48 protein-coding genes (1 of these 48 running past the window's edge) are annotated in these 57,671 nt (G+C 56.7%); 27 read left to right on the top strand and 21 right to left on the bottom strand.

Annotated features, from left to right (window positions below):
• Positions 1-94 precede the first annotated feature (94 nt).
• Positions 95-622: a peptidylprolyl isomerase gene (locus VFU50_19110; GenBank protein HEU5234974.1), complete on the top strand. Its 528-nt coding sequence runs from the start codon at positions 95-97 to the stop codon at positions 620-622.
• A gap of 112 nt (positions 623-734) precedes the next feature.
• Here VFU50_19110 and mdh read toward each other — a convergent pair whose 3' ends face one another.
• From mdh to tnpA, 4 genes are all read right to left on the bottom strand, one after another.
• A complete protein-coding gene (gene mdh, locus VFU50_19115) occupies positions 735-1,661 on the bottom strand; it encodes a malate dehydrogenase (protein ID HEU5234975.1) in 927 nt (308 codons plus the stop codon).
• Between the two features lie 235 nt (positions 1,662-1,896).
• Positions 1,897-3,336, bottom strand: coding sequence for an NADP-dependent isocitrate dehydrogenase (locus VFU50_19120; protein HEU5234976.1), 1,440 nt, complete (start codon positions 3,334-3,336; stop codon positions 1,897-1,899).
• A 217-nt stretch (positions 3,337-3,553) separates the two neighbouring features.
• Positions 3,554-3,787, bottom strand: a complete 234-nt coding sequence (locus tag VFU50_19125; GenBank protein ID HEU5234977.1) for a DUF6364 family protein — start codon at positions 3,785-3,787, stop codon at positions 3,554-3,556.
• 194 nt (positions 3,788-3,981) lie between these two features.
• Positions 3,982-4,425 (bottom strand): IS200/IS605 family transposase, encoded by a 444-nt coding sequence (tnpA, locus tag VFU50_19130; GenBank protein ID HEU5234978.1) that lies wholly within the window; start codon positions 4,423-4,425, stop codon positions 3,982-3,984.
• Between the two features lie 242 nt (positions 4,426-4,667).
• On the opposite strand from tnpA, the gene VFU50_19135 reads away from it, so the two are divergent.
• Both VFU50_19135 and VFU50_19140 read left to right on the top strand, forming a co-directional pair.
• Positions 4,668-5,138: a (2Fe-2S)-binding protein gene (locus tag VFU50_19135; protein ID HEU5234979.1), complete on the top strand. Its 471-nt coding sequence runs from the start codon at positions 4,668-4,670 to the stop codon at positions 5,136-5,138.
• Positions 5,135-7,303, top strand: a complete 2,169-nt coding sequence (locus VFU50_19140) for a molybdopterin cofactor-binding domain-containing protein (protein ID HEU5234980.1) — start codon at positions 5,135-5,137, stop codon at positions 7,301-7,303. The genes VFU50_19135 and VFU50_19140 overlap by 4 nt, the downstream gene beginning before the upstream one ends.
• A gap of 326 nt (positions 7,304-7,629) precedes the next feature.
• Here the strand turns inward: VFU50_19140 and VFU50_19145 are convergent, their stop codons facing one another.
• Positions 7,630-8,694, bottom strand: coding sequence for a DUF2911 domain-containing protein (locus VFU50_19145; protein HEU5234981.1), 1,065 nt, complete (start codon positions 8,692-8,694; stop codon positions 7,630-7,632).
• Positions 8,695-9,000: 306 nt separating this feature from the next.
• On the opposite strand from VFU50_19145, the gene lpxB reads away from it, so the two are divergent.
• The 8 genes from lpxB to VFU50_19185 all read left to right on the top strand — a co-directional run bounded on the left by lpxB (position 9,001) and on the right by VFU50_19185 (position 19,489).
• Positions 9,001-10,158, top strand: a complete 1,158-nt coding sequence (gene lpxB, locus VFU50_19150) for a lipid-A-disaccharide synthase (GenBank protein HEU5234982.1) — start codon at positions 9,001-9,003, stop codon at positions 10,156-10,158.
• Positions 10,159-10,792: 634 nt separating this feature from the next.
• Positions 10,793-12,790: a M1 family aminopeptidase gene (locus tag VFU50_19155; protein ID HEU5234983.1), complete on the top strand. Its 1,998-nt coding sequence runs from the start codon at positions 10,793-10,795 to the stop codon at positions 12,788-12,790.
• Between the two features lie 169 nt (positions 12,791-12,959).
• Entirely contained in the window at positions 12,960-13,307 is a 348-nt protein-coding gene (locus VFU50_19160; protein ID HEU5234984.1) for a hypothetical protein, read from the top strand.
• A 138-nt stretch (positions 13,308-13,445) separates the two neighbouring features.
• The gene (gene glgC, locus VFU50_19165; GenBank protein ID HEU5234985.1) at positions 13,446-14,699 is read left to right on the top strand and encodes a glucose-1-phosphate adenylyltransferase; all 1,254 of its coding nucleotides are present in this window, start codon (positions 13,446-13,448) and stop codon (positions 14,697-14,699) included.
• Positions 14,696-14,965 (top strand): hypothetical protein, encoded by a 270-nt coding sequence (locus VFU50_19170; protein ID HEU5234986.1) that lies wholly within the window; start codon positions 14,696-14,698, stop codon positions 14,963-14,965. The genes glgC and VFU50_19170 overlap by 4 nt, the downstream gene beginning before the upstream one ends.
• A 110-nt stretch (positions 14,966-15,075) precedes the next feature.
• Positions 15,076-15,435: a YciI family protein gene (locus VFU50_19175; protein HEU5234987.1), complete on the top strand. Its 360-nt coding sequence runs from the start codon at positions 15,076-15,078 to the stop codon at positions 15,433-15,435.
• Positions 15,436-16,722, top strand: a complete 1,287-nt coding sequence (locus VFU50_19180) for an RNA polymerase sigma factor (GenBank protein HEU5234988.1) — start codon at positions 15,436-15,438, stop codon at positions 16,720-16,722. It abuts the gene before it with no gap.
• A 160-nt stretch (positions 16,723-16,882) separates the two neighbouring features.
• On the top strand, positions 16,883-19,489 hold the full coding sequence (locus tag VFU50_19185; protein HEU5234989.1) for a glycoside hydrolase family 2 protein: 2,607 nt from the start codon (positions 16,883-16,885) through the stop codon (positions 19,487-19,489).
• A gap of 105 nt (positions 19,490-19,594) precedes the next feature.
• On the opposite strand, the gene VFU50_19190 is transcribed toward VFU50_19185, so the two are convergent.
• Both VFU50_19190 and VFU50_19195 read right to left on the bottom strand, forming a co-directional pair.
• Entirely contained in the window at positions 19,595-20,539 is a 945-nt protein-coding gene (locus VFU50_19190; protein HEU5234990.1) for a tetratricopeptide repeat protein, read from the bottom strand.
• 70 nt (positions 20,540-20,609) lie between these two features.
• Positions 20,610-21,854 (bottom strand): efflux RND transporter periplasmic adaptor subunit, encoded by a 1,245-nt coding sequence (locus tag VFU50_19195; GenBank protein HEU5234991.1) that lies wholly within the window; start codon positions 21,852-21,854, stop codon positions 20,610-20,612.
• Between the two features lie 198 nt (positions 21,855-22,052).
• Between VFU50_19195 and VFU50_19200 the strand changes: the two genes are divergently transcribed.
• From VFU50_19200 to VFU50_19215, 4 genes are all read left to right on the top strand, one after another.
• The gene (locus VFU50_19200) at positions 22,053-22,949 is read left to right on the top strand and encodes a YihY/virulence factor BrkB family protein (protein HEU5234992.1); all 897 of its coding nucleotides are present in this window, start codon (positions 22,053-22,055) and stop codon (positions 22,947-22,949) included.
• 224 nt (positions 22,950-23,173) lie between these two features.
• A complete protein-coding gene (gene queF / locus VFU50_19205; protein ID HEU5234993.1) occupies positions 23,174-23,602 on the top strand; it encodes a preQ(1) synthase in 429 nt (142 codons plus the stop codon).
• Entirely contained in the window at positions 23,599-24,840 is a 1,242-nt protein-coding gene (locus tag VFU50_19210; protein HEU5234994.1) for an MFS transporter, read from the top strand. The genes queF and VFU50_19210 overlap by 4 nt, the downstream gene beginning before the upstream one ends.
• Positions 24,837-26,045 (top strand): glycosyltransferase, encoded by a 1,209-nt coding sequence (locus tag VFU50_19215; protein HEU5234995.1) that lies wholly within the window; start codon positions 24,837-24,839, stop codon positions 26,043-26,045. Before VFU50_19210 ends, VFU50_19215 begins: the two co-directional genes overlap by 4 nt.
• Positions 26,046-26,234: 189 nt before the next feature.
• Here VFU50_19215 and VFU50_19220 read toward each other — a convergent pair whose 3' ends face one another.
• The 8 genes from VFU50_19220 to ilvD form a co-directional block, all read right to left on the bottom strand.
• On the bottom strand, positions 26,235-27,071 hold the full coding sequence (locus VFU50_19220; protein ID HEU5234996.1) for a uroporphyrinogen-III synthase: 837 nt from the start codon (positions 27,069-27,071) through the stop codon (positions 26,235-26,237).
• A 15-nt stretch (positions 27,072-27,086) separates the two neighbouring features.
• On the bottom strand, positions 27,087-28,022 hold the full coding sequence (hemC, locus tag VFU50_19225) for a hydroxymethylbilane synthase (GenBank protein HEU5234997.1): 936 nt from the start codon (positions 28,020-28,022) through the stop codon (positions 27,087-27,089).
• Positions 28,023-29,408, bottom strand: coding sequence for a glutamyl-tRNA reductase (gene hemA, locus VFU50_19230; GenBank protein ID HEU5234998.1), 1,386 nt, complete (start codon positions 29,406-29,408; stop codon positions 28,023-28,025).
• Positions 29,405-30,217, bottom strand: coding sequence for a cytochrome c biogenesis protein CcsA (gene ccsA, locus VFU50_19235; GenBank protein ID HEU5234999.1), 813 nt, complete (start codon positions 30,215-30,217; stop codon positions 29,405-29,407). The genes hemA and ccsA overlap by 4 nt, the downstream gene beginning before the upstream one ends.
• A 196-nt stretch (positions 30,218-30,413) precedes the next feature.
• Complete coding sequence (gene ilvC / locus VFU50_19240; protein HEU5235000.1) at positions 30,414-31,487, bottom strand: ketol-acid reductoisomerase; 1,074 nt, start codon at positions 31,485-31,487, stop codon at positions 30,414-30,416.
• Between the two features lie 12 nt (positions 31,488-31,499).
• Positions 31,500-32,069, bottom strand: coding sequence for an acetolactate synthase small subunit (gene ilvN, locus VFU50_19245; protein HEU5235001.1), 570 nt, complete (start codon positions 32,067-32,069; stop codon positions 31,500-31,502).
• 2 nt (positions 32,070-32,071) lie between these two features.
• On the bottom strand, positions 32,072-33,781 hold the full coding sequence (gene ilvB, locus VFU50_19250; GenBank protein ID HEU5235002.1) for a biosynthetic-type acetolactate synthase large subunit: 1,710 nt from the start codon (positions 33,779-33,781) through the stop codon (positions 32,072-32,074).
• A gap of 17 nt (positions 33,782-33,798) precedes the next feature.
• Entirely contained in the window at positions 33,799-35,469 is a 1,671-nt protein-coding gene (gene ilvD / locus VFU50_19255) for a dihydroxy-acid dehydratase (protein ID HEU5235003.1), read from the bottom strand.
• A gap of 415 nt (positions 35,470-35,884) precedes the next feature.
• On the opposite strand from ilvD, the gene gltB reads away from it, so the two are divergent.
• Complete coding sequence (gltB, locus tag VFU50_19260) at positions 35,885-40,264, top strand: glutamate synthase large subunit (GenBank protein ID HEU5235004.1); 4,380 nt, start codon at positions 35,885-35,887, stop codon at positions 40,262-40,264.
• Between the two features lie 147 nt (positions 40,265-40,411).
• On the opposite strand, the gene VFU50_19265 is transcribed toward gltB, so the two are convergent.
• The 3 genes from VFU50_19265 to VFU50_19275 form a co-directional block, all read right to left on the bottom strand.
• Positions 40,412-41,713, bottom strand: a complete 1,302-nt coding sequence (locus VFU50_19265) for a sugar MFS transporter (GenBank protein HEU5235005.1) — start codon at positions 41,711-41,713, stop codon at positions 40,412-40,414.
• Between the two features lie 83 nt (positions 41,714-41,796).
• The gene (locus tag VFU50_19270) at positions 41,797-42,066 is read right to left on the bottom strand and encodes a hypothetical protein (GenBank protein ID HEU5235006.1); all 270 of its coding nucleotides are present in this window, start codon (positions 42,064-42,066) and stop codon (positions 41,797-41,799) included.
• Between the two features lie 294 nt (positions 42,067-42,360).
• Positions 42,361-42,897: a helix-turn-helix transcriptional regulator gene (locus tag VFU50_19275; GenBank protein HEU5235007.1), complete on the bottom strand. Its 537-nt coding sequence runs from the start codon at positions 42,895-42,897 to the stop codon at positions 42,361-42,363.
• 273 nt (positions 42,898-43,170) lie between these two features.
• On the opposite strand from VFU50_19275, the gene VFU50_19280 reads away from it, so the two are divergent.
• The 3 genes from VFU50_19280 (at position 43,171) to VFU50_19290 (ending at position 46,709) form a co-directional block, all read left to right on the top strand.
• Positions 43,171-43,671 (top strand): HAD family hydrolase, encoded by a 501-nt coding sequence (locus VFU50_19280; protein ID HEU5235008.1) that lies wholly within the window; start codon positions 43,171-43,173, stop codon positions 43,669-43,671.
• A 203-nt stretch (positions 43,672-43,874) separates the two neighbouring features.
• Entirely contained in the window at positions 43,875-44,363 is a 489-nt protein-coding gene (locus VFU50_19285; protein ID HEU5235009.1) for a DUF2846 domain-containing protein, read from the top strand.
• A 321-nt stretch (positions 44,364-44,684) separates the two neighbouring features.
• Positions 44,685-46,709 carry a PQQ-binding-like beta-propeller repeat protein gene (locus tag VFU50_19290; protein HEU5235010.1) on the top strand — a complete coding sequence of 675 codons (2,025 nt, stop codon included), beginning with the start codon at positions 44,685-44,687 and terminating at the stop codon, positions 46,707-46,709.
• Positions 46,710-46,837: 128 nt separating this feature from the next.
• Here VFU50_19290 and VFU50_19295 read toward each other — a convergent pair whose 3' ends face one another.
• Positions 46,838-48,184 carry an amino acid permease gene (locus VFU50_19295; protein HEU5235011.1) on the bottom strand — a complete coding sequence of 449 codons (1,347 nt, stop codon included), beginning with the start codon at positions 48,182-48,184 and terminating at the stop codon, positions 46,838-46,840.
• A 105-nt stretch (positions 48,185-48,289) separates the two neighbouring features.
• Between VFU50_19295 and VFU50_19300 the strand changes: the two genes are divergently transcribed.
• Complete coding sequence (locus VFU50_19300) at positions 48,290-49,252, top strand: carbohydrate kinase family protein (protein HEU5235012.1); 963 nt, start codon at positions 48,290-48,292, stop codon at positions 49,250-49,252.
• A gap of 189 nt (positions 49,253-49,441) precedes the next feature.
• On the opposite strand, the gene VFU50_19305 is transcribed toward VFU50_19300, so the two are convergent.
• Positions 49,442-51,418 (bottom strand): enterotoxin, encoded by a 1,977-nt coding sequence (locus VFU50_19305; protein ID HEU5235013.1) that lies wholly within the window; start codon positions 51,416-51,418, stop codon positions 49,442-49,444.
• Between the two features lie 141 nt (positions 51,419-51,559).
• On the opposite strand from VFU50_19305, the gene VFU50_19310 reads away from it, so the two are divergent.
• From VFU50_19310 to VFU50_19325, 4 genes are read left to right on the top strand one after another with little or no spacing between them, the layout of a single operon-like run.
• Positions 51,560-53,077 carry a sodium:solute symporter family protein gene (locus tag VFU50_19310; protein HEU5235014.1) on the top strand — a complete coding sequence of 506 codons (1,518 nt, stop codon included), beginning with the start codon at positions 51,560-51,562 and terminating at the stop codon, positions 53,075-53,077.
• On the top strand, positions 53,074-53,220 hold the full coding sequence (locus tag VFU50_19315) for a hypothetical protein (protein ID HEU5235015.1): 147 nt from the start codon (positions 53,074-53,076) through the stop codon (positions 53,218-53,220). The genes VFU50_19310 and VFU50_19315 overlap by 4 nt, the downstream gene beginning before the upstream one ends.
• Position 53,221: 1 nt before the next feature.
• Entirely contained in the window at positions 53,222-54,034 is an 813-nt protein-coding gene (locus VFU50_19320; protein HEU5235016.1) for a nucleotidyltransferase family protein, read from the top strand.
• Positions 54,031-55,362, top strand: coding sequence for a galactokinase family protein (locus VFU50_19325; protein ID HEU5235017.1), 1,332 nt, complete (start codon positions 54,031-54,033; stop codon positions 55,360-55,362). The genes VFU50_19320 and VFU50_19325 overlap by 4 nt, the downstream gene beginning before the upstream one ends.
• A 96-nt stretch (positions 55,363-55,458) precedes the next feature.
• Here VFU50_19325 and VFU50_19330 read toward each other — a convergent pair whose 3' ends face one another.
• Positions 55,459-56,667 carry a DUF763 domain-containing protein gene (locus VFU50_19330; GenBank protein HEU5235018.1) on the bottom strand — a complete coding sequence of 403 codons (1,209 nt, stop codon included), beginning with the start codon at positions 56,665-56,667 and terminating at the stop codon, positions 55,459-55,461.
• A gap of 119 nt (positions 56,668-56,786) precedes the next feature.
• Between VFU50_19330 and VFU50_19335 the strand changes: the two genes are divergently transcribed.
• The 3 genes from VFU50_19335 to VFU50_19345 form a co-directional block, all read left to right on the top strand.
• The gene (locus tag VFU50_19335; protein ID HEU5235019.1) at positions 56,787-57,041 is read left to right on the top strand and encodes a type II toxin-antitoxin system VapB family antitoxin; all 255 of its coding nucleotides are present in this window, start codon (positions 56,787-56,789) and stop codon (positions 57,039-57,041) included.
• Entirely contained in the window at positions 57,038-57,433 is a 396-nt protein-coding gene (locus tag VFU50_19340; GenBank protein ID HEU5235020.1) for a type II toxin-antitoxin system VapC family toxin, read from the top strand. Before VFU50_19335 ends, VFU50_19340 begins: the two co-directional genes overlap by 4 nt.
• Before the next feature lie 120 nt (positions 57,434-57,553).
• On the top strand, positions 57,554-57,671 hold the start of the coding sequence (locus VFU50_19345) for a beta-galactosidase (protein HEU5235021.1). Its footprint extends 1,955 nt past the window's final position; 118 of the gene's 2,073 nt are visible here — the first part of the coding sequence; its start codon is at positions 57,554-57,556; its stop codon lies beyond the right edge, outside the window.

The following is a 57,671-nucleotide window of genomic DNA, read 5'->3' on the forward strand; positions in this document are numbered from 1 at the left end:
CGCATCCGGAGCCCACGAAATCGCTGCCCCGCACGCGCAGCTCGCAAATGCTTTACATTAGTCGTTTGCCATTTTCACAACGGAGAGAAACTGCATGGCTCGTCAGCCCGGGACTTACGCCACCTTCGACACCAGCATGGGAAAGATCGTCTGCCGCCTGTTTGAAAAAGAAGCGCCGAATACGGTGAAGAACTTCATCGATCTAGCCGAAGGCAAGCGCGACTGGCGCGACAACGTGAGCGGAAAGAAAGGCCCCGGGCCTCTCTACAACGGGACTGTTTTCCATCGCGTGATCCCAAATTTCATGATCCAGGGGGGCGATCCCAGCGGTACTGGCATGGGTGGTCCGGGATACAAGTTTGCAGATGAAACCAAAGGCTCGCCGTATAAATTCGACAAACCAGGAAAGCTGGCGATGGCCAATGCCGGTCCCAACACAAACGGCAGCCAATTTTTCATCACCGTCGCAGCAACCGACTGGCTTACGGGAAACCACACCATCTTTGGAGAAGTCGTTGAAGGGCAGGACGTCGCAGACGCGATCACCAAAGTAAAGCGCAACGCGCAGGATCGACCGGCTCAGGATGTGAAGCTAAATTCAGTGTCGATCGAGAAGAGCTAACCGCAGGAGCGAACACGAAGGTCACGATGGTTCAAAACAAAAGGTCACGAAGAGGATTCTCCGTGACCTTTCTTTTTGAACCCTAGTGACCTTCGTGTTCGCTCTTCCCCGGTCAAACTCCAATTACCTTCACCAACTCCTGCACAGCATCAGCGCTCTTCTTCAGCGCCGCCTGTTCTTCGCTCGTCAGCTTAATCTGAATGATCTGTTCCAATCCGCGTGTGCCGAGTTTGCAAGGAACGCCCACGAAGAGCCCGTTGATGCCGTACTCGCCTTGGAGGTACGCGGCGCACGGCAGAATCTTCTTTTTGTCTTTGAGGATCGTCTCAACCATTTCCGTCGCAGCGGCTGATGGAGCGTAATAGGCGCTGCCGGTCTTGAGATACTTCACGATCTCAGCCCCGCCGTCGCGCGTGCGTTGCACCAGGCGATCGAGCGTAGCTTTGTCCATGAGTTCCGTAATGGGAATTCCGGCGACTGTCGAGTAGCGGGCCAGTGGAACCATCGTATCGCCGTGTCCGCCGAGTACGAAGGCTGTCACGTTCTCCACGCTGACTTTTAGCTCTTCCGCAATAAAGGTTCGGAATCGCGCGGAATCGAGTACGCCGGCCATGCCGATCACGCGCTCGCGGTTGAACTTGCTGATCTTGAAGGCCGCCTGCGCCATCGCGTCCAGAGGATTGGAGACGACGATCAGAATCGCGTTCGGCGAGTTGGCAACGACTTTGCCGACCACGTCCTGCATGATCTTGTAATTTGTATTCAGCAGATCGTCGCGGCTCATGCCTGGCTTGCGCGGAATGCCGGCTGTGATCACGACAATGTCGGAATTGGCCGTGTCAGCGTAGTCGTTCGTGCCGCGCACGTGCGAATCACGCTTCTCGATCGGCATCGCTTCGAGCAAATCGAGGCCTTTGCCTTGGGGAATGCCTTCGACAATATCGATGAGAACAACATCGGCGAGTTCTTTGGACGCAATCCAGTGCGCAGCCGTAGCTCCGACGTTTCCTGCGCCGACGATGGAGACTTTCTTTCGCATTCTTGCTAGCTCCTGTGCATTCGGAAATCGAAAATTAAAGATGAACACGGAGGACACGGAGGTCTTCCTCTGTCATTCCGAACGCCTGCTGTTGGCGTGAGGAATCCCTACCGACTTCAAAATGTGGCTGCAGCGATCATCGCAAACGATAGGGATTCCTCTCTCCTGCTCACGCAAAACGCGCGTGAGCATCCGCTCGGAATGACAAACAGAGAGCCTCCGTGTTCAATTGCCTTTAAGCCAGCGCCGCTTCGCGAGTCGCGCCTTTCAGCGCTTCCATGTTCTCGATCATGTACGACGCGAACTCGCTGGTCTTCACTTTTTTCGCGCCTTCCATCTGGCGCTCGAAGTCGTAGGTGACTTTCTTCTGTTTGATCGTCGCTTCGAGCGAGTCTTCAATCAGGCGCGCGGCTTCGTTCCAGCCGAGCAGCTCGAACATCATCACGCCGGAAAGAATCACCGAGCCCGGATTAATCACATCGAGATCCGCGTACTTCGGCGCCGTGCCGTGCGTGGCTTCGAAAACTGCGAAGCCGTCGCCAATGTTTCCGCCAGGAGCGATGCCGAGCCCTCCGACCTGCGCAGCGCAGGCGTCAGAGATGTAGTCGCCGTTCAGATTCGGCGTGGCCAGCACGCTGTACTCCTGTGGACGAATGATTACCTGCTGGAAGATCGAGTCAGCAATGCGGTCATTGATCATCAGCTTCTTCTTCCATTGACCGTTGCCGTGGCTTCGGTAAATGCGATCGAGCACGTCCTTCACTTCGGCGTACACGCCTTTGCGAAATTCTTCCGGAGCGAACTCCAAACCAGGCTCGACCTGCTGCGCATTCTGCTCGACGGTGATGTTCGGGTTCTTGTCTTTGTTGTCGAGAATCCAGCTCTCGCGCTCGGTCACGACGCGATCGCGAAATTCAGTTTGCGCGAGTTCGTATCCCCACTCGCGGAATGCGCCTTCAGTGAACTTCTGAATGTTGCCCTTATGGACAAGCGTCACAACCGGACGCCGATTGTCGAGCGCAAACTGAATGGCGCGACGGACAAGACGCTTAGTTCCTGTAATGGAAATCGGCTTGATGCCGACGCCGGAATCTTCGCGCACGCGCTTCTTGCCCCCGGCAAGCATTTCTTCGTTCAGGAACTTGATCAGCTTGCGCGCCCCATCGCTGCCTTCTTTCCACTCGATGCCGGCGTACACGTCTTCCGTGTTCTCGCGGAAGATCACCACGTTCAGCTTCTCGGGATGTTTGACCGGCGAGGGCACGCCGGAGTAATGCTTCACCGGACGAACGCAGGCATAGAGATCAAGCTCCTGTCGCATGGCAACGTTGAGCGAACGAATGCCGCCGCCAACGGGAGTTGTGAGAGGTCCCTTGATCGAAACGCGCAGGTCCTTCGCCGCTCGCAGCGAGTCTTCAGGAAACCAGTTGCGGAACTTCGAAAAAGCCTTCTCGCCGGCAAAGATCTCGTACCATGCAACTCGCCGTTTGCCGCCGTAAGCTTTTTCCACGGCGGCGTCAAAGACGCGTCGCGAGGCCTTCCAGATGTCGCGTCCGGTACCGTCACCTTCGATGTAGGGAATGATGGGATTGTCAGGAACCTGGTATTTGCCGTTCTCGTATCGAATGGAGGCGCCGTCAGAAGGGACAGGCACGCCGTTATACACCGCTGCCATGAGCAACTGCTCCTATGAAGATGGGAATGCGTAAGCCAAACTTTAAAAGTAACACTCGGGGTGGCGAGACGCAATGAAGGGCAGCAGCATACCTAGGGTGCGAATGGGTTGGTGACACGCAAACCCGAAAATCGCGCGAAATCATGGTCGTTGGTGATGAGTTCGGTGACACCGTGTTCGATGCAAAGCGATTCCCCTTGCGATTCCCGGTCAGCCTTCAGTCTTGGTCAAACGCATCCGATAATGAATTGCGATCCGAAATATCCACACCGGGCTGAAGTTCCCCCTTCCACGGACGCAGATTCAGGCGAAAAGGCTGCGACTCCTGTGGCGCAAGAGCACGACGCAATAAGTCAGTTATCAGGTCCTGAACACTCCGCCCTTCATCCGCAGCGATCTTCTTAATCTGCTTTAGAAGGGCGTCGTCCAGCACTAACGTGATTCTTGCCATTGGTTACCAATCGTGCAGCATGCGAAAGCAGACGTCAAACGCAAGAGTAGGGACATGCTTAGGCCGAAATGGAGCGCGAACGAGTTGTTGAACCCAGGCCCAACGGGCCGATACAAGCGGAGCCCAGCGGCGTGAGCCCTGGGGAAGAACGCGTTAACAATCGAGCCCTGAAAGGGCGACACCGAGACCACTCCCTAATCGAAAATGTATCGAGGATCATAATCCACGCCGGCTTTCTTCAACATAATCAAAAGCTCCTCCTTGAAGTCACGCCTTTTGTGGTGCTCTGCCTGATTCGCGATATATTTTTTCACCGCCGCAATCTGCGATGGGCTCACGCTGAAAGCTCCATATCCTGCCTGCCACGCAAAACCACGATGCTTCTCGCGCATCCAACGCGATGAGTTTGTCTTAAAGGTCTTCACAACATCTGCAACACTTTCCGTTGCCGGCAGCTCGAACAAGAGGTGCACGTGATCGCGCATTCCGCCGGCAATGATCAACACGATCTTTGTATTCTTTGCAATGCCGCCCATATAAGCCCAGAGGGTTTGAAGCTCGTTTTGAGGAATCAGGTTTTTCCGCTCCTTCGTACTGAAAATCACATGAATTGCGATCTTCACGAGTGATTGCGACACAGGTCATTTCTCCGGAAATGGGAATCAAAAATGGGACATTATACGCGGTATGAATGCCGCCCTTGCAGGGCTCTGTGTCGTTGATGACCCTAACCCAGGGCTTACGCCGCTGGGCTCCGCTTCTTTCGGCCCTTCGGGCCTGACATTGCAGGCTGCCCAGTATGTGGTTGTTGCGCGCGTCCGATGAGGTCAGTGTGCGTTCGCTGCGCTCCTGCGCGACAATATCCTTTGGAGGGCCTTCCATGCGAGAGATCACTCTGAACGTCAACGGCGCCGAGCATCGCGTCCCGGCCGCCGAAGACGAAATGCTGCTGTACGTCCTGCGCGATCGGCTGAATCTCACCGGCACAAAATATGGCTGCGGCGAAGGACAATGCGGCGCGTGCACTGTACTGATCGATGGACGTCCGACGCGCTCGTGCCAGATGCATGCCGCGGCGGTTTCAGGACGGAAGATCACCACGATTGAGGGCCTTGAGACCGATGGCAAGCTCCATCCGGTGCAGCAGGCATTCCTCGATGAAGAAGCCTTCCAGTGCTCGTACTGCACGCCGGGCATGATCTTGTCGGCCGTTGGCCTCCTCAAAGCGAATCCCAAGCCCAATGATGAGGAGATCGTTCGCGGCATGAACGGCAATATTTGCCGATGCGGAACGTATCCGCGGATTGTTGCGGCAATTCGCCGCGCTGCAGAAGCGGGAGGCGCGCAATGAGCTTTGACAGCGAACTCCTCCAGCAAAGTGTCGATCGCCTCACGCACAGCTTTACCGTGAATCGCCGCGAACTGCTCAAGCTATTCGGCGCCGGGCTCATGGTTTGCGCCGTCGACGCTCGCGCTCTGCAGGAATCAGGCGGTCGACGACGCAACGAAGAGGAAGAGCGCGTTCCGCACGACGTCGCCTCCTGGATTCACATTGCCGAAGACAACAACGTGACCGTCTTCACCGGCAAAGCCGAAATGGGACAGAACATCCGCACGTCGCTGGCGCAGCAGGTTTCTGAAGAGCTGCATGTACCGGTGGACACGATCACGATGGTGATGGCGGATACCGAGCTTTGTCCCTTCGACATGGGAACTTTCGGCAGCCGCACCACTCCGCAAATGGGAACGGAGTTGCGCAACATTGCCGCCACGGCACGCGAGATGCTCGTCGATATGGCAGCGAGCAAGCTGGGCGGAAACCGCGATCACTTAGTTGCTGCCAATGGCACAGTGACCAACAACGCAACCCGCCAATCGATTCGCTACGGCGAGCTACTGAATGGACGCCAGCTGGTGCAGATGATTCCCGACGATCCGCCGCTGATTTCGCCGGAGAAGTGGACGGTTGCGGGAAGGGCGGTGCCCAAAGTCGATGGCCGCGAGTTTGTGACCGGCGAACATAAGTACGCCTCCGATATATCGCGTCCCGGAATGCTGCATGGGAAAGTTGTGCGTCCTTCGGCCTACCACGCGACGCTCGCTTCGCTCGATGCGGACGAGGCGCAGCATACGTCAGGTGTAACCGTCGTGCACGATGGCGACTTCGTCGGCGTGGTCGCACCGGATTCAACCAGTGCAGCCCGAGCCGCGAGCACAGTCAAAGCTCAATGGAAAGCGCCGCAGCAGATCTCCGAGAAAGAACTGTACAGCTACTTACGCGAGAAACCGGCCAATCAAGATCAGCACGCCGGAGGCGAAGGCGGTGGTCGCGCCAACGTCCACGAGAAAGGCTCGTTCGACTCGGCATTCGGATCGGCCGACAAAAAGATCGAAGCGACTTACACCGTGGCATACATCCAACACGCTCCGCTGGAGCCGCGCGCTGCCGTCGCTGAATGGAACGGTGACAAGCTTACGGTGTGGACAGGCACGCAACGTCCATTTGCTGTGCGCGATGAGCTTGTGCAGGCCTTTCACCTTCCCGAGCAGAACGTACGCGTCATTGTTCCCGATACGGGATCAGCTTACGGGGGCAAGCACACGGGAGAGGCTGCCGTTGAATGCGCTCGGCTGGCAAAGGCAGCGGGCAAGCCGGTCAAGCTGCAATGGACGCGCGAAGAGGAATTTACCTGGGCCTACTTCCGCCCTGCGGGAGTGATCGACGTAAAAGCCGGAGCGCGCAGCGACGGCTCGCTCGTCGCCTGGGAATATCACAACTACAACTCCGGCCCATCGGCGATCAATACGCCCTACGATGTTCCCAATCAGAGAATTCAGTTTCATCCGACAGAGAATCCGCCGCTGCGGCAGGGCTCGTACCGGTCGCTCGCGGCGACGGCCAATCACTTCGCGCGTGAAAGTTCGATGGACGAGGTCGCGCACGCGATTAGCGTGGACCCTCTGGAATTTCGCCTGAAACATATTAGCGATCGGCGATTGCGCGCAGTCTTTGAAGCTGCGGCAAAACGCTTCGGCTGGAGACAACAGAAGGCGACTCAAGAACGCGGCTTCGGCCTCGCTGGCGGATTCGAAAAAGGCGGATACGTGGCCACGTGCGCAGAGGTCGCCGTCGATCCGGCCAGCCGCGCAGTTCGCGTTGTGCGTGTAGTCGAGGCCTGGGACTGCGGTCCGGTGGTCAATCCGAATGGGCTGAAAAATCAAATCGAAGGCGCAATCATGCAAGGCATGGGCGGCGCGCTATTTGAAGACATTCACTTCGCGGATGGCCGCGTGCTGAATCCGCGCTTCGCGTTATACCGCGTGCCGCGCTTCCGCGATATGCCCAAGATCGAAGTCGAACTCATCGACCGCAAAGATGAGAAGCCTTTCGGCGCGGGCGAAACTCCCATTGTGGGAATCGCGCCGGCAGTGGGCAACGCGATCTTCAGCGCGACGGGAATCAGGTTGAGATCGCTGCCGATGGTACCGCAGGGGTTGCCGGAAAAATCAAGCTGAGCGGGACCGGCTGTTAAGGTGTCGCGCACGAAAAGCAAACACAAGGTCCTTCGCGCCAAAACCCGGCGCTCAGGATGACACGGGTTTTGGATGTTTGGCGCGCCATCGACAAAAACGCGAGCATGGACAAAATGGCAGTTCGACAAAAAGCGTAATCGCCGATTTCGAGAAAAAGCGCCGCACTTTAAAAACCGTGTCATGCTGAGGCGTGCTTTTCGCCGAAGCACCTTGTGTTTGCTTTTGCGTGTTATCACCGGCTCTCGGCGCTGTTGTCGTGGTACCGATAAAGGTTTCCGGCCGAATGCCGAGTGCCGACAGCCGAGTGCCTATTTATTAATATCCTCCTTCGCCTCCAACCTCTTAACCAGCCGATCGAACGCTGACTTGTAGATATCCGGCGCGTCGGTTACTGCAAGCTTCATCTCTTTTACTGCGCCGTCGTAGTCTCCTTTTGCTACGGCGAGGCGGGCTGCATCCGAGTGCGAGATCCACTCATTTGGATATTTCTTCACGTTCGTGCGGAAGAGTTCGAGGGCTTCATCCTGCTTGCCCTGGAACTGGAGCTGGCGGGCGTAGGAATGAAGCTGGATGGCATTGGCGCTGTCGAGCGCTTTGGCGCGGACGACTTTCGCTTCGTCGTTCTTGCCCATGGCATCGAGGATCTGAGATTTCGTCAGCAGATTGTCGAATCGGGATTCGAGCTGGATCGAGTGGTTCGAGTAATCGAGCGCCTCTGGCAGATCGACCTTCTCCGCGAGCAGATAGCTGGCGGCTTCGTCCCAACTCTCCCAGATGTATTGCGAGCCTGTACGCAGCTGCGATTTGAGATCGGCTTCGACGATGTCGTGCACGGGGACGGTGACCCGGAATGGAACCGCCACTTTTTCCCAGCGCAGAGTGACAAGCGTTGAGTCGGGCTTCACGTCGTCGAAGTCATAGGTGAGCGCTTCATGAAATTCGCTCGGCTGCGGCTTCACGGTGACCCGCAGTGCGTCTTCATCCTGCTTGTAGGAGAAGCTGCCCCAGGAGGTCGCCGCTTTCGAGAAGATCACCGTCCATTCATTCTCGTTCGGGATCATGTGCAAGCCATAAACGCCCTTAGCCAGGGGCTTGCCTTCGACGGAGACGGAATCGGTAAATTCGATAATGGTGTTTTCGTTTGCACCGGCGCGCCAGACTTGTCCGTAGGGAACGAGCTTGCCCCATATCTGCCGGTTGTTGACCAGCGGACGGCTATAGTTCACGGAGATGTCGGTGATGCCGATGCGCTGCGTCACCAGCGCATGCTGGCTGGGCCGGGGCAGGTTCAGGATGCTTTGAGCGTGCGATTGCGACGCAATCAACAGCAATGCGCCGGTCGCAAGAAATGCGAGCAGCATTCGCTTCTTCATGTGTGATTAGCCTCCGCGATTGGACGTGGAGATACTCGCGCCGTGAGCGGAGTTGGTGGGTGAAGTGCGACGGCTTGTCCCAGGATTTTTGAGCTGCATGGAGCATTTGTGGCTGCGTTCTCGCACCAATAGAATGCGAAGGAACTGCTCGATGACCGGATTACTCCAGTTCGAAGTCAAAACACGACGCGGATTTCGCGGACGCTTCGCGCGCGGATCACGCGGATACCAAAACTCACTTACATCGACATTAATCCGCGACCGAAGGTTCCGCGAAATCCGCGTCAGGTTTTCTGTTCCTACGGCATGACCCAGTCACCCCTCCGCATTCTGATCTCCGCCGGGGAAGCTTCCGGCGAGAACTACGGCGCCATGCTCATGGCCCAACTGCGCAAGCTTACAGATCGCGACATTCAGTTCTTCGGAGTCGGCGGGGAGAAGATGCGCGCTGCCGGATTCGACACGATTGTCGATTCGGGAAAAGTGGCTGCGGTTGGTATCACGGAAGTCATCAAGCATGTCGCGACGATCTACCGTGAGTTTTTTCGCACCGTAGCAGCCGCCCGAGAACGAAGGCCGGATGCTGCCGTGCTGATCGACTTTCCCGACTTCAACCTGCGCCTCGCAGGCAAGCTGCACGACATGGGCGTGCCCGTTGTGTACTTCGTCTCTCCACAGCTTTGGGCATGGAAGCAGCGGCGAATCTGGCGGGTGAAGAAGTTTGTCGATCGCATGCTTGTGATCTTCCCTTTCGAGCAGGACTATTACCGTGAGCGTGGCGTGGACGCCGAGTACGTCGGTCATCCGCTGGCAGATCTCGCTCCACCACAGATTCCCCGCGAGGTCTTTGCGCGCGAGCATGGGCTTGATCCGGCGAAGCACTGGATCGCTCTGCTGCCGGGCAGCAGGAAGAAAGAAGTCTTATTGAATCTGCCGGTGATGATCGAGGCTGCGGCGAAATTGGGCAGTGAATATGAATATCTGGTTCCAGTAGCAAGCACGTTGTCGCACGAGTGGATGAAACAGCAGATCGGGTCAGCGCCCGTTCATCTCGTTTTGGATGCGCGGGCTGCGCTGCTTCATGCCCAGGTGTCTGTCGTCGCCAGCGGAACCGCTACCGTCGAAGCTGCGCTCATTGGGAATCCATTCATCGTTGTTTATCGCGTCAGCGGGTTGAGCTATGCGATCGGTAAACGTCTGGTGAAGGTGAAGAACTTCGGAATGGTGAATCTGATTGCGGGACGCGAGATCGTCCCAGAGCTGATCCAGGAGAACTTTACGGCAGAGCACGTAATCGAGGAGCTAAGAAAACTGATCCCCGATGGTCCACCGCGAGAACAAATGCTGCGGGAGCTTAACGGCGTTCAATCGAAGCTGCGTCAGGTGGGGGCTGCAGGTGGAGAAACTGCCATTGCACGGGCCGCACATGCTGTGCTGGAGACGATTTCACCCGGCGCGCCTTGAGCTGAAGATCGGGTCGAGTGCGACGAATAGCTCGCACTCCGACCTGGGCCTTTCCGCCTTACTTCCCGGTTGCGATAGAAAGCAGTGAACTCCGTTCACTGTACACGAATATAAAGCGAAAGTAAAGTTCTGACTCCAAGATAGAGAAAGCAACACTGAGTAGAAATGAGGTGAATCTCCTTTCGATCGTTGAGGCCTCATTCCCCGCTTCTCCCAGCGCGATAGCCCGGGTGCCATGCCAACTCGGCACAAATCATTACTCTTTCCGGAGAATTCATCCCGGTCTGCACTTACGCTGTTATTACGCTGTTAGTTCGCTGTTCTTTTTCGAAAATGTGCGAACTGTTGGGCAGAAAACTCGAAGTCGCAAATGTGTACGCTGTTTTTTACGCTGTTAGCAGCGTAAAGTGCGCTCCGAGCTGACGCAACTTCCATTTCGTTCTATGTGTTCTCAGTGCTTCGTGGTGAATGAGCACAGGCGCGAGTTAAACTATTTCTGCACCTCATTCGTTTATAGAATGGAAGTGTCGATTCTCGTAGTGGGCCGTCCAACCTCTTCCTGTAAAGGTCATTCATCTGCATCTTTTCTGGATGTGCGGAGGCGTCGTACGAGGACGGCTACTGTGGAGCTTCAATGAGTTTTTCTAGCCGGATGCGCACCGCGCGCATTCCCTATAGCATTCTGCGGCTGCTGATTTCTGCGGCCTTTGTCGCCCTTACTCTTGCCGCCAGCGCTGCCGAGAAGCCTCGGATCGAGGTCAATGACTACGTAATTGACGCGGACCTCGCGCCCAAAACGCATCACATTACTGCCAAAGCCAAGGTCAAATTCACGGCGCTGGACGACATCAGCACCGCCGTATTCGAGCTCAACAATGCCCTTCGCGTCACGCGGGTGACTACCGAAGCCGGCAAGGTTCTGCCAACGGAGCGCGTCACTCAGGACTACACAGTGCGCGTTTCCCTGCCGGACGGCTTGTCCAAGGGGCAATCGCAAACACTCAATTTCGACTATGAAGGCGTGCTGGCAAACGGCGATGACAGTCCTGTGGAAGGCCTGAAACTCGCCTCGATCAATCCCGATACAAGCTACTTGCTCTATGCCGCCCGCTGGTTCCCGATGGTTGGTTACGGTACGAACCGGTTCACGGCAACTATCAACATTACGGTTCCGGCGTTCTTTTCCGTAATCGGCAGCGGCGCCAAGCCGGGATCGGAGCATCCGGCGTCGGCGGGGAACAAAACCGCGAGCTTCGTTTGGGACACTCCGAGTTTTCCCGGAACGATCATCGCCGGCACTTTCGTTGAAACCAACGACAGCAATCTAAAAATCTACTTCAAGCCGAATCACAAGGATTTCGCGCATGCTTACGCCGATACGGCTGCGCGTGAGATTGCATTCTTCTCTGAGATTTATGGGCCAATTTCTACGGCAAATTTGAGCATCGTCGAGATTCCTGACGACACGGTTCCTTCGGCCTGGGCTCCGCAGATTGCGGCGATTGCTTCGCGGGCCGTAAGCGACAAGGTGAATTACCGACTGCTCGGCAACGTTCTTGCCCATCAGTGGTGGGGCGCATCGGTGAGTCCCGCGTCGAAGGATGACTTCTGGATTACCGAAGGCGCGGCCCGCGACAGCGAAGTTCGCTATGTTCAGGAGGCGGCAGGAGAAGCGGGCTTCGAAGAAGCGACCAAAGACATGGCCGTCGGCGCGCTCGCCTACGACAACATCCCGCTCTCGGGCGTAGGCAAGCTCGATCCGTTTTCGCCGGAGTTCCAATCGCTGGTCACGGACAAAGGCGGAATGATCTTCCACATGCTGCGCTGGCAGCTTGGCGATGCTGCTTTCGACCGCACCATGAAGTCTCTGGCGCAACAGTATGCGAATAAACCGGTCACTACCGATCAGTTCCGTGCGTTGGCGGAGCAGAACTCAGGCGAGAAGCTGGGAGCTTTCTTCACCCAGTGGCTCGATGGAACTGGCGCACCTGAATTCAAGAATAAATACACCGTTTATCGGTTAGGAAACAACAAAGGGTTCCGCATCGTTGGCCAGGTGAATCAGGATCTCGATTTGTTTCGTATGCCCTTGGAAGTGCGAGTCGATACCGACGGCAAAAGCGAGATGAAGCGCATCGATGTGGTCGGGACCGAATCCACTTATTCAATCGAGACCTTCGGAAAGCCGCGGCGTATTGTCCTCGACCCGAATAACTGGGTGCTCAAGAACTCCCCCGACCTGCGCGTTCGTGTGGCAATTCTCCGCGGACAACAGCTTGTTGCGCAGGGGGATCTGGCTGAAGCCCTAAAGGAATACCAGAAGGCGCTTGACGCCAACCACAATAGCTCGCTGGCGCATTACAGGATTGCTGAGGTCTTCTTCTTGCAGAAGAACTATCAATCAGCGGCAAACTCTTACCGCGAAGCTCTTAACGGCGATGGCGAGCCGAAATGGACTGAGGTCTGGAGCCATATCCAGCTGGGCAAGATTTTCGACATCACCGACCAGCGGGAGCGTGCCACCAACGAGTACCGCCAGGCACTGCAGACGAACGACAACACGCAGGGAGCTCTGGACGAGGCACGTCGGTACCTAAACCAGCCCTATAAGCGAGAAACCGTGGGGCAATAGAGGACGGCGACTTGCGCCTGTATCGATTTCGCTCGATTTCGAGCCGGAGTAGCCGTTAAACTAGTCGACATTAGGCAGAGCTGTCCTCCTAATACCCCCGATTTTCAAGCGATTGCCGGAACGCCACCCCCCGGCGTGGCATCCAATAGATAAAGCGGCTTCTGGTCCATTGAACGTCTCTTCCGGTGGGCTGTGGGCCGATATGGAGCGAGTCGTGAACCAGCGGCTGAAGCAATTGATGAAGGAATTGGGCGAGGCGATTAACGAGTCCCTATCCGAGGCAGAACCGATAGCAGCAGTCATAGGCAAGATTAAGGGCGAGGGCTACGACGTATTCCTGGTTTTGGAAGCGACGGTCGGCTTTAACCGGCATGAAGAGGAACAGCCGAAGCCCGAAGTCGTTCGCGCTGGCAAGGCAGCGAGCGTCAATCCGGAGCTGAAGGTGAATGCTCAAGATTTGCGCTTCCTAAAGTCGCTCCGCATCAGCCTGGACGAGAGTAAAGACCGCGCAGCTTAGTTTCACATCAGTGCATTTTTACTACCCGGAGCAGAAGCTCCGGGTTTTCATTTGACCTGTTATCATCGTTTGTTTCCGGGCCATCTTCCGGCCCACCCAGTAGCTCGCAGTACGAACTAGCAACACATCAGAGCACTCATGAAGGACACACTCGGAGTCTTGCTGGCCGGAGGCGCCGGCGAGCGTCTCTTCCCTCTCACACGCGACCGCGCCAAGCCCGCCGTGACCTTCGGGGGCAACTACCGCATCATCGACGTCACATTGTCGAACTGCATCAACTCCGACCTTCGCAAGGTCTACATCCTCACGCAATACAAAGCGCTGTCTCTGAATCGCCACATTCGTGAAGGCTGGGGCACCATCGTGGCCAGCGAGCTTGGCGAATTCATCGAAATCCTCCCACCGATGAAGCGCGTGAGTGAGAACTGGTATATGGGCACAGCCGATGCGGTGTATCAGAACATCTACTCGATCGGCAGCGAGCAGCCGAAGTACGTAATGATTCTCTCCGGCGACCACATCTACAAGATGAACTATGACCTGATGATGCGTCAGCATCTCGACGCCGGAGCCGACGTGACGCTGGCGACCATCTTGATCGATCCATCAGAGTCTTCCCGTTTTGGAGTTGTGGATGTCGATCGAAGCGCACGCGTCATCGGCTTTGAGGAGAAGCCTAAGACCACGCAGCTCCGCTCGCCGTTCAACGCAAACATGTGCTCCGGATCCATGGGCGTTTATCTCTTCAACACTGACGTGCTGCTGCCCGCGCTGCTCAAAGATGCTGAGGATCCCGATTCATCTCACGACTTCGGCCATGACATACTGCCGAAACTCCTCCAGGAATATCGAGTCTACGCTTTCAATTTCATCGACGAAAATAAGAAAGAAGCTCTTTACTGGCGCGACGTGGGAACGCTCGACGCCTACTACGACGCCAACATGGACTGTGTAGCCGTCTCGCCGGTGTTTAACCTGTACGACAAAGCGTGGCCGATCCGTACGCATCAGCGGCAGTATCCGCCGGCAAAATTCGTCTTCAGCGAGCCCGGACGCACCGGCATGGCGGTGGATTCGGTTGTATCCTCCGGCTGCATCGTTTCGGGAGCAACAGTTCGCAAGAGCGTGCTCTCGCCGGATGTGCGCGTGAACTCCTATGCCGAAGTGGAATCGTGCATCGTCTTCTCGCACGTGAATATCGGACGCCATTGCCGCATCCGCCGCGCGATCATCGATCGCGACGTCCACATTCCAGAAGGCAGCGTAATCGGCTACGATATAGAAGAAGATCGACGCAACTACTTCGTCACCGACACTGGAATTACCGTCGTGACACGCGACTACTCACTTTTCGAGTCACCGGTAGCAGTCGATTACTTCACCTCAGAATGATGTTGCAGCGCTTCCTGAATTCCCGCACACCTTCGATCATTTGCATGTTGGCTTTCGCGGCAAGTTGCCTGATTTTCTGCTACGAGCTGATGAGCGCCCGCGATACCGGCCAGGTTTCTCCGGAACTTCTGCGCAAGTTGATCGCCTGGGGCGCGATTGCGATCTTGTGGATGTTCGCGTTTTGTCTCTGCCTGATGCGGGTCACACGCTATCGCCGCAGCCTTCCTGAGGAGCCGCGTCGAACCCGTTCGGCCCAGTGGGTATAGTGAGCCGGCAAGATTCTGCTGTAAATTACTGAAAAATGACGAGAAACACAGATCAGGAGTTGTCGATTCCCTTGCCTTTCGACCGTCGTATTTATGGAAGGGGAGATTGAATGCGCTATATGTTTCTCGTGTACTCGGTCGAAAGGCCCGACGTCGATCCTGCGATGCTGCAATCTGTCGCGGAGCAGCATCGCAAGGTGATGGCTGAAGCAGCCCAACGCGGCGTCTTCGAAAGCGCGGAGCCGCTTAAACCAACCACAACCGCTACGACGGTGCGTGCCTGTGACGGAGAGCCGCAGCTGCTGGATGGCCCATTCGCCGAGACGAAAGAGCAACTCGCAGGCTACTACATCCTCAACTGCAAAGATCTGGACGATGCCATTGAGTGGGCAAAGAAGATTCCCAGCGGCTGCAAGGGCGGTGAGGGCTGTATCGAGATTCGTCCGCTCCACGAGGGCTTAGCACACTAGATGGACGCGCGGCTGGCGGCCGAAACGGTTTTTCGCGAGGAGTCGGGCAAAATCATCGCCAGTCTCATTCGCGTATCCGGTTCGTTCGACCGAGCCGAAGACGCAACGCAGGAAGCCTTCGCCGCCGCCCTGACCACTTGGCCCAAGGCGGGAATTCCCACGAATCCGGCCGCGTGGTTGATGACTGCCGCTCATCGCAAGCTGATCGACCAGGTCCGCCGCGATCGTACCGTTCGCGACAAAGAAGATGCGGTCCGATACGAGATCGAAGCCTTCGCCCCTTCCAGCGAGCCAGACCTCGAAGACGAACCCATGCACCTTCCCGACGACCGCCTGCGACTGATCTTCACCTGCTGCCATCCCGCGCTCAATCGCGAAGGGCAGGTCGCGCTCACGTTGAGAACACTGGGCGGGTTAACCACGCCCGAGATCGCAAAAGCCTTTCTCCTTCCCGAACCGACACTCGCGCAAAGACTCGTTCGCGCAAAACGCAAGATTCAGGAAGCGCACATTCCTTATGAGGTACCGCCACCTGAGAGTCTTCCCGATAGGCTCGCATCAGTGCAGGCCGTAATCTATCTCATCTTCAATGAAGGCTACGTGGCCGCTTCTGGAGAAAAACTAATTCGTACCGACCTTTGCGCAGAGGCGATCCGCCTCGGTCGCGTTCTCCGGGAACTCATGCCGAAGGAACCGGAGAATCTGGGGTTGTTAGCTCTCATGCTGCTTCATGATTCGCGCCGTCCAGCACGCACGCGCGATGGCAAACTCGTCACCCTCGAAGAGCAAAACAGATCGCTTTGGGAACAGAACGAAATCGCCGAAGGTCTAGCAATTTTGGATGAGGCATGGAAGCTGCGCCAGATCGGGCCATATCAGCTACAGGCCGCCATCAGCGCTCTTCATTCCTCCGCAAAAACGTCGGCGGAAACGGATTGGGCACAGATCGTCGCTCTATACGGCAAGCTGCTCGAGCTGAACCCCTCGCCGATCATTGCACTGAATCAAGCTGTGGCAATCGCGATGAGCAGCGGATTCGAAGAAGGGCTGAAAAGAATCGATGCGCTTGGAAAATCAGGAGAACTGAAAAATTACTATCTGCTGCACGCTGCGCGAGCCGATCTTCTTCGACGCTTGCAGCGTCCCGCCGAAGCTGCCGAGGCATATCGCAATGCTCTTGAACTTGCCACAAACGAAATCGAACGCGCTTTCCTGATAGACCGCTTGGACGCCGTGGAAGCAAAACTTCCACCACGGAGCCACGGAGCACACGGAGAAATTTCTTAGCTCTTGCTGGTTCCACTCTCCGTCTCCTCCGTGGCTTCGTGGTAAATAAAGCTGTTATTATGCCGCCGCTGTTCCATTCATCACATCCATGAAGAACCCGATTTTGCTGCTCTTGTCCCTCCTCGTTTGCACTGCCGCAATGGGCTCCCAAAAGCAAATAATGAAACTTGACAGCGGTTGGCAATTCCGCCTCGCGCCGGATACCGCTCTCAACCGCGTCGAAGGCGTGAATCCCGAAGTGGATCAGGCGACTTTGCAGCGCGTGTCGAATTGGACAGCCGCAACAGTTCCTGGATGCGTGCAAACAGATTTGCTGCAGAACAAAATCATTCCAGAGCCGTTCTACCGCGAAAATGAGAAAACGCTGCAATGGGTCGGCGAAGAAGACTGGCAGTACCAGATGACGTTCGATGTTCCAGCAGCGACGATCAGCCGCAAACACATCGAGCTGGTCTTTCAAGGACTCGACACCTACGCGACTGTGAATCTGAACGGCCGCGGAATTCTGGATGCCGACAATATGTTTCGCATCTGGCGCGTCGATGCGAAGCCCTACCTGAAACAAGGCAGCAATACTCTGCTGATTACATTCCGTTCACCCATCAACTTGGTCCTGAAGCAAATCCAGCTTCTGCCTTATCGGCTACCTTCCATTTCGGAGCACGACGCCGATGCCGAGAAAGGAATCGGCACGGATCCGTACACGCGTAAAGCGCCCTATCAGTACGGATGGGATTGGGGACCGCGCTTTGTCACTTTGGGAATCTGGAAGCCTGTCACGCTCGAAAGCTGGGACGATGCTGTAATTCGCGATCTGCACATTGCACAAAACGAAGTAACAGCCGATGTGGCGAATCTCGCGGCCGAGCTTGAGGTTGAGTCGGATGGAGACAATTCCGCCAAAGTAACCGTCGGATACACGGCTCCGGGATCAACCGCATCGAAGAGAATCGACCGCACTGTGACTTTACATTCCGGGCTTAATCGCGTGACTGTCCCGATCGAAATCGAAAAACCGGCGCGCTGGTTTCCGGCCGGATACGGTCCGCAATCGCTCTACAACTTCTCTGCTTCGGTAGATGTTAAGCGGGGCGTGGTTGATGAAGCGAAAGTTCGCACCGGGTTGCGCTCTCTCGAGCTGCGTCAGGAACCCGACCACTGGGGACGCAGCATGGCGTTCGTCATTAATGGTATTCCCATTTTCGGAAAAGGCGCCGATGTAATTCCATTCGACAGCTTCCCTTCCCGCGTAACCGAAGCTACATACCGGCAGATTCTGCAGTCCGCCCGCGACGCCAACATGAACATGGTTCGCGAGTGGGGCGGCGGGATTTATGAGATGGACGACTTCTACAACATCTGCGACGAACTCGGCCTGATCGTCTGGCAGGACTTCATGTTCGGCGGCGACATGTATCCCGGCGATGCCGCGTTCCTCGATAACGTTCGACAGGAAGCGATCGATCAGGTAAAGCGTTTACGGAATCACCCAAGCATCGTGATCTGGTGCGGCAATAACGAGGTCGAAACCGGGTGGGATCACTGGGGAGATCGTCAGCAGTTCAAAGCTGAAGTCGGCCAGAAAGTCTCAGAAAAGGTTTGGCAGGATTACATGGTGCTCTTTAACCGCGTGCTGCCGGACGTGGTTGTTCAATATGGCCAGCCAGTCCCATACTGGCCGAGTTCTCCAAGCTCAAACTTCGAAGATGATCCAGACTCGCAGCGCATCGGCGACATGCATTACTGGCAGGTTTGGCACGCGCTCGCACCAATTGAAGATTACAAGTTGCAGGTTCCCCGGTTCATGACGGAATACGGCTTCCAGTCGTTTCCCGAAATGAACACGATCAAGGCATTCAGCGTCCCGTCCGATTGGGACATCAGCTCGCCGGTGATGCTCTCACACCAGAAAAACAAAGGCGGGAACGGCCGCATTTATGACTACCTGCTGCGCTACTTCGGCCAGCCAAAGGACTTCCCTTCGTTCCTCTACGCCAGCCAGGTGATGCAGGCCGAGGCGATCAAAGTGGGCGCGGAGCATCTGCGCCGCAGCCGTCCACGGACGATGGGCTCTCTGTATTGGCAGCTCAATGATTGCTGGCCCGTCGCATCATGGGCGAGCATCGATTATTACGGGCGCTGGAAGGCATTGCAGTATTACGCACGTCGTTTCTACAACGATTTGCTGGTAAGCCCTAATGAGGAAAACAGCGCGCTGCAGATTTATGTCGTATCTGATCGTCAGCAAACGCAACCGGCACAGTTGCATGTGCGCCTGCTGGATCTTTCAGGAAAAGTTCTTGAGGATAAATCGGCTGATATTCAAGTTAAACCGCTAGCCAGCGACGTGTACCTGAGTCTGCCTGTCACTGAACTGCTGGCTCAACGTCAGCGCAATCAGGTCTTCATCGCTGCGGAACTGCTAGTGGACGGAAAATCTGTCTCGAAAAATCTGTACTTCTTCACTCCCATGAAGAACGTCACTCTGCCCCAGCCGCAGATCACGGCGAACATCGAAGCAGCAGGCACCGGCTATCGGGTGACGTTGCATTCAGCGCAGCTCGCTCGTGATGTCTATCTTTCATTCGGCGATGCCGATGCCAAATTCTCCGACAACTACATTGATCTGCTTCCAGGCGAGACAGCGCAGATTGAGGTCACGAGCAAAGCATCGCTTGATCAACTACGGCAGGCGATGAAGGTCGTGTCCCTCTACGACGCGTTCCTGCCGACGCAAAAGCAAGTCGCAATCACGAACGCGCCTTAGTTTATGACTGAGCGAAAAAAACATGATACGGATTGCACGGATACAGCAAACATCTCTAATGCGTGCGCGGAGCGTCCGTGCGATCCGCGTCGTGTTTTTTTGGTTTTAAGCGCCAAGCCGCTTCAACGCGGCATTTGCTGGCGCGAATTCGCTAGCCTCAGATCGGGCTGCGAGATAGGCGAGTTTAGCTCCCTGCACGTCACCAGATTTTTCGAGAATCTGTCCTAGCAAGTGCTGAGCTTGAAAAAGCGGCGCATCTTCCGATTTTGTGCCCTGGTCGATGTAGCGCCGTAGGAGAGTTGCAGCCAGCGGCAGATTGCGCCCGACTCGCAGCAGCAATCCGGCGGAATCGACCAGACTGGAATCGTTCTTCGCATTCAACTGTGCAGCTTTCTGGATGGTCGCCTCAAGCTCGTTGAGGCGATTTGCGCGACGATAAAAAGAGGCGAGATCGAACAACCGACGTGGCGAGTTCGTGTCGAGCGATAGGGCACGCTTGTATTCGGTTTCGGCATCGCTGTTTCTATCTTGGTGCTCGGCTATGCGCGCGCGAATCCAGTGCGCTGTTGCCGGTTCGATCTTCTCGACGATATTCGCTTGCGCTGCGGCTTTGTCCGTACCACCACCGAGGAAGCCAGGAGCCTCGATGTAATACTCGCTGAGATCCGAATGAGCTTGAACATTCTCCGGATCGAGTTGTACGGCCTTCTCAAAAGCAATGCGCGTCTTCTTTGCCAATCCGATCGCAGTCAGCCAGCTTGAATGCTCAGCTTTTTCGCCGTACGCGCGGCCCAGCCAGAGCTGGTAGGTTCCGTTCTTCGGATCGAGATTCGCAGCACGCTCGCATTCGGAAACCGCAGCATCCCACCGTTCTTCGGCGTACTGGACACGGCAAAGCAGGTTGTGCTGTTGAGCGTCAGACGGATTGGCATTCACCGAGGATCTGAGAGTACGAACGGCAGCATCAGCCTGACCATTGATGAACAGATTCAGCGCGGATTCGTCTGCCGGCTGCGCGAGGCCCAGAATGGGAACAACCAAAGTAGCCATTACAGCGGCCAAAAGACCCTTGCGATACAACTTAGGATTCAGAGGAAAAATGCGATTTAACATCCGAGAATTACCGAGTACGAACTTCCAGTCCGGGCTTTAGAGGTTGAGTGGCGTTGAGACTGTTGAGGGCGACCAGTTCTCCTGGCTCGAGTCCTTTGGTGATTTCGATGCGAGTGTTGTTGGCGATGCCTGCTTCCACAGGCTGACGGTCCAGATGTCCCTCCCTGATCAGGTACACGAAACGACCGTTCTCATCATCATGAAGAGCTTCGCGGGCAACGGTGACTACATCCTTCTTGTTCGCGATGCTCACGTTTACCGTCACGTTGATATTCGGCAGTAAGCGCCCGTCGTCATTGTCGACTCCACAGAGCACCTGGCCGACGTTGCGCGTTCCGTAGGTTGTGATCGTGTACGGCATCTGCGTAATCTCGCCATGCCAGCTCTTTCCCGGCAACGCATCCCAAGTAATGTTCACAGGCTGTCCTGTAGCAAGCTTTCCGATTTCGGGTTCATCAACAAACGCCCGCACCTGCACCCTCTTCAGATTGGCAAGCTGGAGCAACAATTCGCCTTGCTGCACGTACTCACCTTGCTTGATGGGAATAGAGTAGACCGTCCCGTTGAATGGAGCCCGAATTTCCGTGTGCTTTAGCTGGTCTTCGGCGGCGGCCAGAGTTGCGCGAGCCTGTGCGCCCTCAGCCTGAATCTTATTCACTTCAGGACGCGAGTAGCGATCCTGCTGTTTCTGCTGGAGCAGCTTCAGCGTGGCATCGGCTGTTGCCAGGCGGCTCGCCGCTTCGCGCACTTCCGACGGCGCGGCAGATCCGGTCTTCGCCAGCAGCTGGAGTGCATCGTAGTTTTTCTGTGCAGCGTCGCGATCCGCTTGGGCTTTTACGAGATCGGATCGAGTCGTAAGCACCTCTTCCTGAGTTCCACCTGTTTGTATCGCGTGCTGATCAGCTTCAGCGCCTTTGAGTTGGGCCTGAGCGCGCGCAACTTGAGCACGCACGTCAGAATCCTCAAGCTGCATCAGCATCTCTCCAGCTTTCACTTGTTGTCCTTCCCGCACATAAATCTTCTTCACCGTCGTAGGAATAGGACTGTGCGGTTCAAAAATCTGAAGAGGTTCAACCTTGCCGTTGGTGGAAATGGATGTGACCAGATCCTGGCGCGTGACGCGGTCGGAACGAACGGGAACGCTGCTCTTGCGGCTGGAGATAAAAGCGGCAAGCACGATTACGGCGACGATCGCGACGATCACGAATCGCCATACGTGCCTTCCATTCCCATTCTTAGTGCGTTCGACCATTTGTTAACAAAAGTAAAGTATATCGGACAACAAAGAAGCTCCTCGCCCGAGCTTTTCCTAGGCTATTGCCTGCCTGTATGCGCTGCTAATCTGATGCCTTGGCGGGTCGTTTTGGCTCAACGACATCTCAGCAAAACAGCAACTCATCTAATCCAACCAGGCAACACGGTACTACGGTACTTCTGTATACGAATTGCGATGGGCATTGGACTGCGCGAGGCCAAAGAGGTCACCGTTTCGGTGTACAACGAAGTGCAGCGCACGCGCACCTTCAGCGTAGCCGCCGGACTCGCGTACTACTTCCTCCTATCTTTGTTCCCGCTCTTGATCCTGCTCGCGACGGTTCTGGGGTATCTGCCAATTCCAAATCTCTTCAACCAGATTCTCGATTTCGCGGCACGCTTCATTCCGCACGACGCAATGGGTCTGGTGCGTAAGATCCTGCAAAGCGTATTAACCCCGAGCCGAGGTGGATTGTTGTCATTCGGGATCGTGGGAACACTCTGGGCGGCTTCAGGGGGCTTCTCAGCGATGATCGATGCGCTCGACATCGCCTACGACGCACGCAAGAGCCGTCCAATGGTGAAGCAGCGACTACTTGCCTTAGGTCTTACTTTCATGACCGGAGGCCTCATGGCGCTTGCTATGGTTCTTACACTCGTAGGAAATCGTGCCGGATACTTTCTCAGCAACGTGCTTCATCTCTCGCGTATCTTCGCGCAAAGTTGGGGACTGATCCGTTGGGGCATCATCGCAGCCTCCATTGTGCTCTCGATGGAGCTGCTCTACTTCTTCGGTCCCAATGTGAAACAGCGGTTCAAGCACACGCTGCCGGGAGCGATTGTCGGAACCATTCTCTGGATTCTGATCTCGCTAGCCGTCAACATCTACATCTCCAACTTCGCCAATTACAACAAGACCTACGGCACCATCGGCGCAGTCATCGCGCTCATGTTCTGGCTGTATGTGAGCAGCATTGCGATTCTCATTGGAGCCGAACTGAATTCGGAGCTATTGAAAGTGGAAGGCAAAAAGCTCCAAGGCCAGCAGCGGATTGCTCCCGGAGATGTCGCCGAGATGCCAAAGGCCGCGTAGCCCCGTGTTGTGATTCCGAACCGCCGGTGTTTGGCGGTGAGGAATCCCTACTAACTTCGACAACTCATAAGAACGCGAGTGCTGTCGATCAGGTGCGCTGTGGTGCAAGAATCCATCCATGAGCGTGCTCTTGGCCCTCACAGTCTGGAATTCCATAGGGGTTCCTCACCGCCAGACCCGGCGGTTCGGAATGACATACGTATCTCGCTACAATAGATCCACTAATGCCGCAAAAACCCAGATACACCCCTGAGCACGCCAAGTCCGGCCTCGATTTCGACTTCCCCGAAATCGAAACCTGGCCCAACCAGTTCCCTGCTTACGAAATCGAGATCGACATTCCCGAATTCACCTCGGTCTGTCCCAAAACCGGACTACCCGATTTCGGCGTACTCACATTGCGCTATATGCCGCGCGAACGCTGCCTTGAGCTGAAGTCTCTGAAGGAATACCTGACCTGCTACCGCAATCTCGGAATCTTTCAGGAGAACATCGTCAATCGCGTTCTGGATGATGTAGTACGAGCCGCAGATCCGGAATGGGCGCTGGTGCGCGGAGTCTTCCGCCCGCGCGGGGGAATCGGAACCACCGTCGAGGCGCGCTGGCCGCGTCCCGCGAGCAGCAAAAGCGGCAACGGGCGAAGCCGCGCATGAACCGCGTCCCGCGGCCGGCACTCGTCCTTGGTCTGCTCACCGCGCTGAACTTCCTGAATTACATCGACCGCTACATCCTTCCGGCGGTGCAACCGTTGGTGAAGCAAGAGTTCCATCCGTCGGATACTGCACTCGGTGGGCTCACCACGGTCTTCTTCGTGTTCTACATGTGCTGTGCGCCGGCCATCGGATTTCTCGCCGACCGCAAGTCGCGCAAGATGATCATCACCATCGGTGCGATTGTCTGGAGCGCAGCGACTCTGCTGACGGCAGTTACACATAACTTCACCGAACTGCTTGTCCGTCACACAGTTGTCGGCGTGGGAGAAGCTACTTTTTCGCTAATCGCGCCTGCGTACATCGCCGATCTTTACCCGGAAGAGCGCCGCGGACGCGTGCTCGCACTGTTCTATCTCGCGATTCCCGTCGGAGCCGCGTTGGGCTACATCATCGGCGGCGCGCTGGGCACCACCCACGGCTGGCGCTCGCCCTTCTACGTCTGTGCCATTCCGGGATTCCTTGTAGCCTTCGCGTTCTATTTCGCGGGCGCAGAGCCAGCGCGAGGAGCAAAGGAAGCTGGACTTTTGACGGTTGAGCGCACCACATTTCATGGCTTGCTGCGCAATCCGGCATTCTGGAGCGCGACGCTTGGCCTGGCTATGATGACCTTCGCTATGGGCGGGATCTCAGCCTGGATGCCGACCTTCCTGGAACGGGAACGCGGAATTCCGCTCGATAAAGCTAATTACTACTTCGGTATCATCACCGTCATCGACGGACTTGCAGGCACTGCAGTGGGAGGCTGGCTTGGCGATCTCTGGCTGAAACGCACGCGTTCTGCCTATTATCTCCTCTCAGCACTTAGCATGCTCCTCGCCATTCCCGGTGCGCTGTTCGCGTTCTATGGCAATCCCAGTTGGATCTTCCTCTCGCTCGCCGGGGCCGAGTTCTTCCTGTTCCTCAATACCGGACCTCTGAATGCCGCAATCGTGAACTCCGTCGCGGCCCCAATTCGCGCAACAGCAATCGGCGTAAATCTCTTTACCATCCATCTCCTCGGCGATGCGTTGTCACCGACGATTATCGGCGCCATCTCTGATCGCTCAACTTTGCGTCTCGGTTTCTCCGTCACTTTGATCGCGCTAGTGCTCTCAGCAATCATTCTGTTCATCGGCATGCGCTTCGCGCCGCCGCTCTCGTCGGAACAGCAACCAAATCTCGCGGGAGCGTCCGCTTGAGTCGCTGGATCTGGCTCGCAGCAGGACTCATCCTCGGAGCAGACTGGCTCCGCCGCTCCTTCGATGCGGTGCACGGCATGCAAAAGCTTGCCGATCTAACTCAGCCAGAGTGGAACAGAGCTCCTGTGCTGACTGGAGAGCAGCCGAGCGTTTCCGTGGTTGTGCCGGCCAGGAACGAAGCCGCAAAGATCGAAGAATGCCTGCGTTCTCTGCTGGCGCAGGATTATCCCGAATTGAAACTCTGCGCCGTCGATGATCGCTCCACCGATGCCACGGGAAGCATCATGGATCGGCTGCAACGCGAATTTCCCGGCAAGCTGGACGTGATCCATATCAACGAACTTCCTTCCGGATGGCTGGGAAAGACACACGCCATGTGGCGCGGCGCCGCCGCTTACGAGAGCGACTGGATTCTTTTCACCGATGGCGACATCATCTTCCGTCCCGACGCGCTCCGCCGCACACTTACTTATGCTGAACTCACGCGGTGCGATCATCTCGTGATCTTTCCGACCCTGATCATGCATACCATCGGAGAAAAGATGATGCTGGGCTTCTTTGGCCTGGCCTCCTCCCTCTTCCTGCGCGCGTGGAAAGTTCGCGATCCTCGAGCTAAGGATCACGTGGGCGCGGGAGCCTTCAATCTGATTCGTCGCGGCGTTTATGAAAACCTGGGCACATATCAGGCGCTCAGGATGGAGGTGATTGACGATCTGAAACTCGGACAAGCTGTGAAAGAGCACGGCTTCACTCAGGATTGCGTGCGCGGACCCGGTCTGATCGAGCTGCGCTGGGCCGAAGGTGCCTTCGGCGTTGTTCGTAATCTACAAAAGAATATGTTCAGCCTGCTGCGCTTCAGTTGGCCACTGGCCCTGCTTGCGAGTATCGGGGCTTTGATCTACCACATAGGTCCGTGGCTCGGAATTTTCCTCGCTCCAGGAATTTCCAAATTGGGATTCGGAGTTGCACTGTTCTCGATCGTGTTGCTCTATGCTCGTGTCTCTCGCAGATTCCACGTTTCACCCTGGTACGTGTTCACCCATCCTATTGCGGCCTTGATGTTCGTGTACACACTGATCAATTCGGCCGTGAGCTCCGTAATTCATGGCGGAGTTTTGTGGCGAGGGACAACGTATTCCCTAAATGAAATCCAGGCAGTCGCATCGCAGAGCCGACAAGAGCGGCTGCAACGACGAACGGAATAGCCATCATCGCGAGTATGAGCGTGGTAGCGAGTGGTCAGTACCGTTCGCGGTAGCGAATGGGTTACACCGCCGACGCCTCAGAGCCCGCCGATTCCCTACCGGGAACGGTACTGACCATCTGTTCCGGACTCTTCGAACTGGGCTGACGTTTAATCAGACGAACCTACGGCTCTGACATTGTCGCAAGCATCATCCACCCAACTCCCTTACGAGGGCTTGGGCGAGACCATCCATCGTGAACTCGTCGGCCTCCACATGAACGGGCAACGCATATTCGCGCAACGTTTCTGAAGTCACCGGCCCGATGGAGGCGAACTTCGTCTTTGTGAGCTTGGCGGGAATATCGGTTCCGAGGACGATGGAGAGAAAGTTCTTCACTGTTGAAGAACTCGTAAACGTGATCGCGTCAGGCACTCCGCCATCGCTGAAGATCTTCTGCAACCGCTCCTTAGCACCATCTGGAATCACCGTTTGGTAAGCCTCAACAACATCTACCTGCGCTCCAGCAGCGCGAAGCTCTTCTGGGATCACGTCACGCGCGACTTTCGCGCGGACCAGCAGAACTCGCTCGCCTTTCACCTGCTTGCGCAGCATGTGTACGACCTCTTCGGCGACATATCGCGTCGGCACGAGGTCGACAACCAGTCCGTGATCCTGAATGCGTTCTTCAGTCGCAGGCCCGATCGCGGCAATCTTGAGATGCTGAAGCGAATCGATGCTGAACCCAAGAGGCTCCAGGCGGGAGAACAACGCCTCCACTCCATTCACGCTGGTGAGAATCAGCCAGTCATATTGCAGAATGTTCTTTAGAGCTTCATCCAGCGACTCGAAAGAAGCGGGGGGGCGAATCTCGATCACGGGAGCTTCGATCACCTCGGCTCCGTATCCGCGCAGAAGCGAAGAAAGTCCTTCCGCCTGCTTATGTGCACGAGTGACGACGATGCGCTTTCCCGCAAGCGGACCAGCGGTGACCAACTCGGCAACGCGGTGCGATTCACGATCTGTGACTTTCTTCTTTGCGGGCATGAATACCGCAGGATACTACGGCTGCTGCGGAACTGATGTCATGGTCCCATAAACGGATTCGAGAATTCGTCTGGCGCCTCGTGCGAGCAGCGCCTCGCCGACATCTGCTCCGAGCTTTTGCGGGTCAGAACCCGAGCGCTTTTCACGAACAATCTCTTTGCCATCGGGACTGGCTACGACCGCCTGCAGCGTAATGTTCCCGTTATTATGGCGAGCGTATGCGCCGATGGGTACCTGGCATCCGCCGCCGAGCGCATTGAGAGCAGCTCGCTCGCATTCGACAGCAGCTCGCGTGGGAGCATGATCGAGAAACTTCAATGCGGCGATGGTCGCCGAATCAGAGGAACGAGCCTCGATGCCTAATGCTCCCTGCCCCGCTGCGGGACACATCTGCTCAGGATCGAAGCACATACGGACCAAGTCCGTGAGTCCCAATCTGGAAACGCCTGCCGAAGCCAGAATGATGGCGTCAAACTCTCCCGATTGCAGCTTGCGAAGGCGCGTGTCGACATTGCCGCGCAAGGGAATGATCTCAAGATCGTTGCGTATGGCATGGAGTTGAGCCTGACGCCGCAAGCTGCTCGTGCCAACTCGCGACCTGGCCGGCAGCTCTTCGACTCGAGAGTACTTCGTCGATAAGAATGCGTCGCGCGGGTCTTCCCGTTCCGGAACGGCAGCAATTACGAACTCGGGCGCAAGCTCGGTCGGCAGATCCTTGAGGCTGTGCACCGCGAGATCAATTCGACTATTAAGCATCGCCTCTTCAATCTCTTTGGTGAACATTCCTTTTGTGCCCACCTTCGCGAGAGCGACATCAGTGATCTTGTCGCCGGTAGTTTTAATGATTTCGATGTGAACTGTATGTCCCTGAACGCGCAGTCGATCAGCAATGTGATTCGCCTGCCACAGCGCCAGTTGCGAACCACGGGAGCCGATGCGCAGATGAGCCATTTAGGAACGTGCTGTGAATTTCAGAATGGGACGATCGGCTTCGGAATTCTCAGCGGAAGACTTGGATTTTGGTTCCTTTGGACCCGAAGAACTGGAGCCTTCCTGTGCATGAGCAAACCCGTTGGTGTGAGAGGCAAGCTCTAATCCAAACAAGGCGCGCAGCATCTCCGAGGTTGTCGTCAGCTCTTCCGACCCACTCGCGCTCTTGAGTGCCGAGATTGGAGGATGCAGGATTTTGTTCACGATACTGCGCGTGAGATTCTCGATTGCGCTTTGCTGCTCCACTGTGAGCGGACCGAGCTTCGCTCGAAGTCGTTCAATCTCGTCTTGGCGAATTTGTTCCATGCGTTGCTGCAGCGCAAGGATGGTTGGGACAGCATCAAGACTCTGTATGCGCCGGCGGAAGCGGACAACTTCCTCCTCGATCAGAGCTTCGGCTCGCTGCGCTTCTCGTCCGCGGTCGCTTACGTTTGCTTCGACGATTTGCTGCAGGTCATCGATGTTGTAGGTAAAAATGCCGTCCACCTGTCCCATTTCAGGATCGACGTCGCGCGGGACCGCGATATCGATAAAGAACATAGGTCGATTCTTGCGGCGATGCATGAAGAGCTCGCCATGTTCTCGACAGAAGATCGCGTGCGGCGCTCCCGTCGAGGTAATCACAATATCTGCGCGGTCGGCGGTTTCATAAAGCCGATCGAAATGGATCGCGCTGCCGCCGATTTTCTCCGCCATCCGTTGTGCACGCTCATGCGTGCGATTCGTGACGAGAATCGCTCCCGCGCCATGCGAATGCAGGTGCCGCGCCGCCAACTCGCTCATCTTCCCGGCGCCGACGAGATACACGCTGCGCCCTTGCAGGCTGCCGAAGATTTTCTTTGCAAGTTCCACGGCGACCGAGGCCACGGACACTGCCGAGCTTCCAATCGCTGTTTCTGTGCGCACGCGCTTGGCAACGGAAAATGCTCGGCTAAGCAGTGCTTCAAAGTTGGTAGCAATCGATCCGACTGCCTTTCCAACTGAGTATGAATGTTTTACCTGTCCCAGCACCTGTGGCTCGCCGACGACCATCGAATCCAGGCTGGCGGCAACGCGGAAGACGTGACGAACGACGTCGTCTTCCCAAAATTCGTAGAGATAAGGACGAAAATGGGAATCATCAGCGAGGAGGTAGTTCCGCAGGAAAGCGTGCAGGTCCGCGCCCTTATCGGAGCAGACAGCGAGCTCCACACGATTGCAAGTGGAGAAGACAACACATTCGGTTACATCCGGATGACCCAGAAGCTTGCGAGTAGCCTCCTCCAGTTTCCATTCGGGAATCGCAAGCCGCTCGCGCACTTCCACAGGGGCGGTCTTGTGATTGATGCCGAGGAGTTGGAGTCTCATCGCGCCACGAACCTGTGAACGCCACTGAAGTAGTTGGCCGCCCAAACGCTTAATGCGGCAGCAAAAGCGATCGCGGCCAGTAGGGCCGCACGGCGGCCACGCCAGCCAGAATTCCAGCGCGTGTACAGCATGAGCATGTACACACCCCACATCAACAGGCTAAGGATCACTTTAGGATCGAGAAAGTAACGCGATCCGTATTGGACTTGAGCGATCACCGATCCAGCGATCAGCCCGATCGTCATAAACGGAAAACCGATGAGCAGCAGCTTGTAACCGATGTTGTCGATGGTCTCGAGTGCCGGAAGCTTGCCCGCAATTCCATTCAGTTTCTTGTTCTTAAGGCTGCGCTCATGCAGGAGGTAAAGCACGCTGGCGATGAAGCTGAAGAAGAGCGCTGCGTATCCGATGAGGATGAGGATGATGTGCGTATAAATCCAGCCACTGCGGAGCAACGGCGATCCAAACTGCGGTGCAGCCTGCGCCAACGCGGCCGACAAAGAGAGCAGGAAGGCGATCGGTAGAACTACGATGCCCGGAGAAGTCGTGCGATATAGATAACAAACGCCGATGAACAAAAGCATCATCAGGAATGCAAGCAGAGATTCCGATTGATGCAGCGGCATCGCTACCATCTTGCCGGCGACGAAAGCCTCAACGAGCGCAACGAAATGAAGGGTTACAGCGACGACCGCGACGGGAAGCGTCGCGCGTGAAAGGATCTCTCGCCTTCGCACCAGCGCGATGAGCGCATAGAGCAAGCTGATGCCGTAAAGGCAGACCGCAACTCGCAACCAGAATAGGGACATCACAAAGACGGCAGAGTATCAGATATTATACGCAGTCCGTATCAGAAGCTGCCGAAGCGATAGCCCGCAAAAATCCTACGGAAGCGACAATTCAGCCACGTGCCTCCTGCGTGCACCAGATACCCGCGGCACAGAGAGGCAGCCTTTTGCCTTCCCCATGGCATTTTGTCCCAGGTTTCGTCGTCCTGTACAGGAACTACACAGCCACCTTGGCCTTCTGCTGCTCCGATAGCGGCGCCTTGGCCTGAGTTTCAGTTTGGTCCACGCTGACGGCTACAGGATTCACAAAGGGCATCATCGCGCGAAGGCGCTCACCAACCTGCTCGATCTGATGATTGTGATCTTTCTTGCGGGCCTCGTTGAACCACGGACGATTTTTCTCATTCTCGGCGATCCACTGCCGCGCAAACTCACCGCTGCGAACGTCGGCGAGCAGCTTGCGTAGGGCCGCGTACGTTTCTTTTGTGACCACCTTCGGACCGGCCGTGTAGTCGCCATACTCGGCGGTGTCGCTAACGGAATAACGCATGAAGTTGAGCCCGCCGCGATACATGAGATCAACGATCAGTTTCAATTCGTGCAGGCACTCGAAATATGCGATCTCCGGCTGGTACCCGGCTTCAACGAGCGTTTCAAATCCGGCTTTGATGAGTGCGCTCACGCCCCCGCAGAGCACAGCCTGCTCTCCGAACAAGTCCGTTTCCGTCTCCTCCGCGAATGTCGTTTCGATCACTCCAGCACGGGTGCAGCCGATTCCTTTCGCGTAAGAAAGCGCGAACGCCTTCGCTTGTCCGCTCGAGTCCTGATGCACGGCAAGAAGTCCCGGCGTGCCTCCGCCTTCGACAAACACTTCGCGCACGCGATGGCCGGGAGATTTGGGTGCGATCATCACTACATCGACGTTTGGGGGCGGATTGATCGTTTTGAAATGGATGTTGAAACCATGTGCAAAGAGCAGCGTCTTGTGGCCACTTGAAAGAGCCGGGACGATCGCCTGGTTGTAGAGCTTGGCCTGAACTGTGTCAGGCGTAAGGATCACGAGCACGTCAGCCCATTTCGCGGCTTCTGCCGGAGTGAGCACTTCGAAGCCAGCCTCGCGAGCTTTGTTGCGCGAGCGACTGGTGGGCTCGAGCGCGATGCGCACTTCAACGCCGCTGTCGCGGAGGTTAAGAGCGTGAGCGTGTCCCTGCGAACCATAGCCGAAGACGGCTACTTTCTTGCCTCGGACCAGGGATATGTCTGCCGAATTCTCGTAGTAGATTTTCGCCATGTAAGTTCCTCTCTAAGAACAATTGCGCGGAAGGTCCGCGGAATGGGTTAGGTTCCAAAATGGTCCTCGCTGCTCTTCGCCGGCGGCGACAGCAGCGTGAAGCGCAGAAGCTTGGCTGGTCATAGCAACGCGTCCTGTGCGAGTGAGTTCAAGAATTTCAAATGGCCTGAGTGATTCGATCAGGTGGTTGATCGCGTCCTCTGGTCCCGTAGCTTCGGCGACCACAGAGTCGTTGGAAGTTTCCAAAACGCGAGCTCCGCCAGACGCAAGAACGCGCAAAACTTCAGATTGCGTTGCAGGATTGCTTGCGACCTTAACGATCATCAACTCGCGATGAACGGCAGGGACTTTGGTGATGTCGTCCACACGAATCACTTCTGCGAGCTTATAGAGATTCGCCATCACAAGCGGCGCGCCGATCTCGTCGATCGCGACCACGACTGTCATGCGCGAGATGCCGGGTTGATGCGTGTGACCCACGGTTAATGACTCAATGTTGTATCCGCGACGGCGGAACAGCGAGGAAACGCGATTCAACACGCCCGGATGATCGGCGACGTATACGATAAATGTGCGTACCATGCTCATGCCTCCGATGCCGCCGTTTCCACGAGCGGACTTGGACGTCGAATCATTTCGTTGAGCGCTGCGCCGCTTGGCACCATCGGAAATACCGAGTCTTCTTGTTCGACCAGGAAATTGATCAAAGTCGTGCCACGATGATTCCGCGCTTCGCAAATCGCTGGAACGACCTGATCGCGGTTCTGCACTGTTAAGCCGCGTAGACCAAAAGCCTCGGCCAGTCTGGCGAAATCCGGACTCAGGAGGGGTGTCTCGGAGTAGCGGCGGTTGTAAAAGAACTCCTGCCACTGCCGAACCATGCCAAGATATCCGTTGTTGATGACCGCTATATTGACATCAAGTTCTTCCTGCGCAGCGGTGGCTAACTCTGGCATCGTCATCTGAAATCCGCCGTCGCCTGCGACGACCCAAACGTCGGCTTCAGGACGAGCGAACTTCGCGCCGATTGCTGCGGGTAAGGCAAAACCCATCGTGCCCAATCCGCCGGAAGTGATGAGCGATCGCGGCTGCTCATGTTTGTAATACTGCGCCTCCCACATCTGGTGCTGGCCAACATCGGTTACAACAATGGAATTTCCGTTGGTCTCGCGCCAGAGATCGTGGATCACGTGCGCGGCGTAGAGATGCCCACTATCGGGCATCTTCTGAATGTCGCGCACGGCGGAATCGCCCTTGAGTTCGTCAATGTAGTGCAGCCACGCCTGGCGATCGATGCGTTGCACATCAGGCAGCAACTTTTGCAATGCCGGACGAAGATCCGAAACCAGTGCGACATCTACGCGAACGTTTTTATTAATCTCGGCCGGATCGATCTCGATGTGAAGCTTTTTCGCCTTTGGCGCATAAGTCTTCAACGTGCCGGTCACCCGATCGTCGAAGCGCATGCCGAAAGCCAGCAGCAAGTCGGCTTCCTGAATCGCGTGATTCACCCACGCTTCGCCGTGCATGCCCATCATGCCGAGATTCAGAGGATGGGAGGCCGAAAAGCCGCCGATTCCGAGCAGCGTCATCGCGACCGGCATACTTGCTCGCTCAGCGAATTCGCGCAGTTCTTCCATTGCATTGGAGAGCAGGACGCCGTGACCGGCAAGAATGACTGGCCGTTTTGAGGAATTGATCAGATCGAGCGCAGCCGCGTACTGCTCAGGACCAGAATGGGACTTCCCTTCCGCGGACGGAAGCGGCTTATAGCTCGCCATGTCGAACTCGCACGAGCTTTGCTGCGCGTCCTTCGTAATATCAACGAGAACCGGACCAGGACGGCCGCTCCGCGCAACGTAAAACGCTTCGCGCAGCGTGGGCGCGATGTCTTCAGCGCGCTTAACCAGGTAGTTGTGCTTGGTAATCGGGAGTGTGATGCCGGTGATGTCGGTTTCTTGAAAAGCGTCGGTACCGAGGAACTTGCTGCCGACCTGCCCGGTAATACAAACGATAGGAGAGGAATCCATCGCCGCCGTCGCGATACCGGTGACCATGTTGGTGGCGCCCGGACCTGAGGTCGCCATCGCTACGCCCACTCGTCCGCTGGCGCGTGCGTATCCGTCCGCCATGTGTGTCGCCCCTTGCTCGTGGCGCACCAGGACGTGATGGATCTGCGGATACTGGCACAACGCGTCGTACGCCGGAAGGATTGCGCCGCCCGGGTATCCGAAGACGTGCTTTACGTCTTCGGCGATCAGGCATTCCCAAATGATCTGCGCACCGGTTCTCATTCGCTTTCTCCTTCCATCTAGATCGTCACCGCTCCACGCGCAGCCGACGAGACTTGGTTGGCATACTTCGCCATGACCCCGGTTGGATATCGCGGCTGCGGAGGCTTCCACGACGCCAACCGTTGTTTCATTTCGGAATCGGGAATCTCCACTCGCAACTCGCGTTTCGTAATGTCAAAGACGATCTGGTCGCCCTCGCGTACCGCGGCGATCGGTCCACCCGCCATGGCTTCGGGCGCAACGTGGCCCGCCATGAGTCCATGCGTGGCCCCTGAAAACCGGCCGTCCGTGAGCAATGCAACAGATTCGCCAAGTCCGGCTCCAACGATTGCCGCCGTAACCGCCAGCATCTCCCGCATTCCTGGTCCGCCCTTCGGACCTTCATAGCGGATCACAACTACATCCCCTGCTTTGATCTTCCCGTTTTGAACCGCGGCGAAGGCTTGCTCTTCACCATCAAAAACGCGCGCCGGGCCGGCATGGCGCTGAAACTCGTGGCCCGCCACCTTTACTACGCATCCTTCGGGGGCGAGATTGCCCTTCAAAATGACCAGACCGCCGGTCGGCTTGAGCGGCTGGGCTGTGGGCCGGACCACTTCCTGATCGGGAGTTTCCACGGCCCGCTTCGCCTCTTCACCGATCGTTTTGCCGGTGACAGTGAGAGCATCGGGCTTAAGAATGCCTGCCTCGAACAACCGCTGCGCCACCAGTGGAGTTCCTCCGGCTTCAAACAGATCGGTCGCGACAAACCTTCCGCCGGGCTTGAGATCCGCAATCAAAGGAACGTGCGAGCTGATGCGCTCGAAATCATCGATCGCGAATGGAACGCCGGCGGTATGCGCAATTGCGAGCAGATGCAGAACAGCATTCGTTGATCCACCGGTAGCGGCCACGCTGGCAACGGCATTCTCAAAAGCAGAGCGAGTGAGAATCTGCCTGGGCAAACGCTGCGCCTTGGCCAATTCCATAACGAGTTTTCCCGTCGCTTCGCCCTGCCGCAGCTTTCCTGGATGCGTCGCTGGAATTCCACCGCTTCCCATTTCGGCAATGCCGAGAAACTCGCATACCATCGCCATCGTGTTGGCCGTAAACTGTCCGCCGCAGGCCCCGGCTCCGGGACAGGCATGATCTTCAATTTCCTTCAGATCAGAATCCGACATCTTGCCTCGGCTGTGAGCGCCGACTGCTTCAAAGACGTCCTGAATCGTGACATTGCGTCCGTGGAACTTCCCGGGCGCAATCGATCCGCCGTAGAGAATGACGGAAGGCAGATTTAGGCGAGCAACGGCCATGACTGCGCCAGGTATGGTCTTGTCGCAGCCGACCAGTACAACCAACCCATCGAAATGATTTCCGCGCGCGACTAACTCAACCGAATCAGCAATCACTTCTCGGCTGACAAGCGAGGTGCGCATGCCTTCCGCGCCCATGGTGATGCCGTCGGAAATGGAAACCGTATTGAACTCCATCGGAGTGCCGCCTGCCTGTCGCACACCCTGCTTCACTGCGGCGGCAAGCTCGCGAAGATGGAAGTTGCATGGACCGATTTCGGTCCACGTATTGGCAATGCCGATGATCGGTTTGCGCAGGTCTTCGTCGGTGAAGCCCACTGCTTTGAACATCGCGCGCGCCGGCGAACGGCTTGGTCCATCTGTGATCGCGGCGCTATTCCGTTTTGGATCGCTCATCTGAACGCTCGGTCTCTTCCCTGCCCTGAAATGCTTAAGGCCATCATCTGCTTCGATGATGGCCTTGAATCTTTTCTCCTGCCGCTGGCCATCATCCCGTGCCTACAACGCTAAGCACGACTGTAAGCAGGCAAATATCTACGACTGCGCCCGTGGCCGCAACAGCGCTTCTGCGCGAACTGAATTCTGGGGCTGCATTCACCGGAAATCCCCTCCTGCTCCAATGCCGAAGACTATAAATAGGGCTTATATAAATGTCAACATTATAAGCGGTTTCGTTGTTTGAACCGCTGATTCGGTTTTTTAATGACCTGCATCGGAAGATTCAATTGGATGAATGCCCATCAGTGCCTGTAAATCTAGTTGGTATCAGGCGCAGTGTCGTGAGGCGCCGATCTTCTATTCAGGCGGATGAATGCAGCAAGGCTTGTATGATCCCCGGTTTGAGCACGACTCCTGCGGCGTAGGCTTTGTCGCCCGCGTCTCCGGCACCCCCTCACGCGAGATCGTGGAGATGGGCTTGGAAGCCCTTGCACGGCTCGCGCATCGCGGTGCGGTCGCGGCCGATGGCCGCAGCGGAGATGGCGCCGGGATCACGACTTCGATTCCTCGGAGCTTACTTCAGCGTTCCCTAACCGACCCCGACCTGCAGATTCCATCCGATGTTCCCCTCGCAGTTGGAATGGTGTTCTTCGATTCTGACGAGCTGCCTGCCGCTGCCGATCAACTGCGCGTTGCCATTGAAGCCCAGGAGTTGAGGCTCCTCTGTTGGCGTGAAGTGCCGGTGAACCGAGAAGCGCTCGGACACACCGCGCTGGCCTCGATGCCTGTGATCCGCCAGGCTCTCATTGCTCCGCAGCCCAAAGTCAGTCAAAACGAGTTTGAGTCGCGTCTTCATCGCGCCCGTAAACAATTTGAACGCGCAGGACTGAAGAGCTACGTAGCTTCGCTCTCGTCGCGCACGATCGTTTATAAGGCGCTCTGCGCCGGCGGACATCTGCGCGAGTTTTACCCCGATCTGCAGAATCCCGAATTTGAAAGCTCATTTGTTCTCTTCCATCAGCGTTATGCGACGAACACGCATCCTTCCTGGTGGCTCGCGCAGCCGTTCCGATTCATCGCGCACAACGGCGAGATCAATACCATCGACGCCAACCGCACCTGGATGAAAGCGCGCGAGACCGAGCTTCCTCCTGACTTCCTGCCCCTGCTCCGTGAGGGCGCATCAGATTCCTGTCATTTCGACGAAGCTGCCGAAGCGCTCCTTCGCAGCGGACGCGATCTGCTGCACAGCATGGCGATGCTGGTCGTTCCTGCGTGGCAGGCTCATCCAGCGTTTCAGGATCTGGCGTGCTTCTACCGCGAGCATGCCGCATTGATGGAGCCTTGGGATGGCCCTGCGGCTATGGCCTTCGCGGATGGTCGCTATGTCGGCGCTGCTCTCGATCGCAACGGCCTGCGTCCGATGCGCTACAAAATCACCAGCGACGGGCTCGTAATCGCCGGTTCCGAAGTGGGACTGTTCGATCTGGATGCCGACCACGTCGAAGTCAACGGCCGTCTCGGCCCGGGACAGATGCTCGCCGTCGATCTCGAACGCCACGAAGTGCTCGATGCCGAGCGCCTGAAACAGCATCTGTTCCATGCAACTCCGGAGACAAGCTCGCACGTAATCGCCGTCGAGAAAGCTCCGGCGGGCACTTTTGAGACACCCACCGAGCAGACTCATGCGTTATTCGGCTACACGCGCGAAGATCTGAAGCTCGTAATTGCCCCCATGGCACGCGACGGGAAAGAAGCCGTGTGGTCGATGGGAGATGACACTCCCGTTTCGGCACTCGCTCGCGTCCCGCGCTCGCTCTACACGTTCTTCCGCCAGCGGTTTGCGCAGGTGACAAATCCCCCGATCGATCCGCTTCGCGAAGATCTGATGATGTCGCTTCGCACCGTCCTGGGCCGCAGACCAAGACTCTGCGCAGATGATTCGAGCGCTCCCGCAACGCTTCTCGAACTAAGCTCTCCAGTCATTAGCGAAGAGGAACTCGAAGGTATTCGTTCGCAGTCTGTGCTGCAGATCGCGGAAATCGAGTGCGTCTGTCCGGATTCAGACGGCCTCGCAGCGAGCGTAGAACAAATTTGTCGCCTGGCCGAATCAGCCGTAAAAAGCGGCGCCGAACTGCTGGTGTTGTCTGACACGACTGCAAGCTCGAGTGCGCCGCCGATTCCGATCGCGATGGTTGTCGGTGCCGTTCACCATCACCTGATCAACATCGGCCTGCGCACTCACTGCGACCTGATCGCGGAGTGCGGCGATTGTTGGGACGTTCATCACGCAGCGGTGCTCATCGGCTACGGCGCGGGGGCGGTTTGCCCGTGGCTGGCGCTGCGCACCTGCGAGACTCCGCACAAAATGCTCGAGGGCTTCAACAACGGTCTGAAGAAGATCATGTCGAAGCTCGGCATCTCCGACGTGGCCAGCTATCGGGGCGGCCAGTTCTTCCAGACCATCGGCTTCGACGAGGAACTCGTCAACCGCTGTTTCGCCGGCACACCGAATCTTCGCGGCAAAGTAGGATTCGCGACTGTTGAGCAGGAACTCGCTCGTCGTGCTGAGCCGCTGGCGGCCGAGGCTAAAGAACTGCTCCAGGACTATGGCTACATCCGTTATCGCAAGGCCGATCGCGCCGACCAGCATGGATGGGCTCCGCCTGCAGTACGCGCAATGCAAACCGCAGTCGGCGTCGCTCGCAAAGCCGATGCTTCGCTGACTGAAAGTGCGTGGAGCGAATTCACCCGCCATGCCGACACGCTCAAGCCGCACAACCTCCGAGATCTGCTTGAGTTTGCTCCCGTTTCGGAACGGGTTTCCCTCAATGAAGTCGAGCCTGCTGCCGAGATTGCCCGCCTCTTCGTGAGTAGCGCTATGTCGCTCGGCTCCATCAGCCCTGAAGCGCATCGCACGCTGTCAGAAGCCATGAATCTGCTCGGCGGCAAGTCGAATACCGGCGAAGGCGGTGAAGATCCCGATGTTTATCACGGACGCCGCGAAGCGAACAACAAGGTGAAGCAGGTTGCTTCCGGACGCTTTGGCGTCACGACCGAGTACCTGGTCAACGCGGAAGAGATCGAAATCAAGATCGCGCAAGGCTCGAAACCGGGAGAAGGTGGACAGCTCCCGGCAGCCAAGGTGACCGAGCTGATTGCGCGTCTGCGCCACGCTCAAGTAGGAATGTCGCTGATCAGCCCTCCCCCACATCACGACATCTACAGCATTGAGGACCTGGCGCAGCTTATTCACGACCTCAAGCAGGTCAATCCAACCGCTCGCGTAGGCGTGAAGCTGGTTTCCGAAGCGGGAATCGGAACGGTGGCTTCCGGCGTAGCGAAGGCCTATGCCGATTACGTGGTTGTCTCCGGACATGCCGGCGGCACTGGAGCCTCGCCGCTGAGCAGCATTAAGCACGCCGGCGCCCCGTGGGAGCTTGGCCTTGCCGAAACCCAGCAGACGTTAATGCGCAATGGACTTCGGAGCCGTATTCGCGTGCGCGTTGACGGCGGCCTACGTACCGGACGCGACGTTGTAGTCGCTGCTCTGCTCGGCGCCGAACAGTTCGCTTTTGGAACTGCAGCGCTCGTCTCGCTGGGCTGCGACATGGCTCGTCAATGTCATCTCGATACGTGCCCGGCCGGAATCGCAACGCAGCGTCCCGAACTGCGCGCAAAGTTCCGCGGCAAGCCTGAGCACGTGGTTGCTTACTTCCTGAAAGTTGCAGAAGACATTCGCACGCTGCTGGGGCAACTAGGCTTGCGTTCAATCAGCGAAGCCGTAGGACGCACCGATCTGCTTCGCCAAATCTCGACCGACGGCGCACTCGACCTCTCACAGCTGCTCTATCGCAGCGACGGCGACTTGCCACGCTGCATGACTCCGCGCAACGATCGTCCATCCGATCACGATGCTTTCGGACTGGAACTAGCGAATGAGATCGTAGGCTTCGTTCGCCAGGGACAGCACTTCGATCGCGAGTTCACGATCCGTAACCAGGATCGCTCGACCGGCGCAAGCATTGCTGGAGAACTCGTCCGCAAGCTCGGCGTTCGTGGGCTGCAGAACAGCGAAGTTCGCCTCGGCTTCCGTGGCTCAGCGGGCCAGTCGTTCGGAGCGTTCTGCGTCGATGGCATGGAATTGACGCTGGACGGCGAAGCCAATGACTACGTCGGAAAAGGTCTCTGCGGCGGCGCGCTGATTCTGCGCCCGCGCGGCAAGGCGATCGATAGCTCGAACGAGAATGTCATTTTGGGAAATGTCGCGCTCTACGGCGCGACCTCCGGACGGCTCTTCGCCGCCGGACGCGCCGGCGAACGCTTCGCCGTACGCAACTCCGGAGCAGTAGCCGTAGTTGAAGGCGTTGGCGATCACGGCTGCGAATACATGACCGGCGGATGCGTAGTTGTACTCGGCGATATCGGCTGCAACTTTGCCGCAGGAATGACCGGCGGCAAGGCTTACGTCTTCGATCCCGCAAACCTCACCGAGACCCGCGTAAATCAGGATTCGGTCGAGCTGAGTGTTCCTTCGCCTGAACAGCTACACCAGGTGGAGATGCTAGTACGTGTCCACGCCCTGCTAACCGGCAGCGTGTGGGCGCAGCAGCTTCTAGCGAGTTGGCAGGAATGCAGCCGCTTCTTCCGCTCCATAGCTCCGAAGCAGGCTGGCAAGCCTGTCTGGAAGACTCAGCCAGCGGCGGTACTGCCGGTTCCCGAAATTGCACCCCCCACATTCCCGCAGGCTTAACCTGGAGCCGGACACCCTCGCCCGGGGGTGTTCGTTGGGACTGCCATAATGGTGCGTGTCAAGCTCCAGCACGGCTGCGAAAGGTGCGCCTTCAGAGTCCTGCAGAAACACCCGGCCGAGGGCTCCCGACTCTATGTCTTTCTGAGGCTACGCCGCAGCCGTCGCCGCGCCATGCCGAGAGCCGCGGAAGCCGTAATACGCGATGTAGATGTAGCAGAGCAGCGGGAGAATAAACGCGTGGTGGATCCCGATATGGTCTGCCAGGATGCCCTGCAACTCGGGGATGACTGCACCGCCGACGATGGCTGCAATCAGCAACGCTGAGCCGTCGCCAGTGAGTGGACCAAGGCCATCGACGCCCAGCGTGAAGATGCTGGGGAACATGATCGAGTTGAACAGGCCGACGAGCAGAATCGTCCACATCGCGAAGTGGCCGAAGGTGAGCATCGATGCCGCGACTAGAATTCCCGCAACGATGGCATTGAACCCCAGCAATCCTCCGGTCGGGATCTTTTGCAAGAGTGCGGAACCGACGAATCGGCCAATCATTGCTCCCATCCAGTAATAAGTCAGCATGCCGGCCGCGGCGGTGAGAGTGAGGCCTCCGATTTCCGGACGATTGAGATAGTTCACGAGAAAGCTGCCGATCGCTACTTCAGCTCCGACGTATACAAAAATTCCGATTGCACCCAGCACGAGGTGCGGATGTCGCCATACTGAGTCATTCACGGCTCCATGCGCCTCAGCGGAAGCGATGGTCGGCAGTTTGAAAAATCCGATGATTACGGCCAAGACAAACAATGCCAAGGCAAGGCCGATGTAAGGTAGTTTCACCGAAGCAGCCTGCGATACCCGATAGGCCTGCAACTGATCCGGAGACATGGAGCGCAGCACTTCAATTGAGACCGGCGCGGCAACAGCGCCCAAGATCAAGAGCTTTCCGAACCACGGAGCGATCGTCGTCCCCAGCGAATTGAATGCCTGGGTAAGATTCAGTCTGCTGGAGGCGGTGCGTGGTGGGCCGAGGACCGCAACGTAAGGATTGGCCGACGTCTGCAGGATCGTCATGCCTGCGGCGAGCGTAATCAACGCCGCTAAGAATAGCGGAAACGACGGCGCTGCAGCTGCCGGAACGAACATGAACGCTCCGATTCCCATTGTCACCAGGCCGGCCACCATGGCCTTCTTATATCCGAAAAAGTCGATGATCTTTCCCGAAGGGAACGAGAACACGAAATACGAAGAGAAGAAGGCGAACTGCACCAGCATCACTTCGGCATAGTTCAGATCGAAGATGCTCTTCAGATGCGGAATCAGGATGTCATTCAGGCAGGTGAGAAATCCCCACATGAAGAAGAGCGTCGTGACCATCGCCATCGCGCGATAGTTGGTGGTCTGTGGAGTTGCGGCGGTTTGCGGAGCTGAGGCGATGACTGTGGTCGAAGGCATGAATGAAAATCCTGTCTCGGCTAGAGAAATATAACTGAGAACCGGCGTTTACCACGAAGGACACGAAGAGCACGAAGGAAAGCCTACGCCGAAGCCTTTGCCCCGTGTACCACGCTGATGGTCCGGTTCATCCATCTTGCGACAAGCGTCTGCAGGCAGGCTTGACCACATAGGTGCTTCACATCTGCATCGTGGGCGGACATGGTTTCCCACGGGTAGATCTTCAGAATCGGGTGCTCAGGCGCGCCCTGGTATGGAGGCCGGTAGCTCTCGGCCCAGGCGAGCCACCAGTGATCGACGCTGCCCTTCTGCTTGCCGCAGATTTCGCAGTGAAAAGTTTCGGTCCACGTCATGGGAAATGTGCGCTCTACTTTAGCAGAGAAAGTCGGGAGTCTTCGCGGAAAATGCGGGGCCGTTCGCTTGTTTCAGTGTCTATCATTCCGAGCGAATGCTCACGCGTGCCGTTCGCGTGAGCAGGAGAGAGGAATCCCTATGGCCGCGAAGCTTACGTCGACGCACCATTATCGAAGGCATAGGGATTTCTCGCCGCCAAAAGACGGCGGTTCGGAATGACAAGAAGGAAAACCACAAAGGCCGATCCCAGTTTCGAGATCGGCCTACGCGAGCGTGGGTTGGGGGAGAGAAACTTAGATTTTGCGTCTCGGACGTGTAGCTAGTTCGCGCATCTGCATCATCAGGCTCGAGCGCTGCATGGGATCGAGCTGGAAGATGAATGGCGCAATCTCGGAAATGAACGGATCACCTACCAGAGAAGCAATTTCATCTTCACGCGCCCGTCCATCGCCGCGGAGCAGATCGGGGATTGTAACTTCGAGCGCGTTGGCTAGGCGCTCTAGCGAGGATAGCGTCGGGGTGGCCTTTTCGTTCTCGATCTTCGACACGTAGGTGCGCGGCACCTGCATGCGTCCTGCGAGCTGGCGCTGGCTCAGTCCTGAGCGGCGCCGCAACGAACGGATCGCGAGCGCAATCTGAATCTGCGGATGAGAGCTGTTATTCGTGATCGCCGGAGCGATTTCCGGCGCGACTACCACCGGCTCCGGCTCGTTATCGAGTGACGTGCGGCAGCGGCGGCAATTATTGTTATTGGTCCGAAATTGGACGAGATGACAATGGTCGCATCTCACCACCTCTCGTGAATCAACAGGTGCGAGCGTCGTTGCCATGTAGTTTGGGAGTTGCCAGAGCGGGGCACTCTCAAACAAAAGCCGATTCGGGAAATGGTCCCGGAATCAAGCCACGGTTACTTTGCGGTACTCTGAAGGAGAAGTCAAGAAAAAACCGTAAGAAAACCTAAATAAACCGGCAAAGAACACCAGCGAAACAAGGGAGAAAACAGGCAAATGATCGGGCAATCCCTTGAATCAGCGTGGGAGTTACTAACTGAATACACCCAGTCGGAAAGTTTGCGAAAACATGCTAGGGCGGTCGAGGCATGCATGAGGGCGTACGCGCAGAAATTCGCCCGCGACAACGGACTGAACGGAGAAGAGGCCGCCGCGCTCGAGCTTAAGTATTCAATCACTGGCCTGCTTCACGACTTCGACTACGAGAAATTCCCCACGCCCGAAGAACATCCTTTCGTCGGTAACAAGATCCTCGCCGAGCGCAGCTACCCGGATGACATTCGACGCGCGATTCTTTCCCATGCCGACTACGCCGGAGTCCCTCGCGAGAGTCACATGGAGAAAGCTCTCTTCGCGTGTGACGAACTCGCAGGATTCATCACTGCCACGGCTCTGGTGAAGCCATCGAAGTCGCTCGCCGAAGTAGATGCGAAATCAATTCGCAAGAAGATGAAGGACAAAGCCTTCGCCCGCAGCGTCTCGCGTGACGACATTACGTACGGAGCTGCCGCGCTCGGAATCGATCTCGACGAGCACATCACGTTCTGCATCGAGGCAATGAAGAAGATCGCGCCGGATTTGGGATTGGCGTAGTGGCCGGCGGAGTCTCTCCGAGAATCTGTTCACAAACAGTGACCAAGTCGTTTCACCTTCACTTTCGTAACCTTCTCGTCCGGAATTGGAACCGCTAACTTGGAAATCGCGCCGGTGTGGAAGTGGCCAGAAGTTGGTTCACGCAGGCGATCTGTTGGATTTCCTGGGCCTCTATAACTCACACGCTGATGGAGGTAGTAAGCATGCGATTTCCAATCCTGAAAGCTCTTCTGCTTCTGGCTTTCGCAACATCCCTTTTAAACGCGCAGCAGCCTGATTCCGCGACACCGCAGGCAGACAACGCTGCTAAGAAAGATGACTCGCAGGTAACTGTTTACATCTACCGCTACAAGCAGTTTGTTGGTAGCGCACTCTCTCCGTCTGTGTATTGCGACGACACCGAACTTGCCCGCATGGAGAACGGCCGTTTCTTTGCCGCCAAGCTTTCGTCAGGCAAACACACCTTCCATTCGAACGATAAGCAGGCAGGTATCGACGTCGACCTGAAGAGCGGACAGGACTACTACATTCGAGTAGAAATCGCCGCCGGGATGATGAAGGGCCACGGCCGTATGACGTTGGTTGCTCCCGAGCAGGGCAGCTACGAAATCAAGAAGCTCAAACCGCTCGACGGCGACAAAGTAAAAGACAGTCAGCACGTGGTCGCGGCAAGCCTGGAGGTGAAGAACTAGCCCCAGTTTCAACAGCTCAGCGTTGTCTTCGAAAGCCTGAGGATGTTCTAAGCCTTTTCATTTTCAAACCCCCGCCTCTGGCCGAGCGCGCCCAGTCGTCGTTGTTTTCGAATCAGCGATGACTGGGCGGTTTTCTTGCAGTATTCATACCGAATGAGCGTGGAGCCGCTCAGCGGCAATGGAGGAATTGCTGAGGCATATGGGACGGAGTTAAAGTATCCCACTCGTCGAAGTTCGCGATGCCTGGGCACCCGATTGGAACCTTCTTCTCGAATTAAACCAGTTGCTTTAGTCTCTCTTCTTGGCGTCTGGATCATCTCATTGGCTTCGTGTTCCCGCGAGCAGCAATGGCCTGTCTACGGCGGACCTGACGGCGCTCATCATTCCTCGCTCACGCAGATCAGCCGTTCGAACGTAAGTGAGCTAGCTGTCGCATGGACTTACGACACCGGCGAAACCGGCGGGCTGCAGACAAGTCCAATTGTCGTGCATGGAGTGCTCTACGGCATAACACCGTCGCAAAAGATCTTCGCCCTTGACGCCGCAACCGGAGCACTGAAGTGGCAGTTCGACTCCGGCGTGACCAGCACGCAACCGAATCGCGGTCTTGCATATTGGGAGCATGGGAACGATGCGCGCATCATCTCCGGCGTAATGAACTTTGTTTATGAGCTGAATGCCAACAGGGGACAACCGATCTCCACCTTCGGCGATCACGGCCGCATCGACCTGCGCGAGAAACTCGGACGCAATCCGGCCACAGTGTCGATCGCACTAACCAGCCCGCCAGTCATCTACAAAGACCTGTTCATCGTTGGCGGACGCGACCCTGAAACACTACCCGCCGCTCCGGGCGATATCCGAGCTTATGACGTTCGTAGCGGGAAACTGCGCTGGAGCTTCCACACGATTCCTCATCCCGGTGAGTATGGCTATGAAACCTGGCCAAAAGACGCGTGGAAGAGCAGCGGCGCTGTGAACAATTGGGCGGGCATGACTCTCGATGCGAAGACGGGAATCATCTACGCTCCCACCGGATCAGCAGCCTTCGACTTCTACGGCGGGGATCGTGTCGGCAACGATCTGTTCGCAAATTGCTTGCTCGCGCTCAGAGCGGAGACAGGTGAACGTGTCTGGTATTTCCAGGCGGTTCGGCACGATCTGTGGGATCGCGACTTCCCAGCCGCGCCTGTTCTGGTGAGAGTCACACGTAGCGGAAAAACCATCGATGCCGTCGCACAAACGACCAAGCAAGGATTCGTTTACCTCTTCAATCGAGCTAACGGGACTCCACTGTTTCCGATTGAGTACAGGAAATACTCCTCGAGCGATCTGCCCGGCGAGGTAACTGCCGCCGAGCAGCCGCTACCCAGAGCACCTGCGCCATATGCTCGGCAGCTTTTGACCGAAGGCTTGCTCACGAACCGCACTCCCGCCGCGCATGAATGGGCGCTGAAAAAATTCAGAACGCTGCGCAGCGAAGGCCAGTTCGTTCCTCTAAGCACGAAGCAGGACACGGTCGTGTTTCCCGGATTCGACGGCGGCGCCGAATGGGGCGGTCCTGCCTATGATCCCAAGACGGGACTGCTGTACGTAAACGCCAACGAGATGGCCTGGTATGCGCGTTTGGCCAAGAACTCCGCCAATCCCCTGAGCGGACGCGGTATCTACCAGCAGCAATGCACGATTTGCCACCGCGACGACATGGCCGGCTCTCCACCGCTTTTCCCTTCTCTGCAAGGCATCGGCCGGCACTCCAGCCGTTCGGCGATCAAGAACGTTGTTCAGAAAGGCCGAGGCAGGATGCCCGCCTTTCCCAATCTCTCGCGCGATGAGCTGAGTGCGCTCATCGACTACCTCATTGAGGGCGCGAACAAAGAACTCACTGGCGCGGAGCCGGTCGGCCCTCCGATGCCGTACCGCTTCTCGGGATACACGCGCTTTCTTGATCCTGATGGATACCCGGCCGTCGCTCCGCCGTGGGGCACTCTAAGCGCAATTAATCTCAGCACTGGGGAGTATGCCTGGAAGATTCCTCTTGGCGAATATCCCGAGCTTGCGGCGCAGGGATTGAAAGACACGGGATCAGAAAATTACGGCGGCCCGCTGGTCACTGACAGCGGCCTTCTGTTCATCGGTGCGACAAATTACGACAAGAAGTTTCGCGCCTTCGACAAGTCTTCGGGCAAATTGCTTTGGGAAACCACCCTGCCTTTCGCCGGCAATGCCACGCCAATTGCATATGAGGTGAATGGTCGGGAATACGTAGTAATCGCTGCTGGAGGGGGAAAGGATTTGAAGTCAAAGTCGGGAGGGATGTACATCGCTTTTGGCCTCCCTAATTAACGCCAAATCGCGACTGGTGCTGTGTAGGTATCAGAAATTTGCAGAAATTTCATCGCGAGGCAACTCTGGAGCAGCAGCTTACACTCCAACTCTCACGTATCGCCTCTGTCGCTTCTGTTTTGGGGAGCTCAAAAAGCTCCCCACTTTTTTGCTCTATCACCCTTCCCCCAGTTGATGAGCGTGTAATAAACAGGAACGCCTGTCGCCGTCAGCAGGAGTCCAGCGAGCGAGGGTATTGGTCTGTTTACGAGCATATTCACCAGGAACCAAACGGTGATCACGACGAACAGCGCTGGCGTTACCGGATATCCCCACATCCGGTATGGACGCTCAAGTTGAGGCTGAGTGTGGCGCAGAATGATCACGCCAGCGACCATTAGTCCGTAGAACAGCCACATCGCGATCATCGCGTAATCGAGAAGGCTCTCGTATGAACCGGTAAGCAGAAGCACGAGCGCCCAGGCTGCTTGAGCCACGATGGCAAACGCCGGTGTCTGGTACCGCGGATGTACATCAGCAAACTTGCGGAAGAAGAGTCCGTCGCGAGCCTGGGCGAAGTACATTCGCGGACTGGTCATAAAACAGCCGTTTAAGGCAGCAATAATCGACAACAGAACAATTAGCGAGACAAACCGTCCGCCCAATGAGCCAAGTACGCGCTCCGCCAGCGACGCACCGACATAATCGCTGCTCGCAATTTCTGTTACCGGCAGCACGCGCAAATACGCCAAGTTCGCGAGGAGATAAAGCGCGATACATGCGAGCGTGCCCAGACTGAGGGCCCGCAGGATGTTGCGTCGAGGATTGCGAATTTCTCCGGCGACAAAACTGACCTGCACCCATCCATCAAAAGCAAGCAGACACGCGATCAACGCAGTGCCAAAGCCGCCAATCGAGAACCCGGAAGCAATCGGAGCAGAAGGAGCTTTAGTTCCGTGCCACAGGAAAGCGGCGCCGATAATGATTGCCAGGCCAACAACCTTCGCGAATGTAAACACGTTCTGGACGGCCGCGCCGACTGTCACACCGCGATAATTGATCGCAGTGAAGATCGCAATCACAGCGATTCCGAGCAGCTTTGCGATGAGTGGTGACAGGGGATGGAAATAGGAGACGTAAAGCATCATGGTGACCGCGAGCCACGCCACTTGGGCACTGCGGGCAACCACAAACATCGACCAGCCGCAGAGAAATCCGACCATAGGACCGTACGCTTCGCGCAGAAAAACATACTGTCCGCCGGTAGAGGGCAGAGCCGTTCCCAATTCGGCACAGGCCAGCGCTCCGAAAAAAGAGATGATCCCACCAAAAATCCAAACTGAGAGAATTGCCGGAATGGATCTCAGTTCGCGCGCAACAAGGTTGGGAACCAGGAAAATGCCTGCACCGATCACCACTCCAATGACAATCGAGAGAGAATCTATTAGCCCCAGTCTGCGTGGAAGATCGTCTGGCGAAGAGACGGAAGCAGTCATTATGAGTGCTGGCACTATACACCGGCTCAAGCAGAATGCATCCAAATCAAAGCGGTAGAGGTTGGGTGCAAATTTTCCGGCAGAGAGCGATAAGCTTCAGTTAGAGTGTTTCTCACCAAGATGACGAAAGCTGCCATGGTCGATGTCGTAGGTGTGGGACTCAACGCCACCGACATGTTGATTCCCCTGCCCGAATATCCTGCTCCGGGATCGAAGATCGAATTTCGAAATGCGAGCTTTCTACCGGGAGGCCAAGTCGCGAGCGCGGTGATGGCATGCCAAAGCTGGGGATTGCGCACGCGATACGTCGGGAAGTTGGGAGAGGATGATGCGGCCCGACTGCATCGCTCTGAGTTCGCGCGCGCCGGAGTTGACGCCCAGGTCATCGCTGTACCTGGGTGTCCGAGCCAGCAGGCTGTCATTCTGGTCGACCGCCACGGCGAGCGCACCGTACTCTGGCGACGCGACCCGCAACTTAGTCTTCGTCCTGACGAACTCGATCGCGAGTGGATCGTAAATGCTCGCGCTCTTCACGTAGATGGTTACGACACGGCAGCAGCCACGCTTGCAGCAACCTGGGCACGCGCATCCGGCATTCCTGTCGTTGCTGACCTTGATGATGTCTACGCTGGAGTCCAAGGCCTGCTGGAGAACATCGATTACGCCATCGTGAGCAAAAATGTGCCCGCGCGCCTAGTCGGTGAAGATGATCTTGAAAAAGCGTTGCCGCTCATGCAGCGTCGTTTCGATTGCGTCCTCACCGCCGCCACTCTCGGCGAAGACGGCGTGCTCGCCTGGGATGGCAAACAATTCCACTACGCCCCGGCATTTCAAGTAGACGCGGTTGATACCACCGGCGCGGGTGACACATTCCACGCCGGCTTCATCTATGGTCTGCTGCAGGGCTGGAAGCTACCGCGCATTCTCGATTTTGCTTGCGCCGCCGCCGCGCTGAATTGCATGGGCGTTGGCGCGCGAGGCGGAATCAAGCCGGTGAAGGAAATTGAGAAATTGATGACAAGCGGGCTTCGCTACTCGCCGCTTCTCGGTGTAGCAAATCTGGGATAAACCGATCGCGCGAACACGAGCTTACGCCGAGTTCTGCCGACTGAAGCGGATGACGATTGGTTCTGCGATCCGTCTAATAGGTATCCGAAGGGAACCCTGAAGGGTGCGGCCGGTCATGGGGGAAGCGTTGACGATGCGCGACAACGTCTTCTGCATGATCCGGCCGCTTCTGCGTTGAGCGAGACTGGATTAGTGCACCGGCCTCGCTTCCAGTGTGAGTACTTCGAATGGCTTGAGCTCAATTTTTTCTTTGCGGCCTGCCACAAACTGCTTCGCATTTCCCGATGTCCAAACATCGCTCACGCGATAGGAACGAGCTGCCCCCGAGGGCAACTCGAAAGCGCGACTTACATCCAGCAGAAACTCCTGCGTGTGATCGCTTGGATTTCGCAAAGTGACAATTCCCTTCTCGGGCCACCAGGCCGCCCACCCATAGACTTCGAGTTTGCGCGGATCACCGCCGATCCAGTGCGTATCGCGTAGGACCTCGGCGTTGTGTCGCGACCACTTCGCGGCAGCCGCAAGCACATCCCAGCTCTGTGAACTTAGCAGCGACGGAGTGATATACATTTCCTGCAGCTGGGTGCCAGTTCCGAAATAGGAATGGACTTCATCAGCGAAGTCATTACCCGGATCGGAACTGAGGTCTTTGGCATGCTGCGCATAGATTAGGCCGTGCAGCATGAGCGAGCTGAGGGGAAAAAGCGGCCCAGCTTGGACCACGTGTTCGTACGTAGCGCCGTCGCGATATGTTATCCAGCGCTGTCGCGCAGTTCCGACTCCGGCAAAGTCGTGGTCTTCTCCACCGCGCCAGATGGAATCCGCATAGCGCAACCAGAACGGCGATGGATATGTGCCCGTGGTCAGATTCACGTACAGATCAGGCTTGTGCGATCGCAGCTCGGAGATCAAGGAGATCGCCGCATCAAAATCGCTATCGAAGCTGCTGCCGGGGATCACACGATCGGCGTTTCCGGTTCCATCGAACTTGAACTGATTCACACCATAATGCTCGATGACGTCGAGGCAGACTTTGCGGAAGTATTCGAAATAGTGGGGACTAGAGAGAGCGAGTCCGCCTTGATAAGTTTCATATCCGGAATGGTGTGCCGATTCGAGCCGTTGCTGCTTCGGCTGCCCATAGCCTCCCCACGGCGACAGCCACATTCCGGGAGCTGCGGCGTAGTCGGCCGCAGTTGCCGTTATGCGCTGCAGCGCATCTGGGAAACCTGGATTGAAATGCCATAAGTGCGTGGGATCGTCCCAACCATCATCGAGAAGAAAAGAATCGAGCTTCACGCCACGTTTCTTCGTCAACTCGCTGCCGAACGCGCTGATTCGATCCAGAACGCCGGCTTCGTCGTATCGTCCGAAATATCCGAGATCGTACCAGGTGTTGTAGTGCAGAAATGTGCGGTAAGGATGCGCCCGCTCGCGTTCGACATAGTTCAGAAAATCACGGCGAAGCTGTCCTGGACGCGTAACGCCGATAACAGCAGAGTACGTTGCAGATTGTCCAGCGCGAATCGGCAACTCTCGCTTCAAGCTGCAGGTAAGCGCGGTCTGTTCAACCTCACACGAGGAAAGCGGATGCTCGAATGCCAGAAAGTCATTTCCTTTAACTGCTGGAGAGCCCTTTACTGTACCTACGACATGAGCGTTGGCTGAGTTCGAGCCGATGAGACGGATCTCTGCCACTGGCACGTCCTGTCCGTTGGCACGAATCGTGACTTCAGTTCGCAAGTAGTTTGAGCCATCTCTGAGAATTGCGCGCCAGGTGACGTGAAGATGTCCGGCGCTGTCTTCCAACTCTGCCGCAATCTCGCGTCCGGCGGATCGCTGCGCCAAGTTCGATGATCCAGAATCCGCAGACAGCGCCCGAATCTGCGGAGCGCTAAGAACCTTCATCTTCGACGAGCGAACCGCATCGCCATCATGGAGCCTCAGCACGAAGAGATCATCATCGAGGGAGATCGGCCGATGTGCAACGCGATCCTCAATTGCAGCGAGACGAAGTCCGCCATCACCGACGCTCCACTTCGCAGCGATCACATTGTTGTGAAGCTCCACAACCGACGTCGTGCCGGCTGCCCTCGGCCGGGTGTTCGTAACCTCTGTGCTGCCGGCTCGAATGACCGCGCCCGCTGCTGGGCCTGGTGTGAGCACACTCGCGGACTGTCCGAAGCAGATGCAGGCAGCGATAAGGAAAAAAAGCGCGAAGAAGGTTCTCAGAGCATATCTCCCGGTTGTTCAGTTCATCGGATTGTATTACGCTCGGGCGGCAGCTCTTAACACTCACTCTTCCTCATGGCCTTCACTCCGCTCGACTGGACGATTGTCGCCGTTTATCTCCTGCTCTCGGTTTCCATCGGTCTGATCGGCAAACGCCTTATCGGCAGCAGCGTCTCGCATTACCTGGTCGCGGGACGTGAGCTTGGAGTGTTCGTCGGCATCGCGACTTTAGCCGCCACCGAGATCGGCACGATCACATACATGTACAACGCTGAACTCGGCTACAGGTACGGCTTCGCGGCATTTGCCGCGGCACTGATCTCAGGTGTGGTGATGATCATCGTCGGCCGAACGGGTTTCGTGATCAGCCGTTTTCGCGAAATGCGTCTGATGACGGTCCCGGAGTTCTTCGAGCGCAAGTACAGTCGCGGATTGCGCGTGCTAACCGGTGTTCTGGTTGCACTCGGCGGCATTCTCAATATGGGAGTGTTCCTGAAGATCGAGGGAGAGTTTCTCACCATCGTCAGCGGCATCGGCGCGCAGTATCTCGTGGGAGCGATGACCGTCATTCTTTTGCTTGAGCTCCTCTACACGGTTGTAGGCGGAATGGTCGCCGTCGTCATTACCGATTTCCTGCAATACGTTCTGCTCTCAGTCGCGACGATCCTAATCACTGGGTATTCGATTCACCACGCCGGATGGACTCATATCCTCGACAAAGTAACCCACACCATGGGAGCCGCCGGATTCGACCCGCTGCTGACGCCAAAGTTCGGCCTCACATTCCTGATTTGGCAAACGCTGCTCTGGTTCTCCATTCACACCTGCTGGCAAACAACGGCCATGCGCATGTTCTCGACCCGCAGTCCCGAGATATCCAAACGCGTGATGACATGGACAGGCTTCATCTTTCTGGGACGTGGAATGCTGCCTATGCTTTGGGGAATCGCAGCTCTTACGCTGTTTGGGACGGGAGCCCTGAGCTCCGGAGTGCCGGCTCCGGTGATCGGCAACCATACACTCGCGCCCATCGATGCGATGCCTGCAATGCTTGCACAAATTCTCAAACCGGGAATCAAAGGGATCGTAGTAGCAGGGATGCTCGCGGCAACCATGTCCGTCAACAGCTCCTACCTGCTCGGCTGGAGCGCAGTCATCTCGCAAGACGTCATCCTGCCGATGCGGCAAATTCTCGGTCGCACGCCGCTCAGTTCGCGATCACAGATTCTGGTCAATCGAATTGCAAACCTCTTCGTCAGCCTCTTTCTGATGTTCTGGGGACTCTACTACACGCCTCCCGGCGCGGTTTATCTCTATCTCAACATCACTGGAACGATCTTCCTCGCCGGCGCATTCGTGTGCGTCATCGGCGGACTCTACTGGAAACGAGCCAGCATCACCGGCGGATACCTGGCAATGCTGATGGGAGCCCTAGGCGCAATCGTTCCCTTCTTCTTCCTGCACTGGAACGAAAATATCACCGGCTTCATGGCATTTGGACTGGCCGCCGCCGGATTGTTCATTGGATCACTAGTGAAAGCCCAACCCAGCGCGAACCTGCGGTTTGCCAACGCGGCGACGGAGGAGCAATGACAGCCTGGAAAATCTTCTGGACGGTCTGGCTCGCAATCTCCGGTGCATCGTTCGCGCTGATAACGGTGATCGTCACCGTTCGCGGATTACGCGATTTGAAGGCAATGTTCCGCTCACTTGAGCATCAATCGAAGGACCAATAAATTGCGGGTTCCGGATCGGGAAACATCCAAAGCAGTCATTCTGGCGCGCGGAGTAGGCAAACGAATGCGCGCTGCCCTTGCGGATGCCTCGCTCACTCCGGAGCAGGAGCAAATTGCTGATCGCGGCATCAAGGCAATGATCCCCATCGGTCGGCCATTTCTCGATTACTCCATCAGCGCTTTGGCTGATGCAGGATTGCGCGAAATATGTCTCGTGATAGGCCCTGAGCACGATGTGATTCGGAGTTACTACGAATCGCTGAAAACCAGACTCGTACGAATCTCATTCGCCATTCAGCCACAGCCGCTCGGCACTGCAGATGCGCTGCGAGCGGCACAGGAGTTCACTGCATCAGACTGCTTTCTGGTCATCAATTCTGACAATTACTATCCCGTCGAAGCTCTGCGTAAACTGCGCGACCTCCGTGGATCGGGTACGGTCGGCTTCGATCGCAACGCACTGCTCCGTAATGGAGTCATTGCCGAAGTTCAACTGAACGCCTACGCGACTCTTGAACTCCATCCTGCAGGCTACCTGCGGCGCATAAACGAAAAGCCTGTGGCGATCCAAGCCGACGCACTCATCAGCATGAACTGCTGGTCGTTCACACCAACTGTTTACCGCGCCTGCGAAGCCATCCATCCTTCTGCACGCGGTGAGTATGAGATACCCTCTGCCGTCCAATACGCGATCGAGAACCTAGGCGAACGATTTCGAGTGATCCCGTTTTCTGGCGAAGTCCTCGACCTCTCCACAAGAGCCGATATCGCCAGCGTAGTTCGCGCGCTCGATGGCCGCGCGGTAGAGCTATGAATCGATACGCGGAAGCGCTGCAGCAATCCGGAATGAGCGCAGCCGAAGCAGAAGCCAAATGCCGGCTCTTCGATCAGCTTCAGCGCCTCGCCCATGAACTGGGCATCGGCACAGTCCAGCATGCCTTTTTTGTTCCGGGACGGATCGAAGTACTCGGCAAGCATACCGACTACGCAGGCGGACGAAGCCTGCTTTGCTGCGTTGAACGCGGCTTCTGTGTCGTTGCATCTCCTCGTCGTGACCGCATACTGCGCTTCGTGGATGCGACAACGGGTGAGCGCAGCGAATTTGCTTTTCAGGCAGACATCGAATTGCCGCAGCGCGGCTGGAGGGCATATCCAGTCACAGTCACAAGACGCATCGCTGCCAACTTTCCCAATTCGACAACTGGAGCAGACGTGCTCTTCGCCAGCGACTTGCCTCGCGCAGCAGGCATGAGCAGTTCTAGCTCGCTGGTCGTTGCATCGTTCCTAGGTTTGGCTGCGGTCGATCTTGCTGAATCAGAGCCGTACCGCCGCAACATTCGATCAAAAGAAGATCTCGCGACTTATCTAGGATGCGTGGAGAACGGATCCACGTTCCGCGAGTTGCCAGGCGATCGCGGCGTCGGAACCTTCGGCGGCAGCGAAGATCATACCGCGATTTTATGTTGCGAACCTGGGAAGATTTCTCAGTTCGCGTTCTGCCCAACCCTGTTCGAGCGCTCACTGGAGCTGCCCAAAGAGTTCTCGTTTGCCATCGCGGTAACCGGAGTAGTTGCTGATAAGACCGGCTCCGCACTGTCGAAGTACAACCGACTCTCGCTCGCGGTTCGTTCCATTCTGGAAATGTGGAATCACGAGACAGAACGTGACGACCGGTCGTTAGCCGCCGTGCTCGCCACTTCCAAAAGCGCCGAGAGCGACTTACGAAAGCTTCTCAGTTCGACGCCCATAAGTTCCGAGTTCCCGCTCGTCGACCGTTTCGAGCAGTTCGTCTCGGAATCCACCTCAATAATTCCCAAAGCAGCGGATGCGCTCGCCATGCGCGATTGGAGCCGCTTCGGCAATCTCGTCGATGAATCCCAACGAAATGCTGAGCAACTCCTGAACAACCAAACCGCCGAAACTATCTTTTTGGCGCGAACCGCACGACAGCAAGGCGCGTTTGCTGCCTCAGCGTTCGGAGCAGGCTTCGGTGGCAGTGTGTGGGCTCTAATAAAGCAACACCAGATTGAAGAATTTCTCCGGGAGTGGGCGGAAGCCTATCGCAGGGAGTTTCCGGCGCAGCAGAGTTCTATGTTTTTCCTAAGCCGACCTGGGCCGTCGGCAATGACTCTGCTCTGGTGAAAGCTGCTCGATTGCGAATCCTGCACCAGGTATATGCGGCATCAGTACCGTTGGTGGTCGCGAAGGGTGAGTTAGGACTCGGTCAGCGCGGTCCGCTCAGTTCCCGAACAATTCCAATTGTCCGCGATGCGGTTCTTCATGGTCATCGAAGACCGTTCTCCCTCCGAATTCGGGCGAAATCTTCTTCTCGTGGGTGATGGCGGCCTCCAGATCGGCTCGCGGCGAAGCCGTTCGTTCGATCTTGCGCACGAATCGATCCAGCCGTTTGAAGCCATCGAGTTTTTCAGGATGGTCTACCTTCGCGGTATCGAGCGCACGGCGGAGCACTGAGATTGATTGATCGTACGTCTTGAGCGGTACTGGGAATGGATGGCCATCTTTGCCGCCATGCGCAAAAGAGAATCGAGCCGGATCGGCGAAGCGCGTTGGCGTGCCGTGGACCACCTCAGCCACGAGGGCCAGCGATTGCAGCGTGCGCGGACCTAGCTTTTCCAGCAGCAGGAGTTCGCCGAAATCGTGGAACTCGCGTTCATAGGCGAGCGCGAGCACCGCTCCTAGACGCTTGAGATCGACATCGGGCGTGCGCACGTCGTGATGACGCGGCATGGTGAGATTGCGAGTTTCGGCAAGCGTCTTCTCCGGATTCTCGCGCACGATTTCCAGCAGCGCCTGCTGCGCCGGTGCGGCGTGCGCGTCCACCAGGTTCATGACTGTACCCTGCGACTCTCCGACGATCGCGGTGTGCGGTTCGCTGACGAAGTCGCGCACCGTGGCCGAATGCCAGTGATATCGGCGGGCCATGCCAGTGGCGTCGTTCATGCCTTGTTGAACCACCGCCCACTCTCCCTTGCTGCTCAGGACGAAGGAATGCAGATAGAGCTGAAAGCCGTCCGCGATGGCGTTGTTGTCGATGCGGGCGGTGAGTCGGCTGGCACGGACCAGCTTGTCACCGTCCAGGCCGGAGCGGCCGGCGATCACGAGCAGTTCGGCAGGAGTTTTGCGCGAGTGCTTGCCACGTCCGCCACAGACGTAGATCCCAAGTTCGTGCGCGCGGAGATTGAGTCCGCGTTTGAGAGCTCCCAGCACTGAAGTCGTGATGCCTGACGAGTGCCAGTCCATGCCCATTACGCAGCCGAGGGCCTGAAACCAGAATGGGTCGCTGAGGCGGGTGAGCAGTTCCGACGTTCCGTAATGGTACAGAACGCTCTCGCAGATGGCGGTACCCAGAACCGTCATGCGCTCGGCCAGCCAGGACGGAACACGTCCGCCGTGGAGCGGGAGGTCGGCTGTGCCGGAGCGCTTCATATTCCTATTCTACGGACAACAACAAGAACGAACACGAAGGTCACGAAGTTGAAACATGAGCTCGCGGATCGGTGGTAGAATTATATATCGATATGGTAGACAGGTAGAATTGAGCACAAATGAGCTTGAACATCAAAAACAAGGATGCTCACCGCTTAGCGAACCAGCTTGCCAAGCTAACGGGCGAAAACATGACCGAAGCCGTAACCAACGCATTGCGGGAGCGCCTGGAGCGCATAAGAGATAGGCGCGGCTCCAGCCTTGTCGAGCGGCTCTTGGCCATTGGCAAAGATTGCAGCAAACGACTGAAAGAGCCTTATCGTTCGGCCGATCACGCGGATCTTCTCTACGACGAAAAAGGCCTCCCAAAATGATTGTGGACAGCTCCGCTCTCATTGCAATCCTTAGAGACGAATCCGACGCCAGAGTTTACGCCGAAGCTATCGGCAATGCCAACTCTAGGCGTATTTCCGCAGCAACCTACGTAGAGACTGCTGCTGTGATCGATGGAAGCCGTGATCCCATAGCGAGTCGACGACTCGATGAGTTGCTTCGCCAAGCTCGATTCGTCATTGAACCGGTTACCGAAGCGCAAGCCCGGGTGGCGCGGGCTGCTTATCGAGATTTTGGGCGAAGCAGCGGCCACCGCGCCCGTCTAAATTTTGGTGATTGCTTCCCCTATGCGTTAGCAAAAGCGATGGACGAGCCGTTGCTCTTCAAAGGCAAGGACTTCGGCTACACCGATATCAAATCTGCCCTCCCATAAATGGCTGAGATTCGAGCTTCGCAGTGACGCTCCAGCAATGTAAGATGTGAAGCGCTTAACCAACCGAGAATCACGACTTCAGCCGTCTTCGCGTTCAAATCTGCCGTCGGTGGAGGAAGAATGATCGACAACTGGCGATGCTGTTCCCTTCGCGCTGCTTTGCTCATTGCGGTTGCCTTATTTGCTCCAAACGCGCTGATAAGCCAATCGAGTGCTCCGCAGCCGCCGGCGATTTTGC

Source organism: Terriglobales bacterium, assembly GCA_035764005.1.
Classification (GTDB): domain Bacteria; phylum Acidobacteriota; class Terriglobia; order Terriglobales; family Acidobacteriaceae; genus Gp1-AA112.

What these genes read in the sequence shown, in the direction of transcription:
- VFU50_19110 (HEU5234974.1), top strand. Translation starts at nt 95, where the DNA reads ATGGCTCGTCAGCCCGGGACTTACGCCACCTTCGACACCAGCATGGGA.
- mdh (HEU5234975.1), bottom strand. Translation starts at nt 1,661, where the DNA reads ATGCGAAAGAAAGTCTCCATCGTCGGCGCAGGAAACGTCGGAGCTACG.
- VFU50_19120 (HEU5234976.1), bottom strand. Translation starts at nt 3,336, where the DNA reads ATGGCAGCGGTGTATAACGGCGTGCCTGTCCCTTCTGACGGCGCCTCC.
- VFU50_19125 (HEU5234977.1), bottom strand. Translation starts at nt 3,787, where the DNA reads ATGGCAAGAATCACGTTAGTGCTGGACGACGCCCTTCTAAAGCAGATT.
- VFU50_19135 (HEU5234979.1), top strand. Translation starts at nt 4,668, where the DNA reads ATGCGAGAGATCACTCTGAACGTCAACGGCGCCGAGCATCGCGTCCCG.
- VFU50_19140 (HEU5234980.1), top strand. Translation starts at nt 5,135, where the DNA reads ATGAGCTTTGACAGCGAACTCCTCCAGCAAAGTGTCGATCGCCTCACG.
- VFU50_19145 (HEU5234981.1), bottom strand. Translation starts at nt 8,694, where the DNA reads ATGAAGAAGCGAATGCTGCTCGCATTTCTTGCGACCGGCGCATTGCTG.
- lpxB (HEU5234982.1), top strand. Translation starts at nt 9,001, where the DNA reads ATGACCCAGTCACCCCTCCGCATTCTGATCTCCGCCGGGGAAGCTTCC.
- VFU50_19155 (HEU5234983.1), top strand. Translation starts at nt 10,793, where the DNA reads ATGAGTTTTTCTAGCCGGATGCGCACCGCGCGCATTCCCTATAGCATT.
- glgC (HEU5234985.1), top strand. Translation starts at nt 13,446, where the DNA reads ATGAAGGACACACTCGGAGTCTTGCTGGCCGGAGGCGCCGGCGAGCGT.
- VFU50_19170 (HEU5234986.1), top strand. Translation starts at nt 14,696, where the DNA reads ATGATGTTGCAGCGCTTCCTGAATTCCCGCACACCTTCGATCATTTGC.
- VFU50_19175 (HEU5234987.1), top strand. Translation starts at nt 15,076, where the DNA reads ATGCGCTATATGTTTCTCGTGTACTCGGTCGAAAGGCCCGACGTCGAT.
- VFU50_19180 (HEU5234988.1), top strand. Translation starts at nt 15,436, where the DNA reads ATGGACGCGCGGCTGGCGGCCGAAACGGTTTTTCGCGAGGAGTCGGGC.
- VFU50_19185 (HEU5234989.1), top strand. Translation starts at nt 16,883, where the DNA reads ATGAAACTTGACAGCGGTTGGCAATTCCGCCTCGCGCCGGATACCGCT.
- VFU50_19190 (HEU5234990.1), bottom strand. Translation starts at nt 20,539, where the DNA reads ATGGCTACTTTGGTTGTTCCCATTCTGGGCCTCGCGCAGCCGGCAGAC.
- VFU50_19195 (HEU5234991.1), bottom strand. Translation starts at nt 21,854, where the DNA reads ATGGTCGAACGCACTAAGAATGGGAATGGAAGGCACGTATGGCGATTC.
- VFU50_19200 (HEU5234992.1), top strand. Translation starts at nt 22,053, where the DNA reads ATGGGCATTGGACTGCGCGAGGCCAAAGAGGTCACCGTTTCGGTGTAC.
- queF (HEU5234993.1), top strand. Translation starts at nt 23,174, where the DNA reads ATGCCGCAAAAACCCAGATACACCCCTGAGCACGCCAAGTCCGGCCTC.
- VFU50_19210 (HEU5234994.1), top strand. Translation starts at nt 23,599, where the DNA reads ATGAACCGCGTCCCGCGGCCGGCACTCGTCCTTGGTCTGCTCACCGCG.
- VFU50_19220 (HEU5234996.1), bottom strand. Translation starts at nt 27,071, where the DNA reads ATGCCCGCAAAGAAGAAAGTCACAGATCGTGAATCGCACCGCGTTGCC.
- hemC (HEU5234997.1), bottom strand. Translation starts at nt 28,022, where the DNA reads ATGGCTCATCTGCGCATCGGCTCCCGTGGTTCGCAACTGGCGCTGTGG.
- hemA (HEU5234998.1), bottom strand. Translation starts at nt 29,408, where the DNA reads ATGAGACTCCAACTCCTCGGCATCAATCACAAGACCGCCCCTGTGGAA.
- ccsA (HEU5234999.1), bottom strand. Translation starts at nt 30,217, where the DNA reads ATGTCCCTATTCTGGTTGCGAGTTGCGGTCTGCCTTTACGGCATCAGC.
- ilvC (HEU5235000.1), bottom strand. Translation starts at nt 31,487, where the DNA reads ATGGCGAAAATCTACTACGAGAATTCGGCAGACATATCCCTGGTCCGA.
- ilvN (HEU5235001.1), bottom strand. Translation starts at nt 32,069, where the DNA reads ATGGTACGCACATTTATCGTATACGTCGCCGATCATCCGGGCGTGTTG.
- ilvB (HEU5235002.1), bottom strand. Translation starts at nt 33,781, where the DNA reads ATGAGAACCGGTGCGCAGATCATTTGGGAATGCCTGATCGCCGAAGAC.
- ilvD (HEU5235003.1), bottom strand. Translation starts at nt 35,469, where the DNA reads ATGAGCGATCCAAAACGGAATAGCGCCGCGATCACAGATGGACCAAGC.
- gltB (HEU5235004.1), top strand. Translation starts at nt 35,885, where the DNA reads ATGCAGCAAGGCTTGTATGATCCCCGGTTTGAGCACGACTCCTGCGGC.
- VFU50_19265 (HEU5235005.1), bottom strand. Translation starts at nt 41,713, where the DNA reads ATGCCTTCGACCACAGTCATCGCCTCAGCTCCGCAAACCGCCGCAACT.
- VFU50_19270 (HEU5235006.1), bottom strand. Translation starts at nt 42,066, where the DNA reads ATGACGTGGACCGAAACTTTTCACTGCGAAATCTGCGGCAAGCAGAAG.
- VFU50_19275 (HEU5235007.1), bottom strand. Translation starts at nt 42,897, where the DNA reads ATGGCAACGACGCTCGCACCTGTTGATTCACGAGAGGTGGTGAGATGC.
- VFU50_19280 (HEU5235008.1), top strand. Translation starts at nt 43,171, where the DNA reads ATGAGGGCGTACGCGCAGAAATTCGCCCGCGACAACGGACTGAACGGA.
- VFU50_19285 (HEU5235009.1), top strand. Translation starts at nt 43,875, where the DNA reads ATGCGATTTCCAATCCTGAAAGCTCTTCTGCTTCTGGCTTTCGCAACA.
- VFU50_19295 (HEU5235011.1), bottom strand. Translation starts at nt 48,184, where the DNA reads ATGACTGCTTCCGTCTCTTCGCCAGACGATCTTCCACGCAGACTGGGG.
- VFU50_19310 (HEU5235014.1), top strand. Translation starts at nt 51,560, where the DNA reads ATGGCCTTCACTCCGCTCGACTGGACGATTGTCGCCGTTTATCTCCTG.
- VFU50_19315 (HEU5235015.1), top strand. Translation starts at nt 53,074, where the DNA reads ATGACAGCCTGGAAAATCTTCTGGACGGTCTGGCTCGCAATCTCCGGT.
- VFU50_19325 (HEU5235017.1), top strand. Translation starts at nt 54,031, where the DNA reads ATGAATCGATACGCGGAAGCGCTGCAGCAATCCGGAATGAGCGCAGCC.
- VFU50_19330 (HEU5235018.1), bottom strand. Translation starts at nt 56,667, where the DNA reads ATGAAGCGCTCCGGCACAGCCGACCTCCCGCTCCACGGCGGACGTGTT.
- VFU50_19335 (HEU5235019.1), top strand. Translation starts at nt 56,787, where the DNA reads ATGAGCTTGAACATCAAAAACAAGGATGCTCACCGCTTAGCGAACCAG.
- VFU50_19340 (HEU5235020.1), top strand. Translation starts at nt 57,038, where the DNA reads ATGATTGTGGACAGCTCCGCTCTCATTGCAATCCTTAGAGACGAATCC.